The following is a 54528-nucleotide window of genomic DNA, read 5'->3' on the forward strand; positions in this document are numbered from 1 at the left end:
CGAGACCCATCTTCGCGCTGACACCCTCGGCCGCCGACGGGTCGAGCTTGGAGCCCTGGCCCCCGCCGACCAGGACGAGGTCGCGGTCGGCCTGGAACCGGGTGGCCACCGCCCACTCGACCTCGGTGGGGTCGTGCACGTCCACGTCGGTGTCGACGACCGTGACGTGCTTGATGTCGTAGTGCGTGCCCAGCGCGCCCAGGATGACGTTCTTGGCCTCGCCGGGCGCCGGGTGGTCGACCTGCACGTACAGGTGGTAGCGGCAGGTGCCGCCGCGGGAGAGGTGCACGTCGCGCACGCAGGGGAAGCTGCGGCGCAGGCTCGCCAGGAACGACGCCTCCCGGGGGATGCCGCCGAGCAGCAGGTGCTCCAGCCCGCCGCCGACGATCGTGTGGTAGATCGGCGACTCCCGGTGGGTGAGCGCGTCGATCTCGATCACGTGCCGCTCGGCCCGCTCGCCGTAGTACTGCGGGAACTCGCCGAACGGGCCCTCCGGCTCGCGCACCTTCGCGAGCAGCCGCCCCTCCAGGACGATCTCGGCGTCGGCGGGTACGCGCACCTCGTTGGTGACGCAGCGGGTGACCGGGAGCGGCTCACCGCGCAGGGCGCCGGAGATCTCCAGCTCGTCGTGGTCGATCGGGACGATCGCCTGCGATGCCATCAGCGTGAGCGGGTCCACCCCGATCACGATCGCGATCTCCAGGTCGGCGCCCGCCGACTCCTGCGCCTGGAAGAACGCGAGCGTGTGCCGGGGCAGCAGCAGCGCGCCGAGCCGGTCCGGTCCGCTCACCTGCAGGCGGTGGATCGAGACGTTCTGCACGCCGGTGTCCGGCCTGCGCGCGATCAGCAGGCCCGCGGTGATGTAGGCGCCGTGGTCGTGCTCGTTGTGGGTGGGGATCGGCAGCATCGCGGTGAGGTCGACGTCCTTGCGGACCACCTGCTGGCAGTCCGCGTCCTCGACGTCCCGGCTGGGCACCGGCTCCAGGCACGCGCAACGGTAGCGCTCGACCAGCCGGTCCTGCGGCACGCCCACCGCCTCGGCCATCCACGCACGGTCCGAGAGCAGGCCGGACACTATCGGGACGGGGTGCCCGCCCGGCCGCGGGAACAGGGTGGCGCTGCGCCCGTCCAGTCGGTGGGCGATGCCCGCGACGCCGAACCTCAGGTCGGCGCCGGGGCGGGCCACGGCGAGCCGGCCGCGCGAACGCAGGTGGTCGAGCCAGCCCCTGAGGCTCGCACCGGGTGGTGTCATGTCGCCTCCGTACTGGTCGGTTCCGTGCTGGTCGGCGGGGCGGGCACGGGGCGGCGGTTCACGAGGTGCACCACCGTCATGATCACGAGCGGTGTGGCGACGGCGATGTAGGCGTTGTCGACGCCGAACGGGTCGCCCGCGAGGAACCACCCCGTGGTCGTGACGAGCGCCGCGACGATGGACCAGAAGGCGGCCCTGCTGCTGCCGTACCCGGGCTTGTAGAACATCAGCACGATCAGCACGGCGAGCGCCGCGCGCAGCGACTTCGCCAGGAACGTCACCGCGAGCACGTCCTTGGCGAGCAACGCGAGCACGATCGGCAGGACACCCGCCACGAACGTGGCCACGCGCAGGAACACGACGTCCTTGCGGTCGTCGCCCTCGCGGTTGAAGTACGGCCGGTAGAAGTCCTTGAGCATCAGCGTCGACGCGCCGATGATCAGCGCCGCGATGCTGCCGAGGATCGCGCCGACGAGCCCGCACATGACGAGCCCGGTCAGCAGCGGATCGATGTCGACGGCCAGCGCGGGCAGCGCGTCGATCGAGTCGATGTCCGGGTAGAGCACCGCGCTCGCCATGCCGACGAAGGCGGCGAGGATGCCGAACGGCACGAGCATCAGTGCCGCGTAGAACCCGGCCCGCTGGGCGCGCCCCTGGTCGCGGACCGTGGTGACGGCCTGCACGACGTACTGCGTGGCGAAGATCGCGCCGATCCCGGCGATCAGCCAGGCGAAGATCTGCGCCCACCCGACGCCGTCCACCGAGAAGCTCGCGGGCGGCAGCGCGGCGCGCAGGTCGTCGATGCCGCCGACGCGCGCCAGCCCGATGCCGGCCAGCACCGCCACCGCGGCCAGCTTCATGATCGCGTGGAGCAGGTTCGTGTAGACGACGGACCGCCAGCCGCCGACGACGACGTAGACCGACGCCAGCACCCCGACGATGATCGTCGCCCAGGTGTGGTCGATGCCGAGGAGGGTGGCCAGGATCGCCCCGCCGCTCGCGTAGATGGCGACGGCCACGATCAGCAGCGCGCAGGTCATCACCACCGAGGTGGCGGTGCGCACGCGCTCCCCGTAGATGCGCGCCATCGCGCCGGAGATCGTGTTCTCCCCGAGCTCCTTGTACTTCCTCGCCACGAACAGCGAGAACAGGACGAACCCGATCGCGAGCGCGACCACGTTCCAGGCCGCCGAGATGCCGGTGCTGAACGCCTGCTGGGCCGTGCCCAGCGTCGCCGACGTCCCGATGAACTCCGACATCAGCAGGAACCCGATCAGGACCGCCGGGAACACGCGGCCGCCGGAGGCGAATCCCTCCGAGGTCCGGGACGAGCGGCGCACGACGACGCTGATCCCGGCCAGCACCGCCATGTAGACCACGACGATGAGCAGGATGATCCACACCTGTTGGGTCACGTGAACACCACTCCCCCGTCGACGACGACGGTCTGTCCGGTGAGGAATCCCCCGGAATTGGAGGCGAGGAACTTGACGGCGCCGACCAGGTCGTCGGGCACCATCTCGCGGGCCAGTGCCCGCCCGCCTGCGGCGGATGCGATGTAGGCGTCCGAGTTCAGGGCACGGGTGGCCTCGTCGCTGACCAGGCCGGGCGCGACCGCGTTGACCGTGATGCCGTCCGGTCCGAGCTCGCGGGCCGCGGAACGGGTCAGCCCTTCGACGGCGGCCTTGGAAGCGACGTAGTGGGCGAAGCCGGGCACGCCCATCCGGGCCGTCGACGAGGAGATGTTGACGATCCGGCCACCGCCCGCGGCGCGCATCGCCGGCACGACCGCCTTGATCCCCTGCCACGTGCCCCGGACGTTGACGCGCAGCACGGTGTCCCAGTCGTCGGTGGACAGCTCCGTGAGCGGGCGCTTGGCCCCGAGCCCCTGGTAGACGGCGGCGTTGTTCACGAGCGCATCGACGCGGCCGAACTCGTCCTGCGCCCGCGCCACCAGCGCGGCCCAGTCGTCGTCGGACGTGACGTCGCCCGCCACGAAGACGGCGCCGGCCTCCTGCGCGAGTTCGGCACCGGCCTCGGCGGCGGCCGGGACGTCGGTGGCGACCACGTTCGCGCCGGCCGCGGCGAAGGCGTGCACGTAGCACTCGCCGATCCCGCCGGCCGCCCCGGTGACGACCACTGTCTTCCCGTCGAGGTTCATGCAGCGCTCCGTTCCGGTCGGGGTGCGGCGGCGCCGGCCGCGGGCTCGCGCTCCAGCGCGCCGCGGGTCTCCCGGGAGAGCGCCGCGCCGGCGAGGAACACCACCACGCAGGCTGCCAGGAAGATCGCGAGCCTGCTGGGGATGTCGGCCACGGTCGGGCTGGCGAGGCTCACGAACGTCGTCATGAGCCCGCCGATGGCGAATCCGCCGTTCCAGACGACGGCGGTGGCCGTCGCCCGCAGCCGGGTCGGGAACCCCTCGTTGAGGAAGATCGGCACCGCGGCGTACGAGGCGTTGGCGAAGACGGTCAGCAGCAGGCCGAAGCCGAGCAGCGGCCCCGTGCCGTCCGGGCCGTAGCCGGCCATGGCGAGCACGAGCACCGGCAGCACCACCACGTTGACGGCACCGGCCGCGAGGAACACCGGCCGGCGCCCGAACCGCTCGGAGAGGTGGCCCGCGACCAACGCAGCGGGCAGGATCGCGAGGCTCGTCCACACCAGGAGCGCTCCCCGCGGGCCGGGCGGCACCCCGTTGACGCTGCCGAGGAACGTCGGCAGGTAGCCGGCGGTCAGGTAGTACTGGGCGCCGCCGCCGATCACGACCGCGAGGCTGGTCAGCAGCGTCCGGCGGTGCCGACGGCCGAACAGCTCACGCGCGGGTGCCGGCGTGGCGCCGGCGCTCCGCCACAGCGGCGACTCCTCCGTGGCCCGGAAGAGCAGCAGGCTGAGCAGGGAGGCGACCAGCCCGCTGAAGAACATCACCCGCCACCCCCATGCGGCGAACGCGTCGCCGGGGAAGGCCGCCGACACGGCGAGGAAGGTCAACGAGGCGACCACCGAGCCGATCGCCGCGCCACCGCCCGCGACCAGGCCGGACACCAGCCCGCGCCAGCGCTGCGCCACGGTCTCGGTGCCCAGCGTGTGCGTGGAGGCGACGACACCCCCGACCAGCAGTCCCTGCACGAGGCGCAGCGCGATGAACGCGGCCGGGGCGAGCGCGCCGATCGACTCGTGGGTCGGCAGCGACCCCATCAGCGCGGTGGCGATCCCGACCCCGACCACGGTGACGATCAGGGTCTGCCGCCTCCCGTGCCGGTCGGCGTAGCGGCCGAAGACCGCGCCGCCGAGCGGGCGCATGACCAGGCTCACCCCGAAGGAGGCGAACGTGGCGGCGAGGGTGAGCGTCGGACTCGATGTCGGGAAGAAGAGCGGACCGACCGTCGAGGCGACGTAGAGCAGCACGAACAGGTCGAACAGGTCGAACCCGAACCCGACGACCGACGACAGCCCCGCGATGACCATCTGCCGCCGGGTCGGGGCCTGCGCTGCTGCGGTGTCGACCACGGTGGCTCACCTCCGTCGGGGTCCCGTCGTCCGACAGTACGATCCGGACCGTCCGGAAGGTACGTCTGATGCGCAATGGGAGGCATAGCCGCGGGCGACCCGAACTGTCGGGGGCCCGACGTACCGTCCGGGGCGCCCGGAAGGAGACCCCGATGGCGCCACTCACCCCCGAGGTACGCAGGCTGTTCGACGACAGCCACTTCGCCGTCCTGTCCACGCTCGACCCGGACGGAGCGCCGCACTCCACGGTGGTCTGGGTCGGACGCGACGGCGACGACCTGTTGTTCGCGCTGCCCAGGAGCCGCCGCAAGACCGCCAACCTGCACCGGGACCCACGGGCCAGCGTGGTGATCTTCGATCCGGCCAACCCCTACGAGAGCGTCCAGGTGCAGGGCACCGCCACCCTGGAGGACGACCCGGCCGGCACGCTGATCGACGCGCTGTCCCACAAGTACACCGGCGGGCCGTACCCCGGGTTCGCCGGGCCGAGCCCGGACTGGGTCACCGCGAGGCTCACGCCCGAGAAGGTCTTCAGCCCCTGGTGATGCGGTGCCGGGTGATCGGTCAACCGGCGAGGTGGTCGCCGTGCTCCAGGTCGTCGAGCAGCCGCGGGTGGATCGGCGACCAGCCGAGCAGCTCCCGGGCGTGCCGGAGACCCCGGGGCGCCGCGAGCGCAAGAAGGCCGCCACCGGCCACCGCGGCCCGGCGGCTGTTCCTGGAACGCGGGGTCGACCAGGTCACCGTCGCCGAGGTCGCCGATGCCGCGCACACGGCGCTCTCCACGCTGTTCGCCCACTTCCCCGGCGGGAAGGAAGCGCTCGTCCTCGGTGACGGCGACGAACACGAGCAGGCGCTGACGGCGGCGGTGCGCCGACGCCCCGCGGGCACCTCCGGTGCTGCAGGCCCTGCGGGACTTCCTGGCCACCCGGGGCCCGTTCGACCCCGATCCCGACCCGCAGGAGCGCCGGGTCGCCGCACCCGTGATCGCCACCCCGGCACTGCGGGCCTACGCGAGAACGCTGTGGACCGGTCGCGGAGCGGCGCTCGCCCGCGTCATCGCCGAGGAGACCGACGGTGACGCCGACGACCTGTCGTTGCGCCTGCTCGCCCGCTACGTCCTGGAGATCCCGACCTCGCCGGAACGGCGCCGGACCCGATCGCCGCCCTCGACACCGCGTTCGCCCACCTCCGCCGCGGCCGGCCGGACCCGTGACGGGCGCGCCTCAGGGGCGGCGCGCGCGGAGACCGTCGACGAGGATCGACAGCAACCGCGGCCCCCGCGCGTCGAGCTCGGTGTCGTCCAGCCGCGACAACCAGCCGATGAGCACGATGACGTCGCGGGCCTCGGCGTCGGCGCGCACGCTGCCTGCCGCGCGACCGGCAGCCAGGAGCAGTTCCACGGCCTCGCCGATCGGGCCGAGGCTGTGGGCGGCGAGATCACGCCACGTCGCGGCCTCGACAGCGGCGAACACGTCGCGCTTCACCCGGGCGTAGGCGGCCACGCGGTCGAACCACGCCGCCAACGCGTCCAGCGGCTCGTGGGTCTCCAGGAGACGTGGAGCCGCGGCGACCAGCTCTTCCATCTCCCGGCGGTACACCTCGGCGAGGAGGTCCTCGCGCGTCGGGAAGTGCCGGTACAGCGTGCCCTGACCGATGCCGCATGCCTTGGCGACCGCGTTGAGCCTCAGCTCGCCCGGCTCGTGCACGAGCTCGCGCGCCGCTTGCACGATCCGCTCGCGGTTGCGCTGCGCGTCCGCACGCCGCCCCTTGACCGAACCGGACACGTGTCCGCTATGGTCGTCGACGTAACCGGACATGTGTCCATTCTAGGCAGGGGATCGTCATGACCATCCACGGCAAGGTCGTCGCCATCACCGGAGCCAGCAGCGGGATCGGTGAGGCAACGGCCCGCCACCTCGCCTCGCTCGGCGCGCCGGTCGTCCTCGGCGCCCGCCGCACCGACCGGCTGGACCGGCTGGTCGCGGAGATCGAGGCCGCCGGCGGCGATGCGGCCGCCACGCGCGTGGACGTCACCGATCCCGACGACCTGCGGTCGCTCGTCGCCGCCGCCCTCGAGCGCCACGGCCGCCTCGACGTCCTGGTGGGCAACGCCGGGATCACCCGGATCGGCCCCGTCGCCGACCTGGACGTTGCCGGCTGGTCGGCGATGGTCGACGTGAACCTCAAGGGGATCCTGCACGGGATCGCCGCTGCCCTGCCGGTGTTCCGCCGCCAGGGCAGCGGCCACCTCGTCACCGTCGTGTCGACCTCCGGCCTGAAGATCGTCCCCACCCAGGCGGTGTACGCCGGGACGAAGAACGCGGTCCGCACCCTCCTAGAGGCCCTGCGACAGGAGAGCACCGACGGGGTCCTGCGGACGACGTCGATCTCCCCCGGCTACGTCCGCACCGAGCTCGTCGACAACGCCGTCGACGATCCGGCCGTGCGCGAGGAGGCCAGGCGGAACATGGCCGCCCTCGGCATCGAGCCCGCGGCGGTGGCACGGGCGATCGCGTTCGCGATCGACCAGCCCGACGACGTCGAGATCGGGGACCTGACCATCCGCCCGACCCGCCAGGGCTGATCATGCCTCGAGCAGCCCGTCGCGCTCGGCGGTCAGCAGGGTGAGTGCCGCCTCGCGCGCCTGTGCCGCCGTGTCGGCGACGCCGTGGTGGGCGGCCACCACCGTCGCCCCCTCGACCAGCATCAGGAGCCGGCGGGCGAGTCCCTCCGGGTCGGCGACGCCGGCGCGGGCGGCGATGCCGGTGAGGAGGTCCAGGTAGCGGTCCAGGTGCCTGCCGGTGACGGCGCGCACCGGGTCGTCGTGGTGCTGGGCGGCGGCGTTCACCATCGCGCAGCCGCGGAACTCCGGCTCCCGGTACCACTCCCCCAGCGCGTCGAAGACGGCCGCCAGCTGGTCGGCGGGATCGTCCCCCGCCGCCGCGGCGGCCGCGGCGGTCCAGCCGTGGACGCGCTCGCTCCGCGCCTCGAGCACGGCCAGCACCAGGCCGTCCTTCGTGCCGAAGTGGCGGTAGAGCGTCTCCTTGGACACGCCGAGCCGGGCGCACAGCTCGGCGACCCCCACGCCGTCGATCCCGCGCTCGTACAGCAGCGGCCCGGCCGCCTCCACGATGGCGGCGCGAGTGCGGGCCGGGTCGATCGTCGCGCCCTTCGCCACTGGCATGCCATAGATCGTACCGATCGGTTCGATGAACTGGTAGCGTGCCTGCCGTACCGATCGGTTCGATCCAGGACGGCGCATGACGGACCCGCTGGCCACCGACCCCCCACCCGACCCCGACCTACCGGCCACCACACCCGCGCTGACGTTCCGCAGCGGCGGCGAGGACCTGCTGGGCGTCCTGCACGTGCCGGCCGGTCCCGGACCGCACCCGGTCGTCGTGCTCCTGCACGGTTTCCCGGGCAACGAGCGCAACTTCGACCTCGCCCAGGTGCTGCGCCGGGCCGGGTACGCCGCACTCGTGTTCCACTACCGCGGCTCGTGGGGTGTGGGCGGGACCTGGTCGTGGCGCCACGTGCTCGAGGACTCGGCGGCCGTCGTGGCCGCGGTGCGCGACCCCGGCCTCGCCTCCGCCCACCGGCTCGACCCGCGACGGCTCACGCTGGTCGGGCACAGCCTCGGTGGCTTCGCCGCGCTGATGACGGCGGCCGCGGAGCCGTCGGTCAGCGCGGTCGCCTCGGTGGCCGGGGTCGACTTCGGCGCCGTCGCCGCGCTCTGCCGCGCCGACCCGGCCGCGCGGGCCGCCTGGGTCGAGGCGTTCGCCGCCGAGCTGGCTCCGCTGCGCGGCACCAGCGGGGAGGCGCTGGTCGCCGAGCTGGAGGCGGCCGGGGAGTCGTGGCGGCTGGGCGCGCTGGCACCCCGGCTGGCCGACCGCCCGGTGCTCCTGATCGGTGGCCGCCGCGACACCGTCGCCCCGCCCGGCGTGCACCACGAGCCGGTCGTCGCGGCGTTCCGGGCGGAGCCGGTCGAGCGGCTCGAACACCACGTCTTCCCCACCGACCACGCCCTCTCGGACCACCGCGTGACGCTGGCCCGCACGCTCCTGGGCTTCCTGGCGCCGCAGCGATGACCCAGGCGCTGCGGCTGGCGCTCGGCACCGCGTCGGCGCTCGGGTTCGCGCGGTTCGCGTACGGGCTCCTCCTCCCGGCCATGCGCGACGACCTGCGCTGGAGCCTCGCGCAGGCCGGGGCGATGAACACCGCGAACGGGCTGGGCTACCTGATCGGCGCGTTGCTGACCGCCGCCGTCGTCCGCAGGCTGGGCACCGCGGCCGCGTTCCGCTGGGGCATGGTCCTCACGGCGGTGGCGTTGGCGGCCACCGCGCTCACCAGCGACTACCCGACGCTGCTGGTCTTCAGGGCGGCGGCAGGGGTCACCGGCGCCGTCGTCTTCATCACCGGAGGGGTGATCGCGGCCCGGTCCCCGTCCCGCGCGGCGATCCCCGTCTACTTCGCCGGGAGCGGGCTGGGGATCGTCGTCAGCGGCGCCGCCATCCCCGCGCTGGGCGCCCACTGGCGCGCGGGCTGGGTCGGCCTGGGCGTCGCCGCCGGGCTGGCGGCGTGGCTGAGCTGGCGCGCCGCCACGGACGGGGACACGCCGACCACCGCCACCGGGCGCGCCCGGGTGCTCCCGCTGTGGCGGACGGCCCTGGCGTACCTGCTGTTCGCGGCCGGGTACATCACCTACATCACGTTCCTGTCCGCCTACCTCGCCGACCAGAACGCCCCGGTCGTGCAGGTGGCGCTCACCTGGACGGTGCTGGGCGCGGCCGTGGCCGCCGTGCCCACGCTGTGGAGCCGCCCCATCTCCCGCTGGCCCGGCAGCACCGCACTCGCCGCGATACTGGCGCTCCTGGCCGGGGCATCAGCGCTCGCGCTGCTCTCCCCGGCGCTACCGGTGGTGCTCGCCTCGGCGGTCGGCTACGGGGCGACGTTCCTCGGCGTGCCCGCCGCCGTCACCACCCTGATCAAGCGGGACACCCCACCCGCCGACTGGACGGCCACCCTCGCGGCCTTCACCACCCTGTTCGCGGCCGGCCAGACCGCCGGTCCGTGGATCGCGGGCGTCCTCGCCGACCTCACCTCTACCGGGGCCACGGTGGCGTGGACCGCCGTCCTCTGCGCCGCGGGGGCGGCGATCGCCGTCACCGAGCACCGGCCGCACCCCGCGCCGCGGGTGTGAGCTCCCCGGCGCCGTCGCACATCGCGAGCAACCGGTCGAGGAACGCGGCCACCGGGGGCGACTCGAGCGCGGTGCGCCGCCAGACGACACCCAGCTCACGCCGGGCCACGGGGTCCGACACGGGCACCGCGTGCTCGGCGCCGGACGCCGCGAGCCGGGGCAGCAGGGCGACGCCCATGCCGCTGCGCACCATGCCGTGCACGATGGAGAGCTGCCCGGTCTCGATCACGACGCGGGGGGCGAAGCCGGCCTCGGCGCACAGCTGGTCGGCGAGCTCCCGCAGGCCGTAGCCGCTGCGCATGCAGACGAACCCCTCGTCGGCGAGCTCGCGGAGGGCGACCTCCCGCCGTCCGGTGAGGGGGTGGCCGGGCGGCACGAGCACCACGATCGGCTCGTGGACGAGGGTGCGGGCGTCGAGGCCGGTGAGCGTCACCGGCATGCGCGTGACCGCCATGTGGAGCTCGCCCGCCTGAACGAGCTGCTCGAACTCGCGCGAGACGTCGTGCTCGACCAGGTTCACCGTGACGCCGGGGTGCTCGGCGCGGAACTCGGCCAGCACCCCGGGCAGCAGGTGCGCGGCAACGCTCGGCAGCACGCCGACCGCCACCCGCCCGTGGCGGAGCCCGACGACGTCCTCGACGCGCTCGCGGCCCCGTTCCAGCTCGGTGAGCGCGCGCTCGGCGTGCTCGAGGAACGCGGTGCCGGCCTCCGTGAGCACCACGCGGCGGGCGAGCCGCTCGAACAGCTTCGCCCCGATCTCCTGCTCCAGCTTGCGGATCTGGATCGACAGCGTCGGCTGCGCCAGGAACAGCGAGGCCGCGGCCCGCGTCATGCTGCCCTCCTTGGCCACGGCGACGAAGTAGCGCAGCTGGTGCAGCTCCATGGCGTGAGCTAACGCGACCTGCGGATCCGGCGCAGCGCGGCGCGCAGGCGGGCGCCCACCGCAGCGGCGAGCAGCGCGAGCACGCCGGGCGGCTTCGCGGGCGTCGCGGGCGCCTTCCCGGTGCGCGCGTTCTCCTCGACGGCGGCGGCGAACTGCTCGAACATCCGCTTGCTGACGTCCCCGGCGAGCGCCCGGCCGAACTGCGCGATCCGCCCGGAGAGGAAGAGCGCCGCGTCCGCCTCGAGGACCGTGCCGCCCGCCGTTCCCGGTTCGGTGCGCAGCCGGATGTCGGCCTGCGTGGTGCTCCCGCCCGTGTCGGCGCCCTGCGCGGCCACCCGCATCCGGTGCCCCTCCCGCTCGACCACCTGCGCCAGGCCGTCGAACGCGAGCTTCACGGGACCGAGCGCCACGGTCGCGCGGCCGCGGTAGCGGTCGTCGCCCAGCACCTCGACGAGCTCGGCGCCGGGCAGGCAGGCGGCCAGCCGGTGGAAGTCGTCGAGGACCTCCCACACCTTGTCGACGGGCACGCCGAGCTCGGTGCGCACCTCGACGGTGGCGGACGGCGCGCCGGTGGGCAGCTCGACCGGTCGTGAGTGGATACGAGTGCTGGGGGCCTCGTATTCACTCACGGCCTGCTCGGTCCCACGCCTGATGATCGTGCGGGGCCTGCAGTTGCGCGGTAGGGGCAGCCCGTCCGGGTGCTCCGCGGCGACGTCGGCCACGGCCGCGAGGATCCCGCGGTACCCGGTGCACCGGCACAGCACGCCCGACATCTCCACCGGCAGCTCGTCGGGCTCGACGGACGCACCGTCGGCGAGCAGGTCGAAGCTGCTCATGAGCATGCCGGGGGTGCAGAAGCCGCACTGCAGGCCGTGGTGCGCGGAGAACGCCCGCTGCAGCGGGTGCTGGTCCTCCTGCGTGCCCAGCCCCTCCACGGTGACGATCTCCGCCCCCTCGCACTGCACCGCGAACAGCAGGCACGCGCGGGCCGCCGCGCCGTCGACGAGCACCGTGCACATGCCGCAGACGCCGTGCTCGCAGCCCAGGTGCGTGCCGGTGAGGCCGAGCTGATCGCGCAGCGCGTCGGCGAGGTGCATGCGGGGCGGCACCCGCACCGTGACCTCGGAGCCGTTCACCGTCATGGTGATCTCGACGCGCTCGGATGCCGCGACCTTGACGGGCCGCGCGGCTGGTCTGGTCATACCGGTACCTCCCTACGAGCCCGGCTCAGCGCCGTGGCCAGCTCGCGCGCGGCCAGCACGCCGAAGAGGCGCCTGCGGTAACCGGTGGAGCCGTGCGCGTCCCCCGCCGTGTCGACGATCTCGGCCGCGAGCTCCGCCATCGGCCCCCGGAGATCCGGTTCACCGATGAACGGGGTGACGTCCCTGGTCACCGGCCGGTCGGAGATCCCGAACCCGGTGAGCCGGGCCGTCTCCACGGCGCCGTCGCCCCCGACCCGGACCATCGTGGCGACGCCGGCGAGGGCGAAGTCCCCGTGCCGCCGCGCGATCTCGGCGAACCCGAAGCCCTCCCCGGGCCGGGCGGCCGGGAACTCGACGGCGACGACGACGTCCTCCGGGCCGGCGCCGGTGGTCATGGCGCCGGCGAAGAACTCCGACGCCGGCAGCCGCCGCCGGCCCGCGGGACCGGCGACCTCGATCGTCGCGTCCAGGCACGCCGCGACGGCGGGCAGCTCGGCCGCGGGGTCGGCGTGCGCGAGGCTGCCGACCACGGTGCCGCGGCTGCGCAGCTCCCGGTGCCCGACGAACGGCATCGCCATCCCGATCAGCGGCACCGCGCGGGCCTCGGCGGCCCGCTCGACCGCGCGCTGCCGCACGGCGGCGCCGATCCGCAGCGCACCCGCAACCGCATCGAAGCCGTGCAGCTCGGCGACGGAGTTGATGTCGACGAGCGTGGCGGGCCGGCCCAGCCGCATCGCCAGCACCGGCACCAGCGACTGCCCGCCCGCGAGCACCTTCCCGTCGCCCCCGGACAGCTCGGCGAGCACGTCGTCGAGCGTGGCGGGGCGGACGTAGGCGAACGGCGGGGCTTTCACGTCACCGCCCCCGGAACTCCGGCTTGCGCTTCTCGCCGAACGCCTTGACGCCCTCGGCGAAGTCCTCGGTGGCCCGCAGCATCGCGTAGGCCTTGCGCTCCAGCTCGATGCCCGTGTACAGCGGACCGTCCAGGCCCTTGTCGAGCACCTCCTTCGCGGTGCGCTGGGCCGACGGCGAGAAGTCGGCCATCTTCGCGGCGAGCGCGTCCACCGCGGAGTACAGCGCGTCCCGGTCGTCGTGCAGGCCCGCGACGAGGCCCCAGTCGAGCGCCTGCTGCGCCTGGATCCGGGTCGCGGTGAGGATGTGGAACTTCGCCCGCGACAGCCCGATCAGCCGCCCCAGCCGCTGGGTGCCGCCGGAGCCGGGGATCATGCCGAGGTTCATCTCCGGCAGGGCGAACTGGCTGCGCGGGGTGGCGAGCCGGATGTCGCAGGACAGCACCAGCTCCAGGCCCACCCCGAAGCAGTAGCCGTCGACGGCCGCGATCACCGGCTTGGGACTGCGCGAAGCCGCGGTGACGTTGTGGCCGAGGTCGGTGAAGTCGATCGGGTCGACCTCCATGAACCCCGCGATGTCCCCACCGGACGAGAAGTGCTCGCCATCGGACCGGACCACCACGACGCGCACGTCGTCGTCGCGGTCGATCTCGGCGAACCGCTCCGCGACCAGCGCCCGCATCTCCCACGTGATCACGGTGTATTTCCCGTGGGACAGCGTCAGGTAGGCGATCCGGCCGTCCGGGGAACGGTCGAGGCGGACCTCACCGCCGGTCAGTGCCATCTGTTACTCCTTCACACTTCGTGTCTGGAAGCGGCGGAGCCGCTTGGACGTAGCACGCCACCGGCACTCTGCTGCCGAATTCTCAGGCGTCTGCTCGCGAGGACAGCGCCGACACGGGGGACGGCTGGCCGGCGGAGCCGGCGGGGTGGGCGAGCGGAGTGAATTGGCATTCATGAGGAGGCGATCCCGGAGCGAGCAGGCGCCTGAGGTTCCGCTACCGGCACCGCTACGCAGGCCACTTCACACACCCCCCAGCAGCTGGTGCAGCACCTCGCCGTGCAGCGGGAGCCGGGTGATGGGGACGCCTGCCGGGCGCAGCGCGTCGGCGACGGCGTTCGCGAACGCCACCGGGAAGCTCATCGACGACCCCTCCCCGCACCCCTTCGCCCCGAGCGGGGTGAGCGGCGACGGGGAGACGACGTGGTCGGTGCGCAGGTCGTAGCCGGTCTCGGCGGACGTCGGGCAGAGGTAGTCGAGGAACGTCGCCGACGTGGGCTGGCCCGACTCGGCGTAGGTGAACTCCTCGTACATCGCGCCGCCGAGGCCGTGGGTGAGGGCGCCGTGCACCTGCCCGTCGAGCAGCTGCTGGTTGAGCACGGTGCCCGAGTCGTGCACCGACGAGACGCGGTCGAGGGTGATCTCGAGGGTGTCCGGGTCGATCCGCACCGCGACGATCTCGGCGACGAAGCCATAGCAGAGCGAGGAGTTGATGCGGTCGTCGCGGGTGGCGGCCTTGACCTCCGCGGGCGTGAACGCGGCCTCCTCGTACAGCCGCGCCGGCGTGCCCGCGGGCAGGGCGCCGGGGTCCCAGTGCACGAGGCCCGCCGCGTGGCGGAACTGCACGGCACGCCCCGGGTCGTCCCGGTGCCGGACGAGCCCCTCGGCCAGCTCCAGCTCCTCGGGCGGGAGGCCGAGCAGCACGCCGGCCGCGGCTCGCACGGTGGCGGCGATCCGGTCGGCCGCCTGCACCACGGCGCTGGTCACGAGCGGGGCGAACCGCGAGGAGTAGCTGCCGGACGTGACCGTCCACGGCGTGGTGGCCGTGTCCATGTCGACCACGACCCGCACCTGCTCCACGGGCAGCCCGAGCCGCTGCGCGGCCACCGCGCGGGCGACGGTGGCGTGCCCCTGCCCCTGCGGAACGCTGCCCAGCATCACCGTGACCAGGCCCTGCATGTCGACGCTCACCCGGACGTGCTCGGTGGAGCCGGACTTGTCCCGGCCGGGCTTGCGCTGCTCGCTGGGCGTGGCCAGGCCGACGTAGCCGATGTTGGTGCCGGACGGGTCGACGACCAGGCCCACCCCGACGCCGTAGAACCCGCCGGCCGCTCGCGCCTCGGCCTGGCGCGCCCGCAGCTCGGCCAGGTCCGCGTTCTTGATCGCGAGGTCGACCGCGGCGGCGTAGTCGCCCGAGTCGTACACCCCGCCCGTCGGCGTCTCGTACGGGAAGGACCCGACGAGGTTGCGCCTGCGCACCTCGAACACGTCCTGCCCGGTCGCGTCGGACACCGCGTCCATGAGGCGTTCGAGCCCGAAGTAGAGCTGCTGGCCGCCGAAGCCGCGGTTGAGCCCCACCGGCATCTGGTTGGTGACGACAGCGCGCGCCCTGATCTCGACGGCCCCGATCCGGTACGGGCCGGTGATGTTGCCGTAGCAGCGGTAGAGCGTGGAGGGCTCGGGCGGGCGCAGGTAGGCGCCGACGTTGTCCACGAGGTCGGCCTTGAGCGCGGTGACCCTGCCGTCCGCGCCGACCGCTGCGGCGAACCTCATGACGCGGTCCGCACCTGCGGAGCTGGCGAGCAGGTGCTCGATGCGGTCCTCGCTCCAGCGCACCGGGGTGCCGGAGTGCTTCGACGCGAGCGCCATCAGCACGACGTACGGGTAGATCCCGGCCTTGATGCCGAAGCTGCCGCCGATGTCGGCGGGCACGTGCAGCCGGATCTGCGACGTCGACAGGCCCAGCGCCCCGGCCATGACCGGGACCATCGTGAAGGGCCCGTGGAAGTTCGCCCACGCCTCGACGGAGGGACCGTCGCGCCAGTCGGCGATCACCGAGTAGCACTCCATCGGCACCGACGAGTAGCGCGGGAAGTCGTACTCCCCCTCGACGACGTGCGCGGCATTGGCGAACGCCTCCTCGACCGGCCCGAAGGAGAACGTGCGGTCGGTGGCGACGTTCGAGCCCGCCTCCTCGTGCAGCAGCGGGGCGTCCGGTTCGAGGGCCGCCCGCGGGTGCACGACGGCGGGCAGCGGCTCGTAGTCGACGGCCACGAGCTCGGCGGCGTCCTCCGCGGTGTACCGGTCGGTGGCGACGACCACCGCGATCGGCTCCCCGACGAAGCGGACCTTGTCGGTGCCGGTCGGGTAGTACGGCATCGCGGCCCCGGTGGAGAGGGGGAACGGCCGCAGCGCGGCGAGCACCTCGTCCGGTCCGATCACCGCCGCGACGCCCGGGTGCGCCCGGGCCCGGGACAGGTCCACGCCGCGCAGCCGGGCGTGCGGCTGCGTCGATCGCACGACGGCGGCGACGAGGGTGCCGGGCAGCGGGTCGAGGTCGTCGAGGAACCGGCCCTGGCCGGTGACCAGCGGGCCGTCCTCGGTGCGAGCGGATCTCCAGTCAGCCACGGCCCGACTCCCCGAGCGCCTCGAACTCACCGGCCACGAGCGTGCGGCGCAGCGTCTTGCCCACCCCGGAGCGCGGGATCGCGCTGACGGCGATCACGCGCTTGGGCCGCTTGAGCGAGGGCAGGACGTCCCGCGCGTAGGCCATCGCCTTCTCCGCGGCCGCCATCGCGTCGGTGTCCCGCGCCGGCACGACGAACGCGGTGACGGCCTGTCCCCACCGCTCGTCCGGCAGCCCGACGACGCAGACGTCGTCGACCTCGGGGCACCGCACGAGCGCGGCCTCGATCTCGTCGGGGTAGATGTTCTCCCCGCCCGAGTTGATCATGTCGTCGACGCGGCCGGAGACCCACAGGTCGCCGTCCTCGTCGGCGACGGCGAGGTCGCCGGTGTAGTACCAGCCGTCGCGGATCGCCTTCTCGTTCGCGTCGGGGCGGTTCCAGTACCCGCCGAACGCCTCCGGGCTCGCCATCGACGCGATCACCTGTCCCTGCTCCCCCGGCGCGACCAGCGCGTCCGGTGGGGTACCCGGCTCGGGGCCGACGAGCCGCACGCGGGAGAAGATGCCGGCCCGCCCGGCCGAACCGGGCTTGGCGGCGACGTCGGGCCCGATGGTGAAGGTGTAGATCTCGGTGCTGCCGAAGTGGTTGACGAACGCCTTCGGCGCGACCTCGGCCACGAGCTGCTCGGCGAGCGATGGCGTCATCGCCGCACCGGCGTACGCGAGCCGGTCGAGCGCGCGGGCCTCGGAGAGGCGCCCGGTGCGCAGCAGCGACCAGAAGATCGTCGGCACCAGGTACAGCGACGACACGTTCTCGGACGTGACGAGCTCGATCGACTCCTCCGCGTCGAACGCGGGCTGCCCCACCCACGTGCCGCCCACGACGATGCTGGTCAGCAGCGTGCGCAGGCCCATGGTGTGGAACATCGGCATCACGCCGAGCACCACCTCCCCGGCGCGCTGCTGGGTCTGCACCGCGTGCGCGACGGCGGCGCTGTGCTCGGCGCGGTGGGTGCGCGGCACGCCCTTGGGCCGCCCGGTGGTGCCGGAGGTGTAGAGCATCACGCTGGCGTCGGTCTCGTCGGCACGGGACTCGAGGGCGTGGTCGGGCTCGCGTTCGGCGGCGGCGTCGACCTCGGTGACGTCCCGCAACGGGACCCCGCCCGCGGCCGCGGCCGCCCGCTCGGCGTTGGCCGCGTCGGCGACGAGCAGCGTGGCGGCGGCGTCCGAGACGCAGTAGCGCAGCTCGTCGGGTCCGAACCGGGTGGAGAGCGGCACCGAGACCGCGCCCAGCTTCTGCGCCGCCAAGTGGAGGCTGGCCAGGGGCTCACCGCCGGTCAGGGTGAGCGCGACCCGGTCGCCGGGACGCACGCCCGCCGCGGCCAGCGCCCGGGCCAGCCGGTTCGTGCGCGCGTCCCACTCCCGGTAGCTCAGGTGCCGCCCGTGCCCGCGCACCGCGGGCCGCTCCGGGAAGCGTTCGGCCGTCCAGCGCATGACCGTTCCCAGATCCATGCGACCTCCTCTACGCTCTGTTTCAGACCGTACTGTCCGGACTTTCGACTGGCAAGACCGGACCGTCCGTCTCGGACGGTGGACCGCTAGGATCGACGGCTCGGCACGGGAGGGAGAGGTCGGTGAGCGATGTGCGGCTGTCCGCGACGTCGTACGTCGTGCTCGGGATGATCGCCCTGCGCGGCCCGTCCACGCCGTACGAGCTCAAGCGCGCGGTGGGCCACTCCGTCGGCTACTTCTGGCACTTCCCGCACGCCCAGCTCTACTCGGAACCGGACCGGCTCGCCGGGCTCGGGTTGCTGGAGCTCGCGGTGGAGGAGAGCGGACGGCGGCGCAAGACATACTCGCTCACCAAGGCCGGGCGGACGGCGCTGGGGGACTGGCTCGCCTCCCCCACGCACGAGCACTTCCAGATGCGCGACATCGCCGAGCTCAAGCTGTTCTTCAACGAGGCGGGCGCCCCGGAGAACGTGCCGGCCCTCGCCCGCGACCAGATCAAGCAGCACGAGGAGCGGATCGCCGTCTACGAGGGGATGGTCGAGCGCTTCGGCGGCGACCCGCACGCCCAGCCGCGGATGATCACCCTGGAGCTCGGGCTGGAGATGGAGCACGCGGCGCTGCGGTTCTGGTCGGCCCTCGCCGACGGCGACCTGGACCGCCTCCGGAAGGCCCGGCGCACGAGCGAGGGGTGAGCCGGGGGGGGCCTCAGGGTCGGATCGGGGGCTTTCCCCATGGTCCGGGCCGCCTGGGGACAGCAGAGTCGGCGCCATGCGGTGCACACCCGACGACCCCGCGGCGGCGTCCGAGCCACGCCGCTACGCGATGTGCGCCAACCAGCAGATCGACGCCGCCATCCAGCACCTGCTCGCAGCCCTGAACGCCGCCGCGGACGACGCCGGCCGGAGCGGCACCACCGACACCGGCGCCCGGCGGGCCGCCGCCGCGCTCGTCGACGCCCGCATCGCGGTGCACCAGGCGGTCACCGCAGCCGGCCGCGTGCTCGCGGACCGCGAGCGGACCGTCGACGTCCCGGGCGCCCGGCTCGCCCCGGTGGTCGCCGCCTGACCCCGAGGAGTCAGCCGGGCCGGACCGCCTTCAGCCCGGCGAGCACGACGCCGAGGGCGTAGCGGAAGTCGTCGGCCACCGTGGCGCCGCTCGCGTGCCGCTCGCGCAACCCCCGGGCCATCAGCGGGAACGGGCTCGCCGAGATGCCCTGGCCTCCTCGGTGGGGCCCGGGCGCGCCTGGTCCTCGACGGCCCGGCCCAGCACGAAGTGCACGAGGACACCGGCCGCCCGGGTGGCGTCGGCGAGCGGGAAGCCGGCCGCGTGGAGGACGGCGACCGCGCGCTCGGCGAACCCCCCGAGCGCGACCGCCACCGTGGGATCCGCGCCGATCGCCACCCGCGCGCCGTCCCGGTGCCGAGCAACGCCGCGTGCAGGGCTGTCGCGGCCTCCTCGAGCCAACGCAGCCACGGCACGTCGGCGGACGGGAGCCCGGCGACGACGGGCGCCACGATGACGTCGTGTCGACGTCGTCCCGGTGGCGGCACCGAACCCCTGTTGATCCGCCCCGGCGTCGTCGTGGCCTGGGCAGGGGGCGACCGCGACTCGCTCGACACGGCGCTCGACACGTGGTTCGGCCGCCGGATTGCGGTCACCACCGCCCCGGATCGATGAGTTCTTGCCACGTCGATGGTCATAAGGCCGCACCAGCCGCCACCCACGCTAGAAAGCGGGATGACCATGACGACCGTCACCACCACCGGCACCCGGACCGTTCGCGACCTCGTGCTCCTCCTGGCCCGCATCGGCCTCGGCGTCATCATGATCGCGCACGCCAAGCTCGAGTACGACTTCGCGGGAGGGAGCATCACCGGCGTCGGCGAGCTCTTCGCGCAGTCCGGCATACCGCTACCCGCCATCTCCGGGCCGGCCAACGTCCTGTTCGAGTTCGTCGGCGGCGTCGCCATGATCCTCGGCCTCGCGGTGCCGATCGTCGGCGTCGTGATGGCGCTGAACATGGTGGGCGCCTGGGTCCTCGTGCACACAAGCGGGCTGTTCGCCATGGACCACAACGGTCCCGAGCTGGCCATCATGATCGCCCTGCTGAGCCTGGTCCTCGCCGTCACCGGCTCCGGGCGTTTCGGGCTCGACCACCTGATCATCGCGCGGTCGCGCCGACGGGCCGGAGCCTAGTGTCCCGGGGCCCCGGCGAGGACGTCGTCGAGGCGGCCGCCGCGGACGTCGGCGACGAGGTCGGCGAGCTGCTCGAGGCTCATCTGGATGCGCTGGCCGAAGTCGTCGGTGATCACCACCCGACGTTCCGGCGCCGCGGCGTCGTCGAGGTACAGCTCCGGACAGCCGCAGTTGCACTGGCCGCAGAACGTGGCGATGTGGCGCATGGCGTCCTCCCAGGTGGACCGAAGCGGTCGGACGAGCAGGTCGCCCCCCACCGCAGGCTGGTTCCGGAGGACGCCCGGATTCGCCCGTTCGTTGCACCCACCTACGGGCTGGTGGGGTCAACCCCCACCCGCAGAGGCGGGTTGACCCCGGGGGGTCGTAGTGCCAGCGGGATGGTCCGGGGTCCGCGCGGAGCGGAGCCTGTGCGGCAGGGCAAAGGCGAGCTCACCGGAAGGTGGTCGACCATGAACACCACGACGCCCGCGGGCAACCGTGACCAATCCCTGCCCGCACCCCTCGCAACCGTCGAACGCTGTGATCGTTGCGGCGCCGCCGCCCTGGTCGTGGTCACGCTGCCCACCGGCGGCGGGCTCCACTTCTGCGGTCACCACACGCGCCGGCACGCGGCCCGGCTGCTCGAGATGGGCGCCGGCCTCAGGTCCGCCCTCTGACTCCCGGGCCAGGGTCGGGAAGTGACGGTGCGGGTGGAGGTGCGTGGCGCGGTCCACCTGCTCACGATCGACCGTCCGGAGAAGCGCAACGCGTTCGACGGCCCCACCACCAGCGCGCTCGACACCGCGCTCAACGCCTTCGAGGACGACGACAGCGCGTTCGTCGCCGTCCTCACGGGTGCGCCGCGGTTCTTCTCCGCGGGCACCGACGTCCGGGCGTGGGCGGGCGAGCCGACCGAGCGGGGCGGGCCGTACGGGATCGCGGGCCGGCGGATGCGCAAACCCCTGATCGCCGCCGTCGAGGGCGTCGCCGCGGGCGGCGGGTTCGAGATCGCACTGTCCGCCACCATGATCGTCGCGTCGCAGTCGGCGACGTTCTCGTTCCCCGAGGTCGGGCTGGGTCTCGTCGCCGAGTGCGGCGGCCTGTTCCGCGGCCCGCGCGCGCTGCCGCTCAACGTGGCCCGGGAGCTCCTCCTCACCGGCGACCCGCTTCCGGCCCGGCGCGCGTACGAGCTGGGACTGGTCAACCGACTGACCGATCCCGGCGACGCCGTCGAGGAAGCACTCGCACTGGCCGAGCGGATCGCCGCCCGGGCGCCGATCGCGGTCCGCGAGACCCTGCGCGCGATCGAGTCCGCGTACGTCGCCGACGATGAACCCGGCTGGGCCGAGACCGCGCTCGCCCGTGACCGCGCCCGCGCGTCCGCGGACGCCGTCGAGGGGGTCGCCGCGTTCCTGGAGAAGCGGCCCGCCCGCTGGACCGGGCGCTGAGCGCGCGGTGCCCGGAACGGCACGTCGCAGTTGATCACCTACTGAACGTGTTCCGGCGGGACGGCGACACCGTGTACCGGACCCGGCACACGAGCGGCCGCGGAGTCGAGCAGCTCACCTACACGTTCACCCCTGGCCGACGGGCGACAGGGGGAGTGGCAGGACTCCCCCGACGGCCGGCCGCAGTCGTCCACCTACCACGCCTGGCTCGACTCCCACGACGTCGCCCGCCTGTACGGGCCCCGCGACCCGACCCGCGGTCAGAAGGTGGCGATCGGGTTGACCGGGCTGCCGGACGTGCCGGCGAAGCGGACCGGCGCGACGGCGAGGTGGAAGTCCCACTGGCCGAGCTCGGCGGCCGTCGTCGCGCACGCCTCCAGGTCGCAGTTGTCGAGCAGCCACAGACCCATCGCGACGAGGCCCACGGTGTGAACCGGCATCGCCATGTCGTCGTACCCCGACGGCTGAACGTCCTGGGGGGTGTCGGCGCCGATCAGCGCGACCTCCCGTTCGTGCAGCCACGGCAGGCAGGACGCGTGCCAGCCGGCCTGCGTGAAACCGCCGGACGCACCGGCCTCGTGCCGGACGCGGCCGTAGCCGGTCCGCAGGAGTACCGCATCGCCGGATCCCACCCGCACACCCTGGCGACGCTCGGCCTCCTCGAGATCGTCGGGAGACACCCCCTCACCCGGTTCCAACCACGGCACATCGCGGACCTTCGCGATGTCCAGCAGGACACCACGCGTGACGATCCCGTTCGCCGCCGCCGTGACGGCCCCCCACGCCGATCCCGTTGCGGCGTCGACCAACGAGTGCGACCGCCCGTTGTACATCGTGCCGTCCCAGAAGATGTGGCACGGCGAGTCGACGTGGGTGATGGTGTTGCCGTGGAACAGGATGCCGAGCCGCTCGTTCGAATAGCCCCAGTGGCGGTCGTTGCGGAAGCCGGGCAGCGGCATGTTCTCGGCACCCGGCATGTCGGCGAAGCACGGGCACGTCGTCGTCGACCGCTCCATCTCCTCCGGCACGGCGATCTCCCATGCGCACGACACGCTCCTGCCGTGGCGCACCGCCCGCGCCGCCGCCAGCCGGACGTCGTCGGTGATGTGGTTCAGCGTGCCGAGCTCGTCGTCGTCGCCCCACCGTCCCCAGTTCGACAGCGTGTCGAAGTACCCGAGCACGTCGTCCTGTGTGGGCATCCGCCGCCCTGCCGTCATCCCAGCATCGACTCCTCCGGTCACGCGGTTCGAGGCACCGCAGGCGAGGTATGCCGCACTCTCCTTCGACATGCCTGAACCGGCACGACACTAGATCAGCGGGCCAGCAGCCGGTCGGCGCCCCAGGTGTGCCCCCGAGAGCACGAGCGGATGGTGTACGCGCAGGTCACCGGTGCGAGGCGGACGAGCTGGCCTGTAAGCCGGATCCTGTTCCCGGGCGCCTTGCGGCGCTCCGTTCGGCGACCATCCATCTAGGCCCGCCGTCGCCGGCGGGCTCGAGCGGTCTACCCGCAGGCTCGGACGGGCCGCCCTCGAACGCCTGCGCAGCCCCCGCACGCGGGAGCCTTTTGACCTTGCTCCGGGTGGGGTTTACCGAGCCACCCCGGTCACCCGGGGTGCTGGTGGTCTCTTACACCACCGTTTCACCCTTACCCCGCGCTGGGTGCGCGGGGCGGTCTGTTCTCTGTGGCACTTTCCCGCGGGTCGCCCCGGGTTGCCGTTGACAACCACCCTGCCCTGCGGAGTCCGGACTTTCCTCGGCGACGGTTGCCCGTCGACGCGGCCGCCCGGCCAGCTCGTCCGCCCCGCCAGGGTACCCGTGACGCTCCCGCACCAGTGGATGCGCCCCGCGCTTGTTCCACCAACGGCACGAGGACGGCACGGTGCAGTTCGTCACCGAGCCGCTGCCGCCGCACGTCTACGCGCGGGTCGTCGCCATGACCCCCGACGGCCCGGTGCCGGTGCCGACGCGGCGCTCGCTCGACGAGGTGCGCCGGTGCGAGCCACTCCGCAACCTCGGCCGTGACGACGACCTCCACCCGGCACGTGAGTGGCCTGTCGGGGCGCCGGTGGGAGCACGGGAACGGCCGCCGCTGTGTTGTGGTGCTCGCCCGGGGCCGTTCGTCGGGCAGGTGGTCACTGAGGCTCAGTGCGGGGCCGTGCAGTCCTCCCCCGTCGTCGGTGGGGCGGTGTCGGAGCGTCATCTGCGCGTCCGGATGTGGGTGAGCATCCGGTCGGCGGCGCGCCAGGTGGCTTTGCAGCACCACCACGGGAGCAGCAGCAGCCACAGGCAAGGCACGAGCCACCAACCGATGATCAGCCAGAACAGGATGCCGTGTTCTGCGGGTTTGCGGCGGCGGCCACCACCTATGCGTTTGTTGTAGGAGAACGGGCCGGGCAACGGGATGTGCAGGTGTAGCGGCATTTGCCGTGAGGTCTCCTGTCGGGGAAAGCGGCGCCGGGGGTGAGCCGGGACGCCCGACGTCGCAGGCGGTTCAGCGGGGGCACAGACAGGTGGTCGCGGCGAACACAACTTTCTTCGCCGACTCCAGATCTATCCCTGCCATGCCCCGAATAGATTCGATGATCTGGGGTTGGGTAATCCCGGCTTTCAGGGACGTACAGATTGCGTAGCCCCCGTGCAGCGCAGCATCCGGGTTCATGGTCGGATACGCGGCCAGGAATGCCCATTCGGCCGGGGTGTACTTGGACGGCGCGGCAGTGGTGGGCGGCGCGGTGGTCGCGGGCGGACTCGTAGCCGTTGCGGCCGGTTCGACCGGTGCGGGTCGACCCGCGGTCGTTGTCGTTCCGCACCCCACTACTGCGGTGAGGACGAGAACCGCGAGCGCGACCAGCGCTTTGGCGTTCACGACCGCCCCTCGCGTTCCCGCGCTTCCCGCATCAGCTCACGAACGGCCGGAGCGAACAGGGCGGCGATTTTGCTGCGCTGCACCTCCGTCGATGGCGGCGCGTCGGCAACCACGCGGCGAACATATTCAGCCATCCGCCGTTCCTCGCCGCTTTCGCTGCCGTCGCTCTGCGCCGGAATGTCCCCGTCCATCAGTCCGCCTTGACCCAGTCGGCGCACCCCTGGGTCTCGAAATAGCCGTCGGATTCTTTGATGGTGACGGTGACGGGGCCCTGCGAGTTGTTGTTGTCGAGGATGTCGCCCATCGATCCGTCGCCCGTCTTCAGCCGGGCGTAATAGCAGTTGGGCCCATCGGGGCCGGTGGTCTTGTACTTGCCGGGTTCGATGTCGACCCCCACTTCGAACGTGCCAGGGCCGAACGTCGTCAGCGGCCCCGAGGGTGCGGGCGGGGCCGCTTCCGGCGCGTCGGCGGTTGCGGCGCTGACGCTGCCGCCGGACGCCGCGGGGGTGGTGGGCGCCGTGGCGCGGGTCGGGCCGTTGCCGATGCCGATCAGGAGCAGCATCACGAACATGCCGATGGGCACGCCGAGGAGCACCCACGGCCACCGGCGGCGCCGCTTCTCCGGCGCCGGTGCCGGGGCCGGTGGGTAGGCCTGGTGGCCGTGGGCGTCCTGCGGGTGTCGGGGCTGCCCGTGCTGCGGATAGCCGTGTTGCGCCGGGCGGCCGTGCTGCGGGTGGTTCATCGCACTCCTGTCGGGGGAACCGTGATGAGGGGGAGCCCGTAGGCGCTCATCGCTTCTCCCCCTCGTGGCCGGTGGCGGCGTCGTTAACGACCATGAGCCACCGTGCGGTCACACGGGCCCGGATGTCGCGGGCGAGCAGCGCCAGGGATGCGACGCGGTAGCCGGTGCCGGGGCGGGTGCAGCAGCGGCACCTGCCGTGTTCGTCGGGCACGCGCACGGCGAGCGAGGTGGCGACGGCCGTGGCGTTGTCCGCAAGCTCGCGCGCGAGTGGCCGGCACCCGACCCACCGATCGGCTTGCCGTCCAAGATCACGCGGTCGGTTCTGTCGTCGGGCAGCACGATCAGGCATTGATCAGCGAAAACGGGACATCCGCTGCTCTGGTGCAGCGGATGTCCCGTTCCTGGCGATCACGGGAGGTGAGCCACCGCAGCCACTCGTCGAACGCGTGCACCGAACACCACCGACGCGGCCTCACCCGATGTACCGTGATGCAGGTCACAGCTTCGAGGTTGGGCGGCCCGCCCATGAGCAACACGACCGCACGGCCCTCCGCCGCCCCGACGACCACCCGCACCCTGCTCCACCCCGGGATGGGCGTGCTGTTCGTCGTCCTCATCTGCTGTTTCACCGCGTGGGGCGTCGCCGCCGACCTGACCACCCCAATGGTCGCCGGGTTCAAGCAGATCTTCGCGATGTCGACCTTCCAGGCCTCGCTCGTGCAGCTGGCGTACTTCGGCGCGTACTTCCTGCTCGCGCTGCCGGCGGCGTTCATCAACGAGCGGTTCGGCTACAAGGCGGGGCTGCTGACCGGGCTGGGCCTCGCCGCGCTCGGGGCGTTCGCGTTCTACCCGGCCAGCAGGATCATGACCTACGAGGCGTTCCTCGTCGCGCTCTTCGCCATCGCCGCGGGCTGCTCGATCCTCGAGACGTCGGCGAACCCGTACGTCATCGCGATGGGGCCGGAGCGGACCGCCACCCGGCGGCTCAACTTCGCACAGGCCTTCAACCCGGTCGGGACGAACATCGGCGTGCTGCTCGCGGCGACGCTGATCCTCCCGCACCTGGAGGCCCCGATCGACGTCGCCAGCCTCTCCCCGGAGCAGGTGCAGGTCATCCGGCAGGGCGAGCTGGCCGCCGTGATGGGCCCCTACCTCGGGCTCGCGTTCGCACTCGTCGCGATCTGGCTCGCGATCGCGATCAACAAGGCGCCGCCCGTGGTCGAGGAGTTCCCGGGCTCCGGCGGGACCGGTGCGCGGGCGGCCTTCCGCGTCCTGGTGCGCCGCAAGCGCTACGTGTTCGGGGTCGTCGCGCAGTTCTTCAACGTCGCGGCGCAGGTGTGCACGTGGACCTACATCATCCAGTACACCGGCCAGGCGGTCGGCGGATCGCTGACGCTCGGGGGCCTCCTGCTGCAGGTCAGCCTGCTGGTCTTCCTCGTGTCCCGGTTCGTCATGACCTGGGTGATCGGGAGGGTGCGACCGACGAAGGCGCTCGGCGCGCTCGGGGGCCTCGCGGTGCTGCTGTGCATCGTGGCGATGGCGTTGCCGGGCCTCGTCGGGCTCATCGCGGTCGTCGCGATCTCGTTCTGCCTCTCGCTGATGTTCCCGACGATCTACGGTGTCGCGCTCGCCGGTCTCGGTCCGGCCACGAAGTTCGGGGCCGCGGGCCTGGTCATGGCCATCGTCGGCGGCGCGATCATGCCGGTCGTCCAGGGCGCGCTGCTCGACGCGACGAGCCCGGCGATCTCGTTCGCCGTGCCCGCCTTCTGCTTCGCCGTCGTCACCGCGTACGCGGTGTACGACCTGCGCGCCCCGCAGGAGGTGGCGGCATGAGGTGCCGTGCCCTCGTCGGCCTGCTGCTCGCCGGCCTGCTCACGGCCTGCGCGGCGCCCGCGCTCTCGATGGAGCCCACCGATCGGGTCGAGGTGCTGTCGTGGTGGACGTCGGAGTCCGAGCACGCCGCCCTGACCACCTGGATCGACGCCTACCGCGCCGCCCACCCGGACGTGGCCGTGATCGACGCCGGGGTCGCGGGCGGCAGCGGCAGCAACGCCCAGGTCGTCCTCGCCGGGCGGCTGCAGAGCGGTGACCCGCCGGACGTCTGGCAGACCTTCCTCGGCAGCTCCCTGCGCCAGTACGCCGAGCAGCACCGGATCGCCGACGTCTCGGCGGCCTACCGCCCGGAGGACGTCGCGGCGCTGCCACCCGCCGTCGTCGACGCGCTCACGGCCGACGGGGCGCTGCGCGGCGTCGCGACCGGCGCCCACCGCAGCAACATGCTCTGGTTCAACACGGGCGTGCTGCAGCAGGCCGGCGTCGCACCACCGGGAGCCGGGTACACCGAGCGGCAGTTCCTCGCCGACCTCGCGCGGCTGAAGGCCGCCGGGACCGCTCCGCTGTGCCTCGGCGGCCAGGACCGGTTCACCTCGGCCGAACTGCTGGAGGACGTCCTGCTCGCCCGGGTCGGGTCCGAGGGCTGGGCAGCGATCGCCGCCGACCGGTTCGACTGGCGCGGCCCCGACGCCCGGGCCGCGCTCGGGGTGTTCGGGACGCTGCTCGACCACACCCAGCCGGCCGCCGCGACGACGACCTGGAGCCGGGCCGTCGCCACCCTGGCCGAGGGCGGCTGCGGCTTCTTCGCGATGAACGACTCCGCGTACGGCGAGCTGCGCGCGGTCGGTGCGGACCTCGGGGCCGGCATCGGCGGGGTCGCCTACCCGGGCACCGACGGCGACTTCATCGCCGTCATCGACACGTTCGTCGTCGCCGCGGGCAGCCCGAACGGCCGCAACGCCATCGACCTGCTCGCGACGATCCAGCAGAACCCGGACGCGCTTCTCGGGTTCTCGGCGCACAAGGGGTCCGTGCCGCTGCGGACGGACCTCGATCTCTCCGGGCTGTCGCCCTACCAGCAGCAGGCGGCGCAGGTACTGCGCTCCGGGACGCTGCTGATGTCCGTCGTGCACGGCGAGGTGATGAGCCCGGCGTTCCAGCAGGGCTTCTACGACGCGGTCGCCGACTTCACAGTCCACCGCGACCCGCGGGCGTTCGCGGACACGCTCCAGTTCGCGGTGTCCCGGGACCTGGCGCCCCAGCGGTGAGGCCGCTCACGACCAACCGTGCGCCACGTCGACGACCAGCCGGGCACCGGCGCCCGGGATGTCGATGGTGAGCACCCGGAACGGCAGCCGGGCGCGCACCCCGACCCCGAAGGTCGTGGCGCCCTCGAAGCTGCCGCCGTAGACGACGGAACGCAGCGTGCGGTAGCCGCTCACGTCGGCGATCTGCCCGCCTGCGGTCGGTGCCGGGACGATCGTCGGGTTGCCGGCGTCGTCGTAGGCCGGGTGGCCGACGCTCACGAGCAGCCGCGCGGCGCCGGGCACGTCGAGCACGGTGCCCGAGCCGTCCTGGGACACGTGGTCCACGTACTCCACGTGGTACCCGGCGGCCGGGCCGGCCAGGTCGAACACCACGCGGTCGAAGCAGCCGTGCGGGCCGGTCCGCACGGCCGTCAACGGGGCGCGGCCCAGCTGCGTCACCACCTCGGGCGTGCTGCCCCACGGCGTGGAGCAGGACGCCGCGGCGACGGGGGCGGGTGCGGGCGTCGTGGCCGCCACGACGGGCAGCACGACGGCGGTGAGGGCGAGCACGACGGTCAGCAGGTGGCGGAGGGTGCGGGACATGACGCCTCCTCGGATGTCTCACCCGAGGACGTTGCGCCCCCCTCTCAGGTTGCCTCGCGCTCCTCGTCGGGCCGCAGTTCCGCGCCGCACCGCCAGCAGCGGTCGGTCCCCTCGCCGGGCATGGCCCCGCACTCCGGACACAGCATGCCGAGCCAGCACACCGCGTCACCGCCGTCGTCGGCATCGGTCACGGGTCCATCCTGCGCCTTCGGGGGTGTCGTGTGCACCACGCGTGACGCGGACCGCGCATCGCCGGATCGGCGACACGGCGCAACTAACGTTGTCCCGTGATCGATGCGTCGCCGGGCACGCTGGCGTTTCTCCTCGTCGCGGGCCTGGTGTCCGGCGCGGTGAACGCCGCTGCCGGCGGGGGCTCCCTGCTGGTGTTCCCGTCCCTGCTCGCGGTGGGCCTGCCGCCGCTGGCGGCCAACGTCACCAACTCGGTCGCCCAGTGGCCCGGCTACGTCGGCATCGTCGCGGGTGTCCGCCACGATCTGCGCGGCCAGGGCCGGCGGGTCCTGCTGACGTCGGCGGTGTCGGTCCTCGGCGCGGCCCTCGGCTGTGCGCTCCTGCTGGTGCTGCCCAGCGCCGTGTTCGACGCGGTCGTGCCGGCGCTCGTGTTGCTGGCGAGCGCGGTGTTCGCCCTCCAGCCGCTGCTCCGGCGCTGGACCGCACCCACGCCCGGCGCGCCGGACCGGCTCGCCACCCTGCTGCCCAGCGTCTTCCTCGCCGCGGTGTACGGCGGCTACTTCGGCGGGGCACTCGGCGTCATCCTCATCACGACGCTCTCGCTGTTCGCGCGCGACTCCCTCGTGCGGCTCAACGCCGTGAAGGGGTTGCTGTCGCTGGTGGTGGCCACGGTGACCGTCGTCTATTTCGCGGTCGGGGCCCCGGTGCACTGGCTCGCGGTCGCGGTGCTCGCCCCCGCCACGCTGGTCGGTGGGTACTTCGGCGCGCGCGTCGCCCGCCGCTCGCCGGAGACCGTGCTGCGCGTCGCGGTGGTGCTGCTCGGCGTGGCGGTCGGGATCTACCTGCTCGTGAACGGTTGACGCGCCGCGGGCCGGGCGCGACGCTCCTCCTCCCGCAGCGGAAGGAGCCGATGTGCAGACCCTCGACCGTGACAGCCGGATCGGGTGGTTCATCATCGGCACCTCGTCCGGTCGGAAGGACGGCCGCTCCGAGCCGCACCGCGGTATGCGGGAGACGCTGCGCACGATCATCGCTGGGCACGATCATCGCTGCGCACGATCATCGCTGCCGCCGAGGAGGCACCACCGCCGTGAAGTACGTGATCCTGATCTACAGCAATGCCGAGTCGCGGAAGCTCTGGCAGCAGTTCTCCGAAACCGAGCGCGGCGCGGGTCTCGCCCACTACGCGCGCTTCGACGACGAGCTGGAGGCATCCGGCGAGCTCGTCGTCTCCCAGGCACTCGCCGACCACTCCACCGCGAAGCGGGTTCGGGTCGACGAAGGCCGGACGCTCACGACGGACGGCCCGTTCGCTGAGGCGAAGGAGCACCTGGCCGGGTTCTACCTGCTCGACGTCGCGAGCGAGGAGCGAGCGATCGAGATCGCGGCGAAGGTCCCGGAGGCGGCGCTGGGCCTCGTGGAGGTGCGGCCTGCGCGGAGCCTGGACCTCGCCGAGTGGTGACGCCAACGGACGTCGGGCGGCTCGTGCGGGAGCTGGCCCCGCAGGTGCTCGTCGCCGTCGTCCGGCGCCACGGCGGGTTCGACGCCTGCGAGGACGCCGTGCAGGAGGCACTGCTCGCCGCCGCCGTGCAGTGGCCCCGCGACGGGCTGCCGGACAACCCCAAGGGCTGGCTGATCACCACCGCGTCCCGGCGGCGCATCGAGATGTGGCGTGCGGACTCGGCCCGGCTTCGCCGGGAGGAGAGCCTCCTCGCGCTGACGCCGCCCCCGTCCGACCCGGCGCCCGCCGTCGACGACTCGCTCACCCTCCTGCTGCTGTGCTGCCATCCCGCGCTCACCCCGCCGTCGCAGGTGGCGCTCACGCTGCGGGCCGTCGGCGGGCTCACCACGGCGGAGATCGCCCGCGCGTTCCTGGTGCCGGAGGCGACGGTCGCGCAGCGGATCAGCCGGGCGAAGGGGCGGATCAAGGCCGCGGGCGCGGAGTTCCGGATGCCGCCGCCCGCCGAGCAACCCGAGCGGATCGCCGCGGTGCTGCACGTCCTCTACCTGATCTTCAACGAGGGCTACACCGCCAGCTCCGGCAGCGAGCTGGGGCGCGTCGAGCTCACCGCGGAGGCGATCCGGCTCACGCGCCAGCTGCGCGCCCTGCTGCCCGCGCACGGCGAGGTCGCGGGGCTGCTCGCCCTGATGCTGCTCACCGACGCGCGCCGCGCCGCGCGCACCGCACCGGACGGCGGCCTCGTGCCACTGGCCGAGCAGGACCGGGGAGCGTGGGACACGGGCGCGATCGCGGAGGGCACCGCGCTGATCAGCGATGCCCTCGCCACCGCGCCGATCGGGCCCTACCAGCTGCAGGCCGCCATCGCCGCGGTGCACGACGAGGCGGCGCGGGCCGAGGACACCGACTGGCCGCAGATCCTCGCCCTCTACAACCACTTGCAGGTCCTCGCCCCCGGGCCGATGGTGACGCTCAACCGGATCGTCGCCGTCTCCGAGGTGCACGGCCCGCGGGCCGCACTCGAGCAGCTCACCGCCGCGGCCGCCGACCCGGTGCTGGCCGGGCACCACCGGCTGCACGCCGTGCGCGCCCACCTGCTGGAGGCCGCGGGCGACCGCGACGCCGCGGCCGTGGAGTTCCGGCAGGCCGCGCGCGGCACGCTCAGCGCACCGGAGCAGCGCTACCTCGAGGCGCAGGCCGCACGGCTCAACCGGGGTGGTGGCTCGTGTCGTTGACCAACCGCACGCTCGCGCCACCGTCCGGGTAGAAGTCGACGATCGACAGCGAGGCCAGGTCCAGGTGCAGCCGGTACAGCACGCCGGGGCCGCCCTGCAGCGCGTCGCGCAGCAGCATCTTGATCGGCGTCACGTGCGTGACCAGCACGACCGTCGCACCCGGGTACTCGGGCAGGACGTCGGCGAGCTCGGCGGCCACCCGCCTGCCCACCGCCGCGAAGCTCTCCCCGCCCGGCGGCGCGACCTCCTCGGAGCCGAGCCACTCGGCGTGCAGCTGCGGGTCCCGGGCGCGGGCCTCGGGGAACGTGAGGCCCTCCCACTTGCCGAAGTCGGTCTCGATCAGCCGCGGGCGGACGACCAGCGGGGCGCCGGTCGCGGCGGCCACCGCCTCCGCCGTCTGGCGGGCCCGCCGCAGCGGTGACGTGAGCACGGCGGCGAGGTCCGGGACGCGCGCCAGCCGGGCGGCCGCGCCGGCGGCCTGCGCGTGGCCGAGCGGGGTCAGCTCGGGGTCGCCGTGCCCGGAGTAGCGCCGCTGCACCGAGAGCTCGGTCTGCCCGTGCCGCAGCAACAGCAACCGCGTCGGCGTGCCGGTCTGCCCGGTCCAGGACGCCGATCCGGACGGGCTCACCGCGCCGCTCTCACTGGGCCGCTCTCACTGGGCCGCCCTCACTGGGCCGCGGCCTGGGCGTCCATCGCCTCGTTGGCGAGCGCGTCGGCGCGGGAGTTGCGCAGCCGCGGGACCCACTCGAACCGCACCGAGCCGATCTCCCGGACGAGCAGCCCCGCCTCCCGGGCGAGCGACTGCATGGCGGGGTGCTTGACCTTCCAGCGCCCGCACATCTGCTCGACCACCAGCTTCGAGTCCATCCGCACGTGGACGTCGGTGGCGCCGAGCTCGATGGCGGCGCGCAGGCCGGCGAGCAGGCCCTGGTACTCGGCCACGTTGTTCGTGGTGACGCCGAGGCCCTCGGCGCGCTCGACGAGCACCTGGTCGGTGTCGGGGTCCAGCACGACCGCGCCGTAACCGGCGGGGCCCGGGTTGCCGCGCGAGCCGCCGTCGGCCTCGACGATCACCCTCACAGGCCCGAGCCTTCGGTGCGCACCAGGATCACGCCGCACTCCTCGCAGTACACCAGCTCGTCGGCGGGCGCGGCCTTCAGCTCGGAGATCGCGGTGCGGTCCAGCTCCAGCCGGCACGCCTGGCAGCGCCGGCTCACGAGCGCCGCCGCCCCCACGCCGCGCTGCTCGCGGCGGCGCTCGTAGACGGCGAGCACGTCGGCGGTCAGCGTGGCGAGGACCTCTTCCCGGGCCCGGCGCCTGCCGGCCTCGGAGGTGTCGATGTCGACGAGGGCGCTGTCGCGCCGCTCCGTGACGGCGGTGAGCTCCCGCTCGGCAGCGGCCAGCACCTCCCGGGAGTGGTCGACGTCCGTGCCGACCGCCTCCCGCTGCTCCATGATCTCGAGCTGTTCGTCCTCGAGCACTGCCTGCCGGCGGGCGAGGGTCTCCAGCTCGTGCTGCAGCTCCGTGGCCTGCTTCGCGCCGATCCCGGCCCCGGCGAGGAGCTGGTTGTCGCGCTCCGTGCGGGAGCGCACCCCGTCCACGTCGCGTTCGAGGCGGCGGATGTCGCGGTCGAGGTCGCCCGCGGCGGTCTCGACCTCCACCAGCTTGTCCTTGGCCTCCCGCACCGCGGCCTCCGCGGCGGTGAGCTCGGCGTGCTCGGGCAGGGTGCGGCGGCGGTGCGCGAGCCGCGACAGCTCGGCGTCGACCTCGGCCAGGTCGAGCAGCCGGCGCTGGACGGCGGGGTCGGCTTTCACGAGGCGGTCCTTCCGGGCGAATGCGGACCCCGACGCTACCGCCCCGCGCCGCGCCCGCACCGGCAGGCGTCCGGGTTCCCGAGTTCCCTGGGGCGGCCGGCTCGGTGTAGAGGCTCGGCCTGCGGTCGCGCAGCGCATCGTTGCCCGGGCCGAGGGACGGGCCGCAGCGGTCGGCGACGACCACGTGCACCCGGTAGGTGCCCGCGGCCGCCTGCGCCTTGACCTCGGGACGCGACTGTGACCACCACCCCCTCCTCCTGGACGAACGGCACGTACGTCGCACAGGTGCGTACCGATGGACCGCTCGTACCGAGCCTGCGCCTCGTACCGCGGCTATCGCCGAGCCCGTCCCGACGCGCTCCGGCAGGCCCCCGCTGTACGAGCGGCGCATTCGTCCGATAGGTGCGTACCGGCGTGCCGTCCGTACAACGGGGGCGCCTCAGCCTGCGGCGCCGATGCTCCACGGGTCGGTGCGGCCGGTGGACACGGTGACCTCGACGCGATCACCCAGCGCCGCGTGCACGACGTCCGCCGCCTGAGCGCACCACGGCCACTCCGACGCCCAGTGCGCCACGTCCACCAGCGCGGGCGTCGTGCGGCCGACCGTTCCGGCGAGCAGGTGCTCCGATGCGGGGTGGTGGCGCAGGTCCGCGGTGACGTAGGCGTCGACGCCCGCCGCGGTGGCCGCCCCCAGCGCGGAGTCACCCGCCCCGCCGCAGACCGCGACCGACCGGATCGGCCGGTCCGGGTCACCGGCCGCACGCACACCCCACGCCGTCTCGGGGAGCGCCGCGCGTACCCGCGCCGTGAACGCCGAGAGCGGTTCGGGCGCCGGCAGCGAGCCGATCCGGCCCAGCCCGCGCGACGAGGCCAGCTCGGCGAGCTCGAACACGTCGAACGCGGGCTCCTCGTACGGGTGCGTGGCCCGCAGCGCCGCGACGACGGCCTCCCGCCGCCCACGGGGCAGGACCATCTCCAGCTTGGTCTCGGCGACCCGCTCGAGCTTCCCGACCGCACCGATCGTCGGGTGCGCGCCCTCCAGAGGCTTGAACTGGCCGGTACCGGCGGTGGCGAACGAGCAGTGGCTGTAGTCGCCGATCCGGCCCGCGCCCGCCGCCGACATCGCCTCGTGCACCGCGGTGATCACCGGGCCGGTCGGGATGAACGTGACGATCTTGTCGAGCGGCTCGGCCGGCTCGCCGACCAGCGGGCCGCTGACGTCCAGCCCGATCGCGGCGGCGAGCGCATCGGACACGCCGGGGTCGGCCGCGTCGGCGTTCGTGTGCGCGGTGAAGAGCGCGGTGCCGCCGCGGATGAGCCGGTGCAGCAGGGCGCCCTTGGGCGTGTCGGCCCCGACGCCGTGCACGCCCCGCAGCAGCAGCGGGTGGTGGGTGACGAGCAGCTGGTGGCGCCCGATCGCCTCGTCGACGGTCTCCGGCACCGGGTCCACCGCCACCAGCACGGAGGACACCTCCTCCGCCGGGTCGCCGCAGACCAGCCCGACGGCGTCCCAGTCGGCGGCGAGCGCGGGCGGGTAGGCGGCCTCCAGCGCGGCGATGACGTCGCCGACCGCCGCCGTCACGCCGCCACCTCCTCGAGCGCCTCGGAAAGCGCCGTCACCAGCCGCGAGACTTGGCTCGCGGGGCGCACGGCCACCCGGATGTGATCGGGGCCGAGGCCGGGGAAGGTGTCGCCGCGGCGCACCGCGATGCCGGCCGCACGCAGCGCGGCCCGCACCCGGTCGCCCCGGCCGTCCGGCAGGCGGAGCAGGAGGTACGGGGCGGTGCCGGGCAGCACGGTGACGCCCGGGACGGCCGCCAGCCGCTCCGCCTGCTCGGCCCGCGCCGTGACGAGGCGCTCCGCCGCCCGCTGGGCCTCCTCCACCGCCGACGGTGCCGAGCACCCGATCACGGCTTCGAGCGCGAGCGTCGAGACCGGCCACGGCGGCCGCGGTGCGGCCAGCCGGGCGAGCAGCTCCGGCTCGCCCAGCGCGTAGCCCGCCCGCAGGCCGGCGAGCGCCCAGGTCTTGGTGAGGCTGCGGAAGACCAGGAGGCCCGGCACGTCGGCCGCACCGGCGAGGCTCTCGGCCTCACCGGGCACGGCGTCGGCGAACGCCTCGTCGACGAGCAGCACGCGGCCCGGCGCGGCGAGCGCGCGGACGTCCGCTGCCCGGTGCAGCACGCCGGTGGGGTTGGTCGGGTTGCCGATCACCACGAGGTCGGCCTCGGCCGGCACGGCCTCCGGGTGCAACGCGTGGCCGTCGGCCTCGTCGGTGAGCACGTGGACGACCTCGACCCCGGCGGCCCGCAGCGCGGCCTCCGGCTCCGTGAAACCCGGGTGCACGACGGCGGCCAGCCGCGGCCGCAGCGCCGGGAGCAGCGCGAACCCCTCCGCACTCCCCGCGAGCACGAGAACCTCGTCCGGGCGGCGCCCGTGCCTGGCCGCCACGGCCTCCCGCGCCTGCTGGTCGTGCGCGGCGGCCGGGTAGCGGCCGATCCCGTCCAGGGCCACGACGAGCCGATCCCGCAACCACGGCGGCGGCGCGCTCCCCTGGACGTTCACGGCGAAGTCCAGCAACCCGGGCCCGGCATCGACGTCCCCGTGATGCCGCAAGGACGCAAGATCCATGGCGGAAGCCTACGGCGGCGGCTCCGCACCAACCCCGGGCACTCACACACCAACCCTGGCGCCCACACACCAACTGCAGTTCATGTGCCAGCACCGACGTTGGTGTGCGAGCGAGCCGGGAGCTCCCCGTGACCCGCGACGGCGAGTGACCGCTCGAGTTGAGAGAGACTGCGGTGGTGACCGATCCGCGCCACCGCCTCTCCGTCGTCTTCGTCTGCACCGGCAACATCTGCCGGTCGCCGATCGCGGAGAAGGTGTTCGTCCACGAGCTGGAGCAGGCGGGCCTGGCCGACTCCGTGCGGGTGTCGAGCGCGGGCACCGGGGACTGGCACGTCGGGTCCCCCGCGGACGAGCGGGCGGCGGCCGTGCTGCTCGCCGGCGGCTACGAGGTGGAGCACGTGGCGCGGCAGGTGGACGCGGAGCAGCTCGACGCGGACCTGGTCGTGGCGCTCGACCGCTCGCACGAGCGCGCGCTGCGGTCGCTCGTGCCCGAGCCGGACCGGGTGCGGCTGCTGCGCTCGTTCGACCCGGACGCGCCGCCCGGCGCCGAGGTGCCCGACCCGTACTACGGCGGCGACGACGGCTTCACCGACGTGTTGGAGATGATCAAGGCGGCGATGCCGGGGATGATCGAGTGGGTGCGCGAGAACAGGTGACGACGGTCCTCGGGGTCGCGGTGCTCGACCGCGTGCCGCTCGGGGGTGGGGCCGCCCGGGTCGGGCTCGCCGACGGGCGGACCGTCGTCGTCAAGGACGGCGACCCGCAGGCCGTCGCGGCCGAGGCGGCCGGGTTGCGCTGGCTCGCCGCGGCGGGCGCGGCGGCCGTACCCGCCGTGCTCGAGGTGGAGGGTGGCCGGCTGGTCACCGAGCTCGTCGCGGGCGGCGCACCGAGCGCCCGGGCGGCCGAGGAGCTGGGGCGCGCGCTGGCCGGCACCCATGCCGCCGGCGCGGCCGCGTTCGGTGCCCCGCCGCCGGGCGGCCCCGGCGACGCCCGGATCGGCGCCGCGCCGATGCGCAACGCGCCGGCCCCGAGCTGGCCGGAGTGGTACGCCGCCGACCGCGTGCTGCCCTACCTGCGCACCGCCTGCGACGCCGGCACCCTGACGGGCGGGGCGGCGCGGGAGATCGAGGCGGTGGCCGACCGGTTGCCCGATCTCGCCGGGCCCGCGGAGCCGCCCGCCCGGCTGCACGGCGACCTGTGGTCGGGGAACGTGCTGTGGTCGCCGGACGGGGCCGTGCTCATCGACCCGGCCGCGCACGGCGGGCACCGGGAGACCGACCTCGCGATGCTCGCCCTGTTCGGCTGCCCGCACCTGCCGACCGTGCTCGCCGCCTACGACGAGGCCGCGCCGCTCGCCGCCGGGTGGCGCGATCGCGTGCCGCTGCACCAGCTCTTCCCGCTCCTCGTGCACGTGGTGCTGTTCGGCGGCGGCTACGCGGCGCAGGCCGCCTCCGCCGCCCGAGCAGCACTGCGAGCCGGCTGATCGGGGCTAGTGCCCCCCGCCGGGGGACACTAGCGCCAGTCGTCCAGCAGCCGGACGTCCTCGCGGTCGTAGCCGGGCTCGTTGGGCCGGTGCATGGTCACGCCGGGGCTGTCGGTGCGGAAACCCGCCGCGAGCAGCTGCCGGTATGCCTCGTGCCGGGCGGTGTTCACGCCGAGCGTGAGCCGCACCGCGCCCGCGTCGACGGCGAACCCCTGGCAGGCCGCCACCAGGGACTCGAAGGCCTGCGCCGCGCCCGGGCCCGGCCGCACGGCGGCGAACTTGACGTAGGCCACCCCGCTCCCGGCCTCGGTGCCGGCCCCCGCGTGGCACACGGCGAAGCCGCGCGGCGCGTCCGGCTCGCCGATCAGGACGACGTCACCGAGGCCCTGGTCGAGCACGGCCGCGATCTCGCCACGCACGTCCAGCCCGGGGTGGATCGCCTCGGTGACGGCGGCGCAGCCGGCCATGAGCACGGGCCGGTCGGCGGGCGCCACGGCGGACAGGCGCCAGCCGAGCTCGGGCTCGGAGCCGGTCAGGGGGCGCGACATGATCGCCGTGAGGAACCGCGGCCAGAACCCGAACCGCTGGTAGAAGCCGTGGTGTTGCGGGCTCTGGGCGAACGTGAAGAGCCCCTGGTGGCCGGCGCCCCACCCGTCGAGGACGTCGACGGCGGCGGCGACGAGCCGGGTGCCGATCCCCTGGCCCCACAGTTTCGGGGTCACCGAGAGCGGACCGAAGTAGCCGACGCTGCCCCATCGCGTGACGACCGTCGACCCGGCCACCGCGCCGTCCACGAACGCCGCGAGCACCGTGCTGTGCCGTGCCCGGAACCGGGTGCGCAGGAGCTCGGTGTCCCGGTGCACGCCCGCACCGAGGACGGTGGAGAAGGCGTCGCGGAAGACGTCGTCCGCCATGTCCACGTCGGCCGCCTCGAGCGGCCGAACCTCGATTTCCACACGCGCAGGATGCCGTGTCACTCCGCTGAACGGACGTCGGGGTTACTCCAGATCGCCACTATCGGGGGTCGACGGCGAGGAAGGACCAGCCGCGGTCGGGGAAACCCGCTGCGGCCGCGACGCGCGCGGACGCCGTGTTGCCCCGGGCGTGCACGTAGGTGGGCACCCCGCCCTCGTCGAGCACGCGGCGGGCCGCCTGCGCCACGAGGCGGCGGGCCAGGCCACGCCCGCGCGCCGCCTCGACGGTCACGACGGCGAGCTCGCGGCCGTGGGCGTCGTGCTCCTTGATCCCGACGCCCGCGAGATGCTCCCCGGTGCCGCGGTCGACGGCCACCAGTACCTCCCCTCCGAACCGGCGCAGCCACGGCGGCACGGACGCGTGGCCTGCCACGACCCACTCCCCCGCGTCGGGCAGCGGCGCGGGCCGCTCCGTCCAGCGGAACACCCCGTCGAACCAGTCACCCGACAGGCCTGCGACCTCCGGGATCCGCGCGGGAGAGCCACCTGCGTCGAGCCATGCCCGCACGGTGGTCACGACCGCCGGTGGCACCGAGAGCACCCCGCGTCCCGGCGTCGCGACCCCGATGACCCGGTGCAACCCGCCGTCCCACCCCGGCTCGTCGCGGGCGGGCGAGCCGACGACCGTGAGCCCGGCCCCCGTGCCCGGCCAGCGACCCAGCCAGGTGCGCAGGTGGGCGGCCAGCCGGTCCTCGCTCACAACCGGCAGTAGACCATGTGACATCAGGAGGAGGAGACGAGCTCGGCCAGCGAGTCGGTGACGAACCCGGCGAGGACGTCGACGTCGGGGAGTGCGTCGCGGTCGGCGGTGAAACCGTAGTGGACGCCGTCGGTGTAGGACGTGATGCCGATGGCGACGGCCTGGCCGCCACCGAGCGGCACCACCGGGTACATGTCGAGCATCCGGGCGCCCATCGCGTACAGCGGGCGGGGCGGGCCGGGCACGTTGGTGACGAGCACGTTGTAGAAGTTGCTCGAGTACTGGCTGGCCAACCGCGCGCCGAGGCTGTGCACGATCGGCGGCGCGAGCCCCACCAGCCGCATCAGGGTGGCGGCGCCCACCGCCTGACCGCTGCGCTTGTGCACCTCCATCGCATCGCGCAGCACCCCGTGCCGCACGAGCGGGTCGTCCTCGGTGACGGGCAGGTCCACGAGGTAGGCGGAGATGCTGTTGCCGGCCGGGGCGCCGCCGCCACGGGCCCGGGCGCGCACGCTGACCGGCACCATCGCGCGGACGGCGGTGTCGGCGGTGAGCGGCTCACCGCGGCTGATCAGCCAGCGGCGCAGGGCACCCGTGACCACGGCGAGCACGACGTCGTTGACGGTGCCGCCGTGCGCCTTGCGGACCGCCCGGTGCTCGGCGAGCGAGGTGCGGCACATGCCGTATCGGCGCTGCTGGCCGGTGGCCGCGTTGAGCGCCTGCACCGGCCGGACGGTGGCGGCGCTGCGGCCCGCGGCGAGCACGCCCTCCACGGTCTTGCCGACCATGGACGCGGCCTCGCGGACGTCGCCGAGGGCGCGCCCGGCGACGTCGAGGACGTCCCGGGGACGGCGCAACGCGCGCGCGGCCGCGGCCGCGGCGAGCTCGAGCCCGGACGGCTCGGGCGCGGGCTCCCAGTCGTCGTCCGGGGTCTCCCGCGGCTCCGGGGTGAGGTCGAGCAGCACCGCCCCGATGTCCATCGACGCGAGCCCGTCGACCATGGCGTGGTGGGTCTTGGTGACCACGGCGAACCGGCCGTCGGCGAGGCCCTCGACCAGGTAGACCTCCCACAGCGGCCGCGACCGGTCCAGCTGCCGGGCGAGGAGCCGCCCGACGAGGTCGAGCAGCTCCTCCTCCGTGCCGGGCGCGGGCAGCGCCGAGCGGCGGACGTGGAACGCCAGGTCGAACTCCGGATCGTCCACCCACACCGGGAGCCCCAGCCCGCCCGGCACCTCGCGCACCTTCTGCCGGTACCGCGGCACGAGCGCGAGCCTGCGCCCGATGAGCTCGGTGAAGGCGTCCGGGTCGAACGGGCCGTCCTGAGGCGGCGCGAACGTCATGACGGCGCCCACGTGCATCGCGGCCGTCCGGTGCTCGGCGAACAGGAACGACGCGTCGAGCGGCGAGAGGCGGTCGACCACGCCGCCATTCTTCCGTGTCGCCGGCCGCCCGTGGTTACGCGCGCTGGAGCACTTGTACCCGCTCAGCGATGGAGCGGCTACCAACCGCGAAGGGGGAACCCGGACCTTCCGCGCTCGAGGAGCTTCACCCCGAGCACCTGGTGCAGCTGGATGTTGTCGCGCTCGAACCCGAGCCGGCTGGCCGCCATGTAGAGCCGCCACACCCGCGCCCTGCCGAGCCCGACCTCGGCGACGGCCTCCTCCCAGTGCTCCTCCAGGTTGTTGCACCAGCCGGTGAGGGTGAGCGCGTAGTGCTCGCGCAGGTTCTCCTCGTGCCGCACCTCGAACCCGCTGTCGTTCATGACGGAGATCAGGTGCCCGACCGGCTCCAGCTGCCCGTCCGGGAACACGTAGCGCGCGATGAACGGGTCGAGCCTGCGGGTCAGCGGGGTGCGCGGCTGGGTGATGCAGTGGTTGAGCAGCCGTCCGCCGGGCTTGAGGCGCTCGTAGAGCGAGGTGAAGTAGCTCGGCAGGTTGGCCTTGCCGATGTGCTCGGTCAGCCCGATGGAGCTGATCGCGTCGAACTCCGCCTCGGGCGCGTCGCGGTAGTCGAGGTGGCGCACCTCGGCGAGGTCCGAGAGACCCCGGCGCTCGATCTCGGCCTGCGCCCACTCCGCCTGGTTGCGCGAGAGCGTGACGCCCAGCGCCTTGACGCCGTGCTCGGCGGCCGCGTGCATGACCATGCCGCCCCAGCCGCAGCCGACGTCGAGCAGCCGCATGCCCGGCTTCAGGCCCAGCTTCTGCGCCACGAGCTCGTGCTTGGCGGCCTGCGCCTCCTCGAGCGTGGCGTCCTTGGTGGGGAAGACCGCGCAGGTGTAGGCCATCGAGGGACCCAGGACCCACTCGTAGAACCGGTTGGAGACGTCGTAGTGGTGCGAGATCGCCTTGCTGTCCCGCGCCTTCGAGTGCAGCCGGCCCGGCGGGCGGTACTCGAACTCGGGCGGGGACTGGCGGTGGCGCAGCCACACCGGGAACAGCTTGCGCGCGAGGTGCAGCTGCTCCTTGCGCGTGAGGTCGTGCAGCGTGAGGTCGGCCATGGCGTTGAGCACGTCGTAGACGTCGCCGTCGACCTCGAGCTCGCCGGTGACGTACGCCCGCGCGAGCCCCAGCGTGCCGGGCGCCGTGGCGAGCCGCGCGAGCGCGCGAGGCGTGAGGACCTTCAGCGCGACCTCGGAACTGTCCGGCCCGGCCTTGCTGCCGTCGTAGGCCACCACCCGGATCGGCACGTCCTGGCCGAGGACCTCCGAGATGAGCTCCGCTACCTGCATGACAGCCCCCTTTTCACCTGGTGACCTTGGAGTACAGATCGGGCTGCCGGCCGTGCGGGTCGTAACGCTCCTTCAGCGCGCGGTAGGCGGGCCCGTTGTAGTGCTTCCAGAACTCACCTTCGTCGTAGTGCACTGTGGAATACAGCGACTTGTGGCCGCCGAGGTCGGCGACGAGCTCCTCGATCCGGCGGTTGTGCGCGTCCGGTCTCCCGGGTACCTCGGGAACGCTCGACCAGAAACCCACGTTGACGTACAGCTCGCCGGGCTGCATGGGGTACAGCGGCCAGGTCCGCTCGCCGCGCAGCCGCAGCGGGCACAGCCACACCGGCCGGATGCCGATGTCGCGGTGGAACGCGTCGAGGAACTCGGCGAGCCGGGCGACCGGGATCTCGACGTCCTGGATCACCGGCTCCTCCTGCGGGGTGCCGGTGAGGCGATGGGCGAGCCGCGAAATGCCGTAGCGCCGGTCGAGCGCGACGATGCGGCGGTAGACGTCGGAGCGGCGGTAGCGGCGCGGCCAGAACCTGCGCACCACGGGGTGCTGCACGCCGAGCGCCCGTGAGCACCAGAACCAGTCGGTGTCCCAGCGCCAGATGTAGTCGTGCACGGTGAGCACGTCGGACCTGCGTTCGCGGACCGAGCGGTAGAACACCTGCTGGCCGGTGTAGTCGCTCACCCCCGGGCCGGGGTCCTCGCTGAACGTGCCGAGCGTGAGGTACTGCTCTCCCGGCTCGAAGACCGTGCCGTCGACGAAGTCAGGTCCGTCCGGCCCGCACACCTCGGTGATCGTGGCGGCGAGGTCGGCCGTGGCCACCCGCCGGTGCTCGAGCCGGACGTACGGCGACACGCGCTGCAGCTCGATCTTCAGCCGGACGGCGTAGCCGAGGGTGCCGTAGGAGTTGGGGAAGCCGGCGAAGAGGTCCGCGTGCTCACCGTCCGGCGTGGCCGTGACGATCTCCCCTTCCGGGGTGAGGATGTCCATCTCGAGCACCGACTCGTGCGGCAGCCCGTGCCGGAACGAGGTGGACTCGATGCCCAGCCCGGTGACCGCCCCGCCGAGCGTGATCGTCTTGAGCTGCGGCACCACCAGCGGCATCAGCCGGTGCGGCAGGGTGGCCTCCACCAGGTCCTCGTAGGTGGTCATGCCCTGCACGTCGGCGGTGCGCGCCACGTCGTCGACGGAGATCACGCCGGCCAGCGCGGACGCATCCAGGGTGCCGACGGGTTCGGTATCGCCGAAGCGGAACAGGTTCGAGGTCTTCTTCGCCAGGCGCACCCTCGAGCCCGGTGGTAATGCCCGGTACCGTCCGACCAGATCGGCCACCGCTGCGTCGTGCCGGCTGGGCGTCAAGGTCATGTACGCGACGCTAGTCCGCTTTCCTCGCCTCACTCAAACCTTTGACCTGCACCGTTCCTCACACCGTCCGGATCGTCCCGGTGTGGGGGATCCGGCGCGGCCGTCCGGACCGTGGTGGGATGGCAGCCGTGACCGACAACCCGCTCCAGAACGTCACGTTCCCCTCGAACGGTGGCACGGCGCACGGGTACCTCGCCGTCCCCGCGTCCGGCAGCGGCCCGGGCATCGTCGTCATCCAGGAGTGGTGGGGCCTGACGAACCACATCGCCGACGTCACCAACCGGCTGGCCGCCGAGGGCTTCGTCGCGCTGGCGCCCGACCTGTACGGCGGCAGGACCACCCACGACGCGGGCGAGGCCGGCGAGCTGATGCAGGAGCTGCCGGTCCAGCAGGCCGCCCGCGACCTCGCGGGCGCCGTCGACTTCCTGCTCGCCCACGAGTCCGTCACCTCGCAGGAGGGCACCGAGCGAAAGGTCGGCGCCGTCGGCTTCTGCATGGGCGGCGGCTTCGTGCTCGTGCTCGCGGCGCAGCAGGGCGACAAGATCGGCGCCGCGGTGCCGTTCTACGGGGTGCTCAAGGAGGACTTCCCGAGCTTCGCCGGCCTCACCGCCCCGCTGCTCGGGCACTTCGGCGAGCAGGACGAGGTGGCAGGCCCCGACGCGGTGCGCGCGCTCGCCGCGCGGATCGAAGCCGAGTCGGGCGTGCGGCCGGAGTTCCACATCTACCCGGCGGGCCACGCGTTCTTCAACGACGAGAACCACCTGGGCACCTACGACCCGGAGCAGGCGCAGGTCGCCTGGACCCGCACGCTGGAGTTCCTCCGCGCGCACCTGGCCTGATCGACACGACCTATCCGTGGTCGGCCAGGAACTCGTCGAGGGCCGTCCACGTGCTGGTGCGCGCGCCGCGCCCGGTGAGCACGCCGAGGTGCCCGCCGGGCGCGGTGCTGAACCGCACCTCGGGCGCGCCGGTCAGGAGCCCCACTACCTTCTGCACGGCCGGCAGCGGGGCGATCACGTCGTCGCGGCCCGCCACCACCAGCACCGGGACCTGCACGGCGGCGAGCCGGATCGAGCGGCCGCCGAGGGAGAGCTCACCGTCGGCGAGGTCGTTGCGGCGCAGCATCAGGTGGTAGATCTGGCCGAACACGCGGCCCGGGTAGCCGTGCATGTTGCGCATGAGGTGCTCGACGGCCTCGATCTGCGCGAGCGCGTCGCGGTTGTCGAGCTGGGACAGCACCGTGAGGGGCTTGGTCACGAGCTTGTCGACGGCCACGAGCTGGAACGCGGCGCTCACCACCGGCGCGGGGAAGCTGCCGATCGCCCGGTAGACCGCCGACAGGCCCCGCCCGCCCGTGACCGCGGCGAGGGGCCGCAGCGGCGCCACGAACGGCACAGCCGTCACGTCCACCGGGCTGCCGATCATCGTGAGCGTCCGCACCGGGAGCGGTTCGCCCGCCTGCGTACCCGCGGCGACCGCCAGCGCGCAGAAGATGCCCGCGAGCGACCAGCCGACGAGGTGGACGTCCGGGCCCGCGTCCTCGGCGGTGAGCCGCGCCGCCCAGGGCACGACGTCGTCGACCCAGTGCTCCATGCCGAGCCTGCGGTCGGCGAACGACTTCGGGCCGTGGTCGATCAGGTAGACGAGCCTGCCCTCGGCCAGCAGGTGCTCCACGAGCGAGCAGTCGCGCCGCAGGTCGTAGGCGAAGTCGGGGGCGCCGAGCGGCGGCACGAGCAGCACCGGCTCCCCGCCCGCGGGCGCCACCCCGGGCGCCGGGAGGTACCGGTAGAGGGCGCCGCGCGGGCCGTCGTCCACCAGCTCCCGCGGCATCCGCCGCAGGTCGGCGACGCCGCCGCACGCCATGCCGACGAGGTTGACGGCGGCGGCCGGGAGGTCCACGGGGCAAACGGTACCGAGGGGGAACGCCACCTCGGCCGTTCCCCGGTTACCGGCGGGTATGTGAGACTCCGCCGATGCAGCGCGACATCTTCGACGCCGAACACGACGCGTTCCGCGAGCTGGCACGGGCCTTCATCGCCAGGGAGATCACGCCGTTCCACGAGCAGTGGGAACGCGACGGCCAGGTCAGCCGGGACGTCTGGCTCGCGGCGGGGAAGGCCGGGCTGCTGGGCACCGACGTGCCCGAGGAGTACGGCGGCGGCGGGGTGCCCGACTTCCGCTACAACGCCGTGGTCACCGAGGAGCTGACCCGGGCCGGAGCGAGCGGCGTCGGCTTCCCGCTGCAGAACGACGTGGTGGCGCCCTACCTGCTCCGGCTGGCCACCGACGAGCAGAAGCGCCGCTGGCTGCCCGGGTTCTGCTCGGGCGAGATCATCACCGCGATCGCGATGACCGAGCCCGGCACCGGCTCCGACCTGCAGGGCATCCGGACGAACGCGCGGCGCGACGGCGACGGCTGGGTGCTGAACGGCGCGAAGACGTTCATCACCAACGGGATCATGGCGGACCTGGTGATCGTCTTGGCGCGCACCGACCCGGACGCCGGCAGCCGCGGCTTCACGCTGCTCGTGGTCGAGCGCGGGATGCCCGGCTTCGAACGCGGCCGCCGCCTGAACAAGGTCGGGCTGAAGGCGCAGGACACCGCGGAGCTGTCGTTCACCGACGTCCGCGTGCCGGACGCCAACGTGCTCGGCGAACCCGGCGGCGGGCTGATCGCGCTGATGCAGAACCTCGCGCAGGAGCGGCTCTCGATCGCGGTCGGCTGCGCGGCGGGCGCGGCCAGGGCGCTCGCGGTCACCGTGGACTACACGAAGGAGCGCTCCGCCTTCGGCCGGCCGGTGGCGAGCTTCCAGAACACCCGCTTCGAGCTGGCCGAGATCGCCACCGAGGTGGACGTCACCCAGGCCTTCGTCGACCGCTGCATCACCGAGCTCGTGGCGGGCAGGCTGGACGCGGCCGACGCCGCCAAGGCCAAGTGGTGGGCGAGCGACGTGCTCAAGCGGGTGGTCGACCGCTGCGTGCAGCTGCACGGCGGCTACGGCTACATGCTCGAGTACCCCATCGCGAAGGCCTTCGTCGACTCGCGCGTCCAGGCGATCTTCGGCGGGACGAACGAGATCATGAAGGAGATCATCGGGCGGCAGCTGTTGGGGTAGCGGTAGGCCCGCGCGAGCGGGCGGCCTGGCACACCAACTTCGGCGTCCACACACGAGCTGCAGCTGGTGTGTCGGCACCACCATTGGTGTGCGAGGAGACTCGGCGGCCGCGACCAGGGTGTTGCACACCAACTTCGGCGCTCGCACATGAACTGCAGCTGGTGTGTCGGCACCGGTGTTGGTGTGCGAGCGACCGGGCAGGCCCCAGCCTGCCCACGAAGCTGACCGGAGGCGACCCTGCACGATGGGCGGCGCCACCGGAGGCCCTACTCCAGGAGCCTCACGGCACCGTGCTCGCCGCCAGCCTCGCCCGTTCGGCATCGACGTCGAAGTCCGGCTTGGGGAACCGCGGGTCGAGGTCGGCGAGGGTCTCGGCGAGCAGTGCCGCGATGGCCCAGTTGCGGTACCACTTGCGGTCCGACGGGATCACGTACCACGGTGCGGCGGAGGTGTCGGTGCGCCGCAGGGCCTCGGCGTAGGCCTCCTGGTAGGCGGGCCACTTCGCGCGGGCGTCGAGGTCGCCCGGGTTGTACTTCCAGCGCTTCGCGGGGTCGTCCAGGCGCGCGACGAGCCGCTCGGCCTGCTCCTTCGCCGAGATGTGCAGCATGCACTTCACGATCGTGACGCCCTGCTCGTCGAGCTCCGCCTCGAACTGGGCGATCTCGGTGTACCGGCGCCGCCAGACGTCCTCGGGCACGAGGGAGTCGACGCGGGCGATGAGGACGTCCTCGTAGTGCGAGCGGTCGAAGATGCCGATGCGGCCGGCCACCGGCACCTGGCGGCGCACCCGCCACAGGAAGTCGTGTGCGAGCTCCTCGTCCGTGGGCTTCTTGAACGTGGCGATCTGCAGGCCCTGCGGGTTGACCAGGCCGCCGACGTGCCGGATCACCCCGCCCTTGCCGGACGTGTCCATCCCCTGCAACACGAGCAGGACGGCGCGCGGGCTCCCACCGGTGGCCTCGGCGTAGAGCGCCTCCTGCAGGTGGTCGAGGCGCTCACCGAGCTCGGTCATGTCCGCGGCCGCCGCGGCCTTGTCCCGCGGCCCGACCGGCCGGCCCCTCGGGTCGATGGCGGAGAGGTCCAGGTCGGCGGGCATCCGGAACGTCTCGCGCACGGTCTTCCCCATTCCGGGAACCCTAGGTCACATGTAGGCCGTCGAGCCGTCAGGACGTTTCGGCACCCGCCGCTCCCAATGGACGTAGTCGTCGTGGGCGAGCGCCGACTCGTCGATCTCGACGCCCCAGCCCGGTCGATCGGGGCGCAGCTGCAGGTACCCGTCGACCGGCAGGTACGGGTCCACGCACCAGCTCGTGTCGTCCGGCTTGTACTCCAGGATGTCGAAGTTGGTGGTCGCCGCCGCGAAGTGCAGGTTCGCGGCGGTCGCCAGTGGGCCCATCGGGTTGTGCGGGGCCACCCCGACGTAGTGCGCCTCGGCGAGCACGGCGATCTTGCGCATCTGGGTGAGCCCGCCGACGACGCAGATGTCGGGCTGCACGATGTCCGCTCCCTGAGCCGTGAGCAGCGCGAGGAACTCGTTCGGGGTGTACAGCGACTCCCCCGTCGCGAGCGGCACCCGCATCTCGCTGCGGATGCGGGCCCACGCCGGCACGTGCTCGGGCCGGATCGGCTCCTCGAGGAACAGCGGTTCGTTCGGAGCGAGGGCGGCCGCGAGCTGCACCGCCTGCCCCGGCTCCCAGATGCACGCGTGCGCGTCGAAGGCGAACTCCCACGCGTCCGGCAGCCGCTCGCGGACCTGCGCGAAGTAGTCGCCGATCTCGCGGCAGACCGTTCCCCAGCGGGTGGCGTGGATGTCGCCGCGGTACGGGCTCAGCTTGAACGCGGTGAAGCCGTACCGCTCGTTCAGCTCGGCGGTCCGGTCGGCCAGCTGTGGGACGTCCGGTGCGGAGTACAGCCCGGCGTACACGCGCACGCGGTCGCGCACCGCGCCGCCGAGCAGCTGGTACACCGGCAGGCCCGCCGCCTTGCCCGCGATGTCCCACAGCGCGTGGTCGATCGCCGCGATCGCGGCGAGGCCGAGGGCTCCGGGCGGGAAGCGCGAGGACTGCAGCAGGTACTGGTTGACGTAGGAGACCCGCCGCGCGTCCACCCCCTCGACCTGCGCGAACAGGTACTCCAGCAGCGGCACGAGCGCGCGGTCTGGGCCGTGGTTGTAGGCCTCGGCCCAGCCGGAGATCCCGTCGTCGGTGGTGATCTTGACGAGTAGCCGTGGGCGGTCCCCGACCCGCTGCATGAACGTCTCGAGGCGGCAGATCTTCACGACGGCCACCCGGCGGTCGCGGCGGCCACCTCCGCGGCCGCGTCCGGTCCGAGCACGTGACCGGGCGGGCGGACGTCGCGCCTGCACAACCCCCGCTGGTGCAGCGCCTCCTTGACGACGGCGACGTTGTCGGCCGCGCCGGCGCGGGCCCGCAGCTCCTCGAAGCGCCGCAGCCGCAGCCAGGCCTCCTGCACCCCGCTCCCGGCCCGCAGGGCGGCGAGCAGGTCGAGCGCCACCCCCGGCGCGACGTTCGCCAGGCCGGAGGTGAACCCGCGAGCGCCCGCCTGCCAGTACGCCGGCGCATACGGCTCGGCGAGGCCTGCGATCCAGAGCAGCCGGTCGCCCCCGGCGTCGGCGCGGACGGCGGCGAAGTGCACCGGGTCGTCCACCGAGTACTTCAGCCCGATCACGTTCGGCGCGCGGTCGGCGAGCTCCGCGATGTGCCGACCGGTGATCGCGCGGCTCTTCAGGTACGGCAGCACCCCGAGCTCCGGGACGGCCGCGGCAACGGCGGTGTTGTAGTCCACCCAGCCCGCCGGGGACAGGTACGGGTGCACCGGCTGGTGGATCATGATCGCGTGCGCGCCCGCGTCCCGCGCCGCACGCGCCTCGGCCTCGGCGGTGTGCACGTCGAGCCCGACCCCGGCCACCACGACGGCCCGCTCGGCGGCCGCCCCGGTGCAGGTCTCGAGCACGAGCTGCCGCTCGTGCGGCGTCAGCGTGTAGAACTCACCCGTGTTGCCGTTGGGCGTGACGGCGGTGATGCCGCCGTCGAGCAACCGGGTGACGAGCTTCGCGTAGCAGCCCGTGTCGACGCTGTCGTCCTCGGCGAACGGCGTGACCGGGATGACGACGGCGGTCGCCAGGCGCTCGACCAGGTCGGCGGGACTCACTTGGTCTCCTCGTAGGTGTGGACGGGTTTGATGCGGACGCACAGCCCATAGATCAGGGCGCTGATGATGCAGCTCGCGCCCGCGAACACGAGCGGCCCGAGGTAGGAACCGCCGCTGAACGTCAGGAACAGGCCGATCGCGATCGGGCTGATGATGTTGCCCAGCTGCGAGCCGAAGTTCTGGAAGCCCGCGATCGAGCCCACCACGTCCGGCGACGGGGCCACCTCCGCCGGCAGGCTGAGGATCGCCGCACCCGCGAACGAATGGGCGGCGCTGCTCACCGTCAGCAGGACCATGACGACGAGGTTGCTCTCGACGAAAGGTGTGAACGCGATGCACGCGCTGATCCCGAGCCCCGTGATGATCGGAACCTTCCGCGCGATGTTCGTGGAGATCCCCGACGCGAGCATGCGGTCGGACACGATCCCACCGAGAACGGTCGACCCGATTCCGATGACCGCCGGAATCGCGCCCACCATTCCGAAGTCGGCCTCCGAGAATCCGCGCTCGTCGAGGAGGTAGCTCGGGTACCAGGTGAGGAAGAAGGCCCCGGCGAGCGAGCGGAAGACGTAACCGCTCATCAGCGCCCAGACCTGCCCGTTGCGCAGCAGCGGCAGCCAGCTGCCGGCCTCGCGGGGGGTCTCGTCGCCCACCATCTCGGCCTGGTCGGAGCGAATGTGAGCGAACTCGGCGGCGCCGACCCGCGGGTGGTGCTCCGGCGCGCGGTAGATCCGCAGCCAGCCCAGTATCCACAGGAGGCCGACCACCCCGATGACGACGAAGACGGCCCGCCAGCCTGCCGAGACGGCGAGGATCGTGACCACCGGCACCGAGAGCGCCACGCCGATCTGCTGCCCCATGTCGAACAGACTGGAGGCGAACGCCCGCTCGCTGCGCGGGAACCACTTGGAGACGACCTTGATGTTGGCCGGCTGCACCGGCGCCTCGCCGATCCCGAGGCCGATCCGGAAGACGATCAGGCTCGCGACGCCGCCCGCGAACGCGGTGAGCGCCGTCCAGATCGACCACCAGCCGACCGCCACCGGGTAGATGACCCGCGGGCCGAACCGGTCGAGCAGCCAGCCGGAGGGCACCTGGAAGACCGCGTAGCTCCAGAAGAACGACGAGAGCACCACACCCTGCACGGTGGGATCGATCTCGAACTCGCGGGTCATGAACGGCAATGCCACGCTCAATGCGGATCTGTCGAGATAGGCGATCGTCAGGCCGAGCGCGGAAAAGGCCACGATCGTCCACCGGAAGTGGCTGCGCTGCCGCGCGGCGGACGGATCTTGAATTCTCTTGGCCGTGCTAGGGTAGGGCATCGTTGCTCCTCGTGAGTGACGGTTCGGGAGTGTGGCCTGGACGCTTGGCGGTGGCTGGGCCACACTCCTTTGTTGCTTTCCCGATCAGGGAAGCCGGTGCAGGAAGCCCGCCACGTGCTCGGCGGTGAGCCTGCGGGCGGTGTCGGCGTCGCCCGCCGCCGCGGCGGCGAGGATCGCCTCGTGCTCATCGGCCTCGGCCTCCCAGGTGGCGCTCTTTGCCCAGGACGCCGCCGAGACGAGGGCGGTGCGGTCGCGCAGCCCGTCCAGCGTCGCCACGAGCAGCGAGTTGCCGCACCCGGCGTAGAGCTGCCGGTGGAACTCGCGGTTGGCCATGCTCCGCTCGGCGTTGCCCGCGGCGGCGCGCGCCGTGCGCAGGCACTCGGCGGCGCCGGACAGGTCGAGTCCGGCGGCCACGCTGCGCTGCACGGCCTCGGGTTCCAGGAGCAGGCGCAGGTCGTAGATCGCATCGGCGTCGGCGCGGGTCAGCTCGCGCACCGCGGCGCCGCGGTACGGGACCATCGCCACCAGCCCGGTGCCTTCGAGGGTCTTGAGCGCCTCGCGCACGGGGGTCTTGGACACGCCCAGCTGGGTCGCGAGCTCCTGCTCGACGAGCGCGCTCCCGGGAGCGAGCTCTCCGCTCAGGATCCCGTTCCGAATGATCTCCAGCACCCGCGCGGTGCGCGAGGGCAGGAGCCCGGTGTCGGTCAGCGGCACGGAATCCCCTCATATCTCATATACGATGTGCGACCGTATGCCGACGCGGATCACCCGTCAAGGGGCTCGCTCACGCACCCGCATCAGCGGACCTGCCCCCTCGACGGGCCGCGCGACCACCGAAGAGGTGCACCAGCCGGAACGAGGTGCGGGAGTGTCAGGCCTTGACGCCCGGCCCCTCGGTGGGGATCACCGGGAACGCCTGGGTCGGCGCCGCCTCGGCCGGGGACTCCGCCGATGCCTCCGCCGGCCGAGCGGGTGGACCGGGCTCCGGCGCGGTGATCTCGGCGAGGTCGAGCTCGAGCCGGAACGGCTCCTCGATCAGCAGGGTCTCCTCGCCGCCGGCCCTGGCGTACTCGTGGTAGCGACCGCCGATGATCATGTCGGCGACCGCGAACGGGCCGTCGTGGTCGACCAGCACCGAGTACGGGATGCGGCTGCGGGAGTACAGCTGCAGCTTGAAGCTCCGGTCGGTGGCGCCGTGGTCGCAGCCGACGACCTCGATCACCATCAGGGCCGCGGCGGCGTCGAGGACGGCCGCCTCGAGAACAGTGGTCTCGAGGACGGCGGTGTCCGCGTTCTCGGCGGCTCCCCCCGCGCCTGCCTCCTCGCCGGCCTGCTCCGCACCGCCGCCGTCGGCACCGCCCGCGTCGTCCGCCGACGGTGCCGCCGTGACGACCAGGTCCGGCACGAGCACGCAGTCCGGGCCCAGGCGCAGCGGCACGGGGCCACGCACGACCAGCCCGTCCGGGAGCGCCGCGGCCACGGCCTCCCGCAGGCGCTCGATCGCCCGGAGCCGGCGCGGATGTGGGCCCGGACCGATGAGCAGCGTGCCGTCGACCACCTCGACGCGGCCGTCGTGCTTCAGGGCGAGGTAGGCGGCCTCGGTCCAGGGGCCCTCGTGGTCGAACAACGACTGGGTGTCCACCGTGGCCTCCTCTCGCTCGTTCCCGCGGCGCAGGTCACATGGTGACACGTGACACCCGGGGACCTCAGTGCGACGGAGCGTGACCGCCGATGGGCACGACCAGCGGGGTGCCCGCGACCGGATCGGGGATCACCCGGGCGGCGAGCCCGAACACCTCGGCGAGCATCGACTCGGTGACTACCTCGGAGGGCTCGCCCGCGGCGACGATCCGGCCGTCCCGCATGGCGACGAGGCGGTCGGCGTAGCGGGCCGCGAGGTTGAGGTCGTGCAGCACCATGACGACCGTGCGGCCGGCCTCCTGGTGGAGCCGCCGGACCAGGTCCAGCACGTCGACCTGGTGGGCGAGGTCGAGGAAGGTGGTGGGCTCGTCGAGCAGGAGCAGGTCGGTGCCCTGGGCGAGCGCCATCGAGATCCACGCCCGTTGCCGCTGGCCGCCGGACAGCTCGTCGACGGGGCGCTCGGCGAGGTCGGCGATGCCGGTCCACTCGAGGGCCTGGGCCACGGCCTCCTCGTCGTCGGCCGACCACTGCCGGTACCAGGCCTGGTGCGGGTGCCGCCCGCGCGCCACGAGGTCGGCCACGGTGAGCCCCTCCGGCGCGGTGGGCGCCTGCGGCAGCAGGCCGAGGATCTTGGCGACCTCGCGGGTGGGCATCTTGTCGATGCGCCTGCCGTCGAGCAGGACCTGGCCCCCGGTCGGCCGGAGCAACCGCCCGAGCGCCCGCAGGAGGGTGGACTTGCCGCACCCGTTGGGGCCGATCACGGCGGTGATCGTGCCGGCGACGACGTCGAGGTCGAGCCCCTCCACGACCGTGCGGTCGCCGTAGGCCAGCCGGACGTGCTCGGCCCGCAGCCGGACGGCGGAGGTGACGGCGACGGCGGCGGACTTGTCGGTCTGGGTGAGGGGCGTCATGCACGGGCCTCCCGGCCGTAACGGGCGAGCAGGTAGAGCAGGTAGGGCGCGCCGAGGACGGCGGTGACGATGCCGACCGGCAGCTCGGTGGCACCGAACGCCGTGCGCGCGACGACGTCCGAGATCACCGTGAGCGCCGCGCCGACGACGAGCGACATCCCGATCGGCGGGCGCGCGCCGCCCACGAGGCGCTGGGCGATCTGCGGTGCCACGAGCGCCACGAACGCGATCGGCCCGGCGCTCGCCGTGGCCACCGACGCCAGCCCGACGGCGACGAGGAGCAGCAGGGAACGTGCCCGGTCGACCGGGACGCCCAGGCCGCGGGCGGTGTCGTCGCCGTACTGCAGGGCCCCGAGGACGTGCGCCAGCAGGAACGCGGCAGGCAGCAGCACGGCGAGCGCGATCGACACGGGCACGACGTGCTCCCAGCCGCGCGCGTTGAGGCTGCCGTTGAGCCAGACGTAGGCCCGGGCCGCCTCGAACACCTCGGCCACGACGAGCAGCCAGTGCACGACGGCCAGCAGCATCGCCTGCAACCCGATGCCGACCAGCACGAGCCGGAACCCGCGCACGCCGCGCCGCCAGGCCAGCCCGTAGATCAGGAACGCGGTCAGCAGGCCGCCGATCAGGGCGGCCATCGGGAGGCCTGCCGCCGCGAGGAACCCGCCCACGGCCCCGAAACCGCCCCCCAGCACGATCACGAAGACCGCGGCGGCGCTGGCGCCCGCGGTGAGACCGATCATGTCGGGGCTGGCGAGCGGGTTGCGCGCGATCGACTGCGTGATCGCCCCGGCCACGGCGAGCGCCGCACCGACGAGAGCGCCGGTGAGGGAGCGGGGCAGCCGCAGCTCCAGGATGATGAAGCGCTGCCCGGAGTCGCCCCCGCCCAGGAGCACCGCGAGCACGTCGGGGACGCTGATCGGGTACTCGCCACGGCCGATGTTCGCCGCCATGCCGAGTACGAGTGCGGCGATGCCGAGCGCCAGCACGATCACGTAGCGGGGCCGCCACACGATCGACACGCCGCGCAGCCGCAGCGCCGGGCGCCCCGGCACCCGGGCGGGCGTCC

At 73.4% G+C, this 54528-nt stretch carries 59 protein-coding genes, 1 other RNA gene and 3 pseudogenes (2 of these 63 only partly in view); 22 read left to right on the plus strand and 41 right to left on the minus strand.

All coding sequences use genetic code 11. The features are described from left to right. The 4 genes in view from ABEA81_RS13800 to ABEA81_RS13815 are tightly spaced (each overlapping or abutting the next) and all read right to left on the minus strand, a layout consistent with a single transcriptional unit that may run on beyond the window. Positions 1 to 1252, minus strand: partial view of a UbiD family decarboxylase gene (locus ABEA81_RS13800; protein ID WP_345605424.1) — the 5' portion only. 131 nt of this gene lie to the left of the window's left edge; 1252 of the gene's 1383 nt are visible here — the first part of the coding sequence; the start codon lies at positions 1250 to 1252; its stop codon lies beyond the left edge, outside the window. Next, a complete protein-coding gene (locus tag ABEA81_RS13805) occupies positions 1249 to 2667 on the minus strand; it encodes a sodium:solute symporter family protein (protein WP_345605425.1) in 1419 nt (472 codons plus the stop codon). The genes ABEA81_RS13800 and ABEA81_RS13805 overlap by 4 nt, the downstream gene beginning before the upstream one ends. Next, on the minus strand, positions 2664 to 3413 hold the full coding sequence (locus tag ABEA81_RS13810; RefSeq protein WP_345605426.1) for an SDR family NAD(P)-dependent oxidoreductase: 750 nt from the start codon (positions 3411 to 3413) through the stop codon (positions 2664 to 2666). The genes ABEA81_RS13805 and ABEA81_RS13810 overlap by 4 nt, the downstream gene beginning before the upstream one ends. Beyond that, complete coding sequence (locus tag ABEA81_RS13815) at positions 3410 to 4756, minus strand: MFS transporter (protein WP_345605427.1); 1347 nt, start codon at positions 4754 to 4756, stop codon at positions 3410 to 3412. The genes ABEA81_RS13810 and ABEA81_RS13815 overlap by 4 nt, the downstream gene beginning before the upstream one ends. A gap of 152 nt (positions 4757 to 4908) precedes the next feature. On the opposite strand from ABEA81_RS13815, the gene ABEA81_RS13820 reads away from it, so the two are divergent. The 3 genes and pseudogenes from ABEA81_RS13820 to ABEA81_RS13830 form a co-directional block, all read left to right on the plus strand. Further along, a complete protein-coding gene (locus ABEA81_RS13820; protein WP_345605428.1) occupies positions 4909 to 5301 on the plus strand; it encodes a PPOX class F420-dependent oxidoreductase in 393 nt (130 codons plus the stop codon). Beyond that, a pseudogene (locus ABEA81_RS13825) lies at positions 5301 to 5522 on the plus strand (hypothetical protein); the annotation flags it as partial. The gene ABEA81_RS13820 and the pseudogene ABEA81_RS13825, both read left to right, overlap by 1 nt. A gap of 127 nt (positions 5523 to 5649) precedes the next feature. Beyond that, positions 5650 to 5820 (plus strand): annotated as a pseudogene (locus ABEA81_RS13830) (TetR/AcrR family transcriptional regulator); the annotation flags it as partial. A gap of 159 nt (positions 5821 to 5979) precedes the next feature. On the opposite strand, the gene ABEA81_RS13835 reads toward ABEA81_RS13830, so the two are convergent. After that, complete coding sequence (locus ABEA81_RS13835; protein WP_345605429.1) at positions 5980 to 6573, minus strand: TetR/AcrR family transcriptional regulator; 594 nt, start codon at positions 6571 to 6573, stop codon at positions 5980 to 5982. A gap of 26 nt (positions 6574 to 6599) precedes the next feature. Here ABEA81_RS13835 and ABEA81_RS13840 point away from each other — a divergent pair, with 26 nt between their 5' ends. After that, a complete protein-coding gene (locus tag ABEA81_RS13840; RefSeq protein ID WP_345605430.1) occupies positions 6600 to 7340 on the plus strand; it encodes an SDR family oxidoreductase in 741 nt (246 codons plus the stop codon). Here ABEA81_RS13840 and ABEA81_RS13845 read toward each other — a convergent pair whose 3' ends face one another. After that, the gene (locus ABEA81_RS13845; protein ID WP_345605431.1) at positions 7341 to 7940 is read right to left on the minus strand and encodes a TetR/AcrR family transcriptional regulator; all 600 of its coding nucleotides are present in this window, start codon (positions 7938 to 7940) and stop codon (positions 7341 to 7343) included. Between the two features lie 76 nt (positions 7941 to 8016). Here ABEA81_RS13845 and ABEA81_RS13850 point away from each other — a divergent pair, with 76 nt between their 5' ends. Beyond that, on the plus strand, positions 8017 to 8847 hold the full coding sequence (locus ABEA81_RS13850) for an alpha/beta hydrolase family protein (RefSeq protein ID WP_345605432.1): 831 nt from the start codon (positions 8017 to 8019) through the stop codon (positions 8845 to 8847). Continuing rightward, positions 8844 to 9959, plus strand: coding sequence for a YbfB/YjiJ family MFS transporter (locus ABEA81_RS13855; protein WP_345605433.1), 1116 nt, complete (start codon positions 8844 to 8846; stop codon positions 9957 to 9959). Before ABEA81_RS13850 ends, ABEA81_RS13855 begins: the two co-directional genes overlap by 4 nt. Here the strand turns inward: ABEA81_RS13855 and ABEA81_RS13860 are convergent. From ABEA81_RS13860 to ABEA81_RS13885, 6 genes are all read right to left on the minus strand, one after another. Then, positions 9922 to 10842 carry a LysR family transcriptional regulator gene (locus ABEA81_RS13860; protein WP_345605434.1) on the minus strand — a complete coding sequence of 307 codons (921 nt, stop codon included), beginning with the start codon at positions 10840 to 10842 and terminating at the stop codon, positions 9922 to 9924. The genes ABEA81_RS13855 and ABEA81_RS13860 overlap by 38 nt on opposite strands. A gap of 8 nt (positions 10843 to 10850) precedes the next feature. After that, positions 10851 to 12044 carry a 2Fe-2S iron-sulfur cluster-binding protein gene (locus ABEA81_RS13865; RefSeq protein WP_345605435.1) on the minus strand — a complete coding sequence of 398 codons (1194 nt, stop codon included), beginning with the start codon at positions 12042 to 12044 and terminating at the stop codon, positions 10851 to 10853. Further along, entirely contained in the window at positions 12041 to 12898 is an 858-nt protein-coding gene (locus tag ABEA81_RS13870) for an FAD binding domain-containing protein (RefSeq protein ID WP_345605436.1), read from the minus strand. The genes ABEA81_RS13865 and ABEA81_RS13870 overlap by 4 nt, the downstream gene beginning before the upstream one ends. A gap of 1 nt (position 12899) precedes the next feature. Further along, positions 12900 to 13679: an enoyl-CoA hydratase/isomerase family protein gene (locus tag ABEA81_RS13875; RefSeq protein WP_345605437.1), complete on the minus strand. Its 780-nt coding sequence runs from the start codon at positions 13677 to 13679 to the stop codon at positions 12900 to 12902. A 240-nt stretch (positions 13680 to 13919) separates the two neighbouring features. Further along, positions 13920 to 16304 (minus strand): xanthine dehydrogenase family protein molybdopterin-binding subunit, encoded by a 2385-nt coding sequence (locus tag ABEA81_RS13880; protein ID WP_345605438.1) that lies wholly within the window; start codon positions 16302 to 16304, stop codon positions 13920 to 13922. Further along, positions 16297 to 17814: a class I adenylate-forming enzyme family protein gene (locus ABEA81_RS13885; protein WP_345605439.1), complete on the minus strand. Its 1518-nt coding sequence runs from the start codon at positions 17812 to 17814 to the stop codon at positions 16297 to 16299. Before ABEA81_RS13885 ends, ABEA81_RS13880 begins: the two co-directional genes overlap by 8 nt. Before the next feature lie 122 nt (positions 17815 to 17936). On the opposite strand from ABEA81_RS13885, the gene ABEA81_RS13890 reads away from it, so the two are divergent. Together ABEA81_RS13890 and ABEA81_RS13895 are read left to right on the plus strand one after the other, a co-directional pair. Continuing rightward, positions 17937 to 18506 carry a PadR family transcriptional regulator gene (locus ABEA81_RS13890; protein WP_345605440.1) on the plus strand — a complete coding sequence of 190 codons (570 nt, stop codon included), beginning with the start codon at positions 17937 to 17939 and terminating at the stop codon, positions 18504 to 18506. Positions 18507 to 18582: 76 nt separating this feature from the next. Next, positions 18583 to 18879 (plus strand): hypothetical protein, encoded by a 297-nt coding sequence (locus ABEA81_RS13895; protein WP_345605441.1) that lies wholly within the window; start codon positions 18583 to 18585, stop codon positions 18877 to 18879. A 120-nt stretch (positions 18880 to 18999) separates the two neighbouring features. Here ABEA81_RS13895 and ABEA81_RS13900 read toward each other — a convergent pair whose 3' ends face one another. Further along, positions 19000 to 19215, minus strand: coding sequence for a TetR/AcrR family transcriptional regulator C-terminal domain-containing protein (locus tag ABEA81_RS13900; RefSeq protein ID WP_345605442.1), 216 nt, complete (start codon positions 19213 to 19215; stop codon positions 19000 to 19002). A gap of 15 nt (positions 19216 to 19230) precedes the next feature. Here ABEA81_RS13900 and ABEA81_RS13905 point away from each other — a divergent pair, with 15 nt between their 5' ends. Continuing rightward, positions 19231 to 19491, plus strand: coding sequence for an aromatic-ring hydroxylase C-terminal domain-containing protein (locus ABEA81_RS13905; protein WP_345605443.1), 261 nt, complete (start codon positions 19231 to 19233; stop codon positions 19489 to 19491). 60 nt (positions 19492 to 19551) lie between these two features. Beyond that, positions 19552 to 20010, plus strand: coding sequence for a DoxX family protein (locus tag ABEA81_RS13910; protein ID WP_345605444.1), 459 nt, complete (start codon positions 19552 to 19554; stop codon positions 20008 to 20010). Here the strand turns inward: ABEA81_RS13910 and ABEA81_RS13915 are convergent. Next, on the minus strand, positions 20007 to 20216 hold the full coding sequence (locus tag ABEA81_RS13915; RefSeq protein WP_345605445.1) for a hypothetical protein: 210 nt from the start codon (positions 20214 to 20216) through the stop codon (positions 20007 to 20009). The two genes, ABEA81_RS13910 and ABEA81_RS13915, sit on opposite strands and share 4 nt — an antisense overlap. 243 nt (positions 20217 to 20459) lie before the next feature. On the opposite strand from ABEA81_RS13915, the gene ABEA81_RS13920 reads away from it, so the two are divergent. Together ABEA81_RS13920 and ABEA81_RS13925 are read left to right on the plus strand one after the other, a co-directional pair. After that, on the plus strand, positions 20460 to 20666 hold the full coding sequence (locus tag ABEA81_RS13920; RefSeq protein WP_345605446.1) for a DUF7455 domain-containing protein: 207 nt from the start codon (positions 20460 to 20462) through the stop codon (positions 20664 to 20666). A 21-nt stretch (positions 20667 to 20687) separates the two neighbouring features. Continuing rightward, a complete protein-coding gene (locus ABEA81_RS13925) occupies positions 20688 to 21437 on the plus strand; it encodes an enoyl-CoA hydratase-related protein (RefSeq protein WP_345605447.1) in 750 nt (249 codons plus the stop codon). 260 nt (positions 21438 to 21697) lie between these two features. Here the strand turns inward: ABEA81_RS13925 and ABEA81_RS13930 are convergent, their stop codons facing one another. Next, the gene (locus ABEA81_RS13930) at positions 21698 to 22654 is read right to left on the minus strand and encodes a cyclase family protein (protein WP_345605448.1); all 957 of its coding nucleotides are present in this window, start codon (positions 22652 to 22654) and stop codon (positions 21698 to 21700) included. 180 nt (positions 22655 to 22834) lie between these two features. Then, an RNA gene (gene rnpB / locus ABEA81_RS13935) (RNase P RNA component class A) lies at positions 22835 to 23232 on the minus strand. 54 nt (positions 23233 to 23286) lie between these two features. On the opposite strand from rnpB, the pseudogene ABEA81_RS13940 reads away from it, so the two are divergent. Next, positions 23287 to 23418 (plus strand): annotated as a pseudogene (locus tag ABEA81_RS13940) (diol dehydratase reactivase ATPase-like domain-containing protein); the annotation flags it as partial. A gap of 215 nt (positions 23419 to 23633) precedes the next feature. Here ABEA81_RS13940 and ABEA81_RS13945 read toward each other — a convergent pair. The 4 genes from ABEA81_RS13945 to ABEA81_RS13960 all read right to left on the minus strand — a co-directional run bounded on the left by ABEA81_RS13945 (position 23634) and on the right by ABEA81_RS13960 (position 25045). Then, positions 23634 to 23858: a hypothetical protein gene (locus ABEA81_RS13945; RefSeq protein WP_345605682.1), complete on the minus strand. Its 225-nt coding sequence runs from the start codon at positions 23856 to 23858 to the stop codon at positions 23634 to 23636. Between the two features lie 70 nt (positions 23859 to 23928). Continuing rightward, positions 23929 to 24303, minus strand: a complete 375-nt coding sequence (locus tag ABEA81_RS13950; protein ID WP_345605450.1) for a DUF732 domain-containing protein — start codon at positions 24301 to 24303, stop codon at positions 23929 to 23931. After that, a complete protein-coding gene (locus ABEA81_RS13955; protein ID WP_345605451.1) occupies positions 24300 to 24494 on the minus strand; it encodes a hypothetical protein in 195 nt (64 codons plus the stop codon). The genes ABEA81_RS13950 and ABEA81_RS13955 overlap by 4 nt, the downstream gene beginning before the upstream one ends. Then, positions 24494 to 25045, minus strand: coding sequence for a hypothetical protein (locus ABEA81_RS13960; RefSeq protein ID WP_345605452.1), 552 nt, complete (start codon positions 25043 to 25045; stop codon positions 24494 to 24496). Before ABEA81_RS13960 ends, ABEA81_RS13955 begins: the two co-directional genes overlap by 1 nt. Positions 25046 to 25570: 525 nt before the next feature. Here ABEA81_RS13960 and fucP point away from each other — a divergent pair. Both fucP and ABEA81_RS13970 read left to right on the plus strand, forming a co-directional pair. After that, complete coding sequence (gene fucP / locus ABEA81_RS13965; protein WP_345605453.1) at positions 25571 to 26878, plus strand: L-fucose:H+ symporter permease; 1308 nt, start codon at positions 25571 to 25573, stop codon at positions 26876 to 26878. Then, on the plus strand, positions 26875 to 28146 hold the full coding sequence (locus tag ABEA81_RS13970; RefSeq protein WP_345605454.1) for an ABC transporter substrate-binding protein: 1272 nt from the start codon (positions 26875 to 26877) through the stop codon (positions 28144 to 28146). The genes fucP and ABEA81_RS13970 overlap by 4 nt, the downstream gene beginning before the upstream one ends. Before the next feature lie 6 nt (positions 28147 to 28152). Here ABEA81_RS13970 and ABEA81_RS13975 read toward each other — a convergent pair whose 3' ends face one another. Further along, positions 28153 to 28728 (minus strand): AMIN-like domain-containing (lipo)protein, encoded by a 576-nt coding sequence (locus tag ABEA81_RS13975; RefSeq protein WP_345605455.1) that lies wholly within the window; start codon positions 28726 to 28728, stop codon positions 28153 to 28155. A 44-nt stretch (positions 28729 to 28772) separates the two neighbouring features. After that, positions 28773 to 28919 carry a hypothetical protein gene (locus ABEA81_RS13980; protein ID WP_345605456.1) on the minus strand — a complete coding sequence of 49 codons (147 nt, stop codon included), beginning with the start codon at positions 28917 to 28919 and terminating at the stop codon, positions 28773 to 28775. A 96-nt stretch (positions 28920 to 29015) separates the two neighbouring features. Between ABEA81_RS13980 and ABEA81_RS13985 the strand changes: the two genes are divergently transcribed. The 3 genes from ABEA81_RS13985 to ABEA81_RS13995 all read left to right on the plus strand — a co-directional run bounded on the left by ABEA81_RS13985 (position 29016) and on the right by ABEA81_RS13995 (position 31611). Further along, complete coding sequence (locus ABEA81_RS13985) at positions 29016 to 29777, plus strand: sulfite exporter TauE/SafE family protein (RefSeq protein WP_345605457.1); 762 nt, start codon at positions 29016 to 29018, stop codon at positions 29775 to 29777. A gap of 230 nt (positions 29778 to 30007) precedes the next feature. Further along, positions 30008 to 30379 carry a YciI family protein gene (locus ABEA81_RS13990; protein ID WP_345605458.1) on the plus strand — a complete coding sequence of 124 codons (372 nt, stop codon included), beginning with the start codon at positions 30008 to 30010 and terminating at the stop codon, positions 30377 to 30379. Further along, a complete protein-coding gene (locus tag ABEA81_RS13995) occupies positions 30376 to 31611 on the plus strand; it encodes an RNA polymerase sigma factor (RefSeq protein ID WP_345605459.1) in 1236 nt (411 codons plus the stop codon). Before ABEA81_RS13990 ends, ABEA81_RS13995 begins: the two co-directional genes overlap by 4 nt. On the opposite strand, the gene ABEA81_RS14000 is transcribed toward ABEA81_RS13995, so the two are convergent. The 5 genes from ABEA81_RS14000 to cobC all read right to left on the minus strand — a co-directional run bounded on the left by ABEA81_RS14000 (position 31583) and on the right by cobC (position 36053). After that, positions 31583 to 32239 carry a histidine phosphatase family protein gene (locus ABEA81_RS14000; RefSeq protein ID WP_345605460.1) on the minus strand — a complete coding sequence of 219 codons (657 nt, stop codon included), beginning with the start codon at positions 32237 to 32239 and terminating at the stop codon, positions 31583 to 31585. The two genes, ABEA81_RS13995 and ABEA81_RS14000, sit on opposite strands and share 29 nt — an antisense overlap. Before the next feature lie 38 nt (positions 32240 to 32277). After that, positions 32278 to 32691 carry a reverse transcriptase-like protein gene (locus ABEA81_RS14005; RefSeq protein ID WP_345605461.1) on the minus strand — a complete coding sequence of 138 codons (414 nt, stop codon included), beginning with the start codon at positions 32689 to 32691 and terminating at the stop codon, positions 32278 to 32280. Continuing rightward, on the minus strand, positions 32688 to 33425 hold the full coding sequence (locus ABEA81_RS14010) for a zinc ribbon domain-containing protein (protein WP_345605462.1): 738 nt from the start codon (positions 33423 to 33425) through the stop codon (positions 32688 to 32690). The genes ABEA81_RS14005 and ABEA81_RS14010 overlap by 4 nt, the downstream gene beginning before the upstream one ends. 439 nt (positions 33426 to 33864) lie before the next feature. Then, complete coding sequence (locus tag ABEA81_RS14015; protein WP_345605463.1) at positions 33865 to 35007, minus strand: Nif3-like dinuclear metal center hexameric protein; 1143 nt, start codon at positions 35005 to 35007, stop codon at positions 33865 to 33867. Next, entirely contained in the window at positions 35004 to 36053 is a 1050-nt protein-coding gene (gene cobC / locus ABEA81_RS14020; RefSeq protein WP_345605464.1) for an Rv2231c family pyridoxal phosphate-dependent protein CobC, read from the minus strand. Before cobC ends, ABEA81_RS14015 begins: the two co-directional genes overlap by 4 nt. A gap of 176 nt (positions 36054 to 36229) precedes the next feature. Here cobC and ABEA81_RS14025 point away from each other — a divergent pair, with 176 nt between their 5' ends. Both ABEA81_RS14025 and ABEA81_RS14030 read left to right on the plus strand, forming a co-directional pair. Then, positions 36230 to 36709 (plus strand): low molecular weight protein-tyrosine-phosphatase, encoded by a 480-nt coding sequence (locus tag ABEA81_RS14025; protein WP_345605465.1) that lies wholly within the window; start codon positions 36230 to 36232, stop codon positions 36707 to 36709. Then, positions 36706 to 37536 (plus strand): fructosamine kinase family protein, encoded by an 831-nt coding sequence (locus tag ABEA81_RS14030; protein ID WP_425570550.1) that lies wholly within the window; start codon positions 36706 to 36708, stop codon positions 37534 to 37536. Before ABEA81_RS14025 ends, ABEA81_RS14030 begins: the two co-directional genes overlap by 4 nt. 29 nt (positions 37537 to 37565) lie before the next feature. On the opposite strand, the gene ABEA81_RS14035 is transcribed toward ABEA81_RS14030, so the two are convergent. The 5 genes from ABEA81_RS14035 to ABEA81_RS14055 all read right to left on the minus strand — a co-directional run bounded on the left by ABEA81_RS14035 (position 37566) and on the right by ABEA81_RS14055 (position 43295). Then, positions 37566 to 38492 carry a GNAT family N-acetyltransferase gene (locus ABEA81_RS14035; protein WP_345605467.1) on the minus strand — a complete coding sequence of 309 codons (927 nt, stop codon included), beginning with the start codon at positions 38490 to 38492 and terminating at the stop codon, positions 37566 to 37568. A gap of 58 nt (positions 38493 to 38550) precedes the next feature. Next, positions 38551 to 39210 (minus strand): GNAT family N-acetyltransferase, encoded by a 660-nt coding sequence (locus ABEA81_RS14040; protein ID WP_345605469.1) that lies wholly within the window; start codon positions 39208 to 39210, stop codon positions 38551 to 38553. Positions 39211 to 39233: 23 nt separating this feature from the next. Next, positions 39234 to 40631 (minus strand): WS/DGAT/MGAT family O-acyltransferase, encoded by a 1398-nt coding sequence (locus tag ABEA81_RS14045; RefSeq protein WP_345605470.1) that lies wholly within the window; start codon positions 40629 to 40631, stop codon positions 39234 to 39236. A gap of 77 nt (positions 40632 to 40708) precedes the next feature. Beyond that, on the minus strand, positions 40709 to 41938 hold the full coding sequence (locus ABEA81_RS14050; protein ID WP_345605471.1) for a cyclopropane-fatty-acyl-phospholipid synthase family protein: 1230 nt from the start codon (positions 41936 to 41938) through the stop codon (positions 40709 to 40711). Positions 41939 to 41951: 13 nt separating this feature from the next. Then, a complete protein-coding gene (locus ABEA81_RS14055) occupies positions 41952 to 43295 on the minus strand; it encodes an FAD-binding oxidoreductase (RefSeq protein WP_345605472.1) in 1344 nt (447 codons plus the stop codon). Between the two features lie 119 nt (positions 43296 to 43414). On the opposite strand from ABEA81_RS14055, the gene ABEA81_RS14060 reads away from it, so the two are divergent. Next, entirely contained in the window at positions 43415 to 44134 is a 720-nt protein-coding gene (locus tag ABEA81_RS14060; RefSeq protein ID WP_345605473.1) for a dienelactone hydrolase family protein, read from the plus strand. A gap of 10 nt (positions 44135 to 44144) precedes the next feature. On the opposite strand, the gene ABEA81_RS14065 is transcribed toward ABEA81_RS14060, so the two are convergent. Beyond that, positions 44145 to 45158, minus strand: coding sequence for an alpha/beta hydrolase (locus ABEA81_RS14065; protein WP_345605674.1), 1014 nt, complete (start codon positions 45156 to 45158; stop codon positions 44145 to 44147). Between the two features lie 110 nt (positions 45159 to 45268). Between ABEA81_RS14065 and ABEA81_RS14070 the strand changes: the two genes are divergently transcribed. After that, a complete protein-coding gene (locus ABEA81_RS14070; RefSeq protein WP_345605474.1) occupies positions 45269 to 46411 on the plus strand; it encodes an acyl-CoA dehydrogenase family protein in 1143 nt (380 codons plus the stop codon). A gap of 280 nt (positions 46412 to 46691) precedes the next feature. On the opposite strand, the gene ABEA81_RS14075 is transcribed toward ABEA81_RS14070, so the two are convergent. The 8 genes from ABEA81_RS14075 to ABEA81_RS14110 all read right to left on the minus strand — a co-directional run. Beyond that, complete coding sequence (locus ABEA81_RS14075; protein ID WP_345605475.1) at positions 46692 to 47537, minus strand: PPK2 family polyphosphate kinase; 846 nt, start codon at positions 47535 to 47537, stop codon at positions 46692 to 46694. Positions 47538 to 47552: 15 nt separating this feature from the next. Continuing rightward, positions 47553 to 48689 carry a mandelate racemase/muconate lactonizing enzyme family protein gene (locus ABEA81_RS14080; RefSeq protein WP_345605477.1) on the minus strand — a complete coding sequence of 379 codons (1137 nt, stop codon included), beginning with the start codon at positions 48687 to 48689 and terminating at the stop codon, positions 47553 to 47555. Further along, complete coding sequence (locus ABEA81_RS14085) at positions 48686 to 49582, minus strand: dihydrodipicolinate synthase family protein (protein WP_345605478.1); 897 nt, start codon at positions 49580 to 49582, stop codon at positions 48686 to 48688. The genes ABEA81_RS14080 and ABEA81_RS14085 overlap by 4 nt, the downstream gene beginning before the upstream one ends. Continuing rightward, a complete protein-coding gene (locus tag ABEA81_RS14090; RefSeq protein WP_345605479.1) occupies positions 49579 to 50907 on the minus strand; it encodes an MFS transporter in 1329 nt (442 codons plus the stop codon). The genes ABEA81_RS14085 and ABEA81_RS14090 overlap by 4 nt, the downstream gene beginning before the upstream one ends. 84 nt (positions 50908 to 50991) lie before the next feature. Further along, positions 50992 to 51621 (minus strand): GntR family transcriptional regulator, encoded by a 630-nt coding sequence (locus ABEA81_RS14095; protein WP_345605480.1) that lies wholly within the window; start codon positions 51619 to 51621, stop codon positions 50992 to 50994. 157 nt (positions 51622 to 51778) lie between these two features. After that, positions 51779 to 52549 carry a Uma2 family endonuclease gene (locus tag ABEA81_RS14100; RefSeq protein ID WP_345605481.1) on the minus strand — a complete coding sequence of 257 codons (771 nt, stop codon included), beginning with the start codon at positions 52547 to 52549 and terminating at the stop codon, positions 51779 to 51781. A 64-nt stretch (positions 52550 to 52613) separates the two neighbouring features. After that, a complete protein-coding gene (locus ABEA81_RS14105) occupies positions 52614 to 53459 on the minus strand; it encodes an ABC transporter ATP-binding protein (protein ID WP_345605482.1) in 846 nt (281 codons plus the stop codon). Continuing rightward, positions 53456 to 54528 carry the 3' portion of a FecCD family ABC transporter permease gene (locus ABEA81_RS14110; RefSeq protein ID WP_345605483.1) on the minus strand. 16 nt of this gene lie beyond the right edge of the window, so the window shows 1073 of its 1089 coding nt (coding positions 17-1089); the start codon falls outside the window, past its right edge — the gene reads right to left on this strand; the stop codon is at positions 53456 to 53458. Before ABEA81_RS14110 ends, ABEA81_RS14105 begins: the two co-directional genes overlap by 4 nt.

This window comes from Pseudonocardia adelaidensis (assembly GCF_039543345.1).
In the GTDB taxonomy this organism is placed as follows: Bacteria; Actinomycetota; Actinomycetes; order Mycobacteriales; family Pseudonocardiaceae; genus Pseudonocardia; species Pseudonocardia adelaidensis.

Bases quoted from the DNA above. Each gene is read 5' to 3' on its own strand.
- ABEA81_RS13915 (WP_345605445.1), bottom strand. From the start codon at position 20,216: ATGCGCCACATCGCCACGTTCTGCGGCCAGTGCAACTGCGGCTGTCCG.
- ABEA81_RS14055 (WP_345605472.1), bottom strand. From the start codon at position 43,295: ATGACCTTGACGCCCAGCCGGCACGACGCAGCGGTGGCCGATCTGGTC.
- fucP (WP_345605453.1), top strand. From the start codon at position 25,571: ATGAGCAACACGACCGCACGGCCCTCCGCCGCCCCGACGACCACCCGC.
- ABEA81_RS14090 (WP_345605479.1), bottom strand. From the start codon at position 50,907: ATGCCCTACCCTAGCACGGCCAAGAGAATTCAAGATCCGTCCGCCGCG.
- ABEA81_RS13840 (WP_345605430.1), top strand. From the start codon at position 6,600: ATGACCATCCACGGCAAGGTCGTCGCCATCACCGGAGCCAGCAGCGGG.
- ABEA81_RS13885 (WP_345605439.1), bottom strand. From the start codon at position 17,814: ATGGATCTGGGAACGGTCATGCGCTGGACGGCCGAACGCTTCCCGGAG.
- ABEA81_RS14060 (WP_345605473.1), top strand. From the start codon at position 43,415: ATGGCAGCCGTGACCGACAACCCGCTCCAGAACGTCACGTTCCCCTCG.
- ABEA81_RS14075 (WP_345605475.1), bottom strand. From the start codon at position 47,537: ATGGGGAAGACCGTGCGCGAGACGTTCCGGATGCCCGCCGACCTGGAC.
- ABEA81_RS13945 (WP_345605682.1), bottom strand. From the start codon at position 23,858: ATGCCGCTACACCTGCACATCCCGTTGCCCGGCCCGTTCTCCTACAAC.
- ABEA81_RS13820 (WP_345605428.1), top strand. From the start codon at position 4,909: ATGGCGCCACTCACCCCCGAGGTACGCAGGCTGTTCGACGACAGCCAC.
- ABEA81_RS14070 (WP_345605474.1), top strand. From the start codon at position 45,269: ATGCAGCGCGACATCTTCGACGCCGAACACGACGCGTTCCGCGAGCTG.
- ABEA81_RS14050 (WP_345605471.1), bottom strand. From the start codon at position 41,938: ATGCAGGTAGCGGAGCTCATCTCGGAGGTCCTCGGCCAGGACGTGCCG.
- ABEA81_RS13970 (WP_345605454.1), top strand. From the start codon at position 26,875: ATGAGGTGCCGTGCCCTCGTCGGCCTGCTGCTCGCCGGCCTGCTCACG.
- ABEA81_RS13910 (WP_345605444.1), top strand. From the start codon at position 19,552: ATGACCATGACGACCGTCACCACCACCGGCACCCGGACCGTTCGCGAC.
- cobC (WP_345605464.1), bottom strand. From the start codon at position 36,053: ATGGATCTTGCGTCCTTGCGGCATCACGGGGACGTCGATGCCGGGCCC.
- ABEA81_RS13875 (WP_345605437.1), bottom strand. From the start codon at position 13,679: ATGGCACTGACCGGCGGTGAGGTCCGCCTCGACCGTTCCCCGGACGGC.
- ABEA81_RS13960 (WP_345605452.1), bottom strand. From the start codon at position 25,045: ATGAACCACCCGCAGCACGGCCGCCCGGCGCAACACGGCTATCCGCAG.
- ABEA81_RS13835 (WP_345605429.1), bottom strand. From the start codon at position 6,573: ATGTCCGGTTACGTCGACGACCATAGCGGACACGTGTCCGGTTCGGTC.
- ABEA81_RS13860 (WP_345605434.1), bottom strand. From the start codon at position 10,842: ATGGAGCTGCACCAGCTGCGCTACTTCGTCGCCGTGGCCAAGGAGGGC.
- ABEA81_RS13855 (WP_345605433.1), top strand. From the start codon at position 8,844: ATGACCCAGGCGCTGCGGCTGGCGCTCGGCACCGCGTCGGCGCTCGGG.
- ABEA81_RS13810 (WP_345605426.1), bottom strand. From the start codon at position 3,413: ATGAACCTCGACGGGAAGACAGTGGTCGTCACCGGGGCGGCCGGCGGG.
- ABEA81_RS14065 (WP_345605674.1), bottom strand. From the start codon at position 45,158: ATGGCGTGCGGCGGCGTCGCCGACCTGCGGCGGATGCCGCGGGAGCTG.
- ABEA81_RS13895 (WP_345605441.1), top strand. From the start codon at position 18,583: ATGCGGTGCACACCCGACGACCCCGCGGCGGCGTCCGAGCCACGCCGC.
- ABEA81_RS13930 (WP_345605448.1), bottom strand. From the start codon at position 22,654: ATGACGGCAGGGCGGCGGATGCCCACACAGGACGACGTGCTCGGGTAC.
- ABEA81_RS13955 (WP_345605451.1), bottom strand. From the start codon at position 24,494: ATGGACGGGGACATTCCGGCGCAGAGCGACGGCAGCGAAAGCGGCGAG.
- ABEA81_RS13845 (WP_345605431.1), bottom strand. From the start codon at position 7,940: ATGCCAGTGGCGAAGGGCGCGACGATCGACCCGGCCCGCACTCGCGCC.
- ABEA81_RS13975 (WP_345605455.1), bottom strand. From the start codon at position 28,728: ATGTCCCGCACCCTCCGCCACCTGCTGACCGTCGTGCTCGCCCTCACC.
- ABEA81_RS14105 (WP_345605482.1), bottom strand. From the start codon at position 53,459: ATGACGCCCCTCACCCAGACCGACAAGTCCGCCGCCGTCGCCGTCACC.
- ABEA81_RS13850 (WP_345605432.1), top strand. From the start codon at position 8,017: ATGACGGACCCGCTGGCCACCGACCCCCCACCCGACCCCGACCTACCG.
- ABEA81_RS13920 (WP_345605446.1), top strand. From the start codon at position 20,460: ATGAACACCACGACGCCCGCGGGCAACCGTGACCAATCCCTGCCCGCA.
- ABEA81_RS13865 (WP_345605435.1), bottom strand. From the start codon at position 12,044: ATGACCAGACCAGCCGCGCGGCCCGTCAAGGTCGCGGCATCCGAGCGC.